We start from the raw sequence: 54,938 nt of genomic DNA on the forward strand, positions 1-54,938 counted from the left end.
TTAAGTAGTCAGATATTCGAATCGAATCTTCCAAATGTGCAGCTCTGCTCGCCATACTTCATGATTAATGAAAAAAAGAAATTATCTATCAATTATCCATCATTTGACTATAAAGTGAACAGCATTGGGCTCAGATCGGCATTCTTGAAGCTGATTTACAAAAAATCCATGCTAAAGGCAACCGGCCACCTCCTGGATATCATGCACATCTGGGGCTGTTGTATTCAAGTATTGGTAAACTTGATCTGGTTGAGAAAGAGTTTAAGACAGAGAAAGAGTTGTTTCCTGAGTCTGCGACTTATATGGATTTCTTGCTGAAAAAAACCAAGCTGTAAGAGGGATGTGATGTTAAAGATTGTGAAATTAGCTGCTTGTCTATCTGCCTTGATGCTGGCTACAGGCTGCGCTACACCAAAGAAGTACGACTATACGGCACTGAAAGAAAGCAGGCCTCGCTCAATTTTGGTACTGCCTCCGTTAAATGAATCACCCGATGTGAATGCAACATATAGCATGTTGTCTCAGGTGTCTTATCCATTGGCAGAGGCTGGCTATTATGTATTGCCTGTCACTTTAGCGAATGAAACTTTTAAGCAAAATGGTTTGAGTAACGCTGCAGAAATTCATGGGGTGTCAGCCAATAAGTTAAAAGAGATTTTTGGTGCAGATGCTGCGCTCTATATCACGATTAACAAGTACGGCACGACCTATATGATTATTGACAGCGTGACTGAAGTGACCGCAAATGCCAAGTTAGTGGATTTGAAAACTGGCAAGGTGCTATGGACAGGGCTTGCATCTGCATCAAGTAGTGAATCGAGTAATTCAGGAGGGGGCTTAATTGCCGTCTTGGTTACTGCAGCGATTAAGCAGATTGCAAATAGTGTGATGGATGCTGGCTATCCGATTGCAGGAATTGCGAGCAATAGGCTGTTATCAGCTGGCCGACCTAGTGGTCTTTTATATGGCCCGCGCTCTGCTTATTATGAGAAAGATGCGATCAATTGATTTTTGATTGCAGCATAAAAAATGCCAGCCCCTATTTATAAGGGTTGGCATTTTTTCGATTTGCTCAAGCAAGGCCAGACTAAGGCACTGAATGAGCGGTGTATCGCCTTGCTGTGGCTTAAGCCTTTTTCAAAAAACAAGCCTTCAGCATAAAGTTGCCTGCATCCATGCGGCAATCTACTTCATGATCCCCGCCGGATACCAGGCGAATGCTCTTCACTTTAGAGCCTTGTTTCAGCACGGTGGATGTGCCTTTGACTTTTAAATCTTTGATCAGAACCACGGCATCGCCATCAGCCAGCACGGTGCCGTTGGCGTCTTTAACGATGGTGTCGTCACTGTCATCACTGGCAGCTTCTTGCATTGGCCATTCAAAACCACAGTCTGCACAGATGTAGTTTTCTGCATCCGGATAGGTGTTTTCTAATGTGCATTGTGGGCAAGCAGGGATATTCGCCATGATGTTTTTTCTACAAAGTTGATTCAGATTGGCCGGATTATAACAGCTGCCATCACTGAACGCCCTGCATGGGGCGGCAGGTCTGTACGTGTACTTTGTACTTTATTGCGGCTGCTCAATGGCGGGGGCTTGCTCATTCAGGCACAAAGGGGGTTTATAGCCCCCTTTGTGCGCAGTCAGTTAACGCGGGCGAAAACGAATACCCAGGCCATTGATATATTCGCTGCTATGGCCAAAAAAGCTGATGATTTCATTTTGTGCTGGTGCTGTAAAACTGAATGGTTTTAAATTGCTCACAGATTCTGCTTTACCAATAGCGGGCAATAAACGTTTATTGGTGCGGATTTTAAGCTCTGCAATACAAGTAACATTGCCAAATTTATATTGCCCGACTTGCCCCGATACCTCAGTAATATATTCGTCGCTGGCAAAGGTAATGGTGGTCAGCTGCCCGCCATTGCCACCATGTTGTGGCATGGTTTGCGTGTCGTATACAGCTTGTATGGCATCAATCACCCAGTCAGAGCGAATATAAAGTTGTGAGAGTCTGGCATTGGCTGCCGGATGATCGTCAAAATTTCTGCTCTGTTCCCCTGCCGGGCCTTCCTGCCAGCGGGCCAGCCATTCTTCACGAATTTGCGCTTTAAAGTCTGAATAGGCCCAATCCGAATCCGGATCAAATTGCTTAATCTGCCCGTCTTCAATGTAATCAAAGTATTCATAGTGCTGGGTATCATCTGCTTCGTAGCGATAAGATTGAATCGTTGCGCAGAATTGATCGCCCTTGGGTTTGGGATTAAATAATTGGTGAATCTGATAATAATCCGGGGTCAGAAAAGTGACTTCATCGGTCTGGGCAATCACTTTTCCCCATGGTGTTAAAAGCTGAGGGCTGAGCGCTGCAAACCAGGAGACCTGAATTTGCCCATACAGCACTTTAATCACGGCACAGGCATCACCATGGTCGTGAATGGGCGAGCCATTGCCGGCTGGCCATATTTCTAACACATAGGGCTGGCCGGGTGAATCGCCCAGATTGGTATCAATTGTGATGCGCAGATAGCCAAATTCGGCTGGTTTTTCTGCTAATTTTTTGTAGCAAATACAATCTGGCGTCAGGATGGAGTGCTGAATCGCTTCGGGGAAATCAGGAAAATCGGCCGGGCGCAGGCTCATGCTTTTGCCTGCAACATTGGCATAGAGCCGCTGGCAAGCCTCTGGCAGATCCGCTATCACACTGATTTTGTTGTCAGCCAGCAGCTCCAGCGTTACATCATCCATAGAAACAATATGCGGTGATGGGTCAAGATTGACAGGGATGGCCAGCAGCTGCAGCTTACTGACTTCAGTATTTTGAATATTAATCGTATTGATTTCAGCAGTATTGAGCTGCTTATCTGCTGCCTGTGCCCAGCTGTATTCAAAAAGCATCAGCGTGCGCAGCATTTCGCCCTTACCGTAGCGTATCCGTTTGTTATTGCTGTCGAGGCTAAGCCAATAGGGCTGCAGCTCGCCGCTTGGGTTGAGCCCAACCCCGGATTTTTTAGAAATTTCAACGCCGTTATAGAGAAGGCGAACGCCGCTGGCTTCAATCTCCAAGCGGACAGCGTTGCTATTGTCGCTTTTCAGTTCGATAGCAAAGGCATTGAATGAGCCGGGCTGAACCGACACCGTTCCTTGCCCTTTTACCGGAAACCTAGCTGTGTTACTGCCCTCAAACGAGCTATGGATCAGATGCTGCACTTGCTGGTGTGGCGTGGTAGCGAGCTTCATTTTGACCTCTTAAAAGTGGTTTGCATTGAGCCAGATTGGGGCCATTGCCCATCGCAGGCTGGCTTAAACACGGCCCAGTGGCTGTGCCAAGCGGGTTATCAACTTTTTGAAAGAATAAAATTTATAATTAGTAAGTTTTTATTATTTTTTATTTACAATACACTTACTTTTATAAATCTTAGAAATGATGATAGTTCTTAATTTTTGCTTTGCTAAAAAAAGATGAGGTAACAGAGTCTGGGCGTAGCAAGCCGCTTATTTGCTTGCAGCAAAGCATGGCCTGTAAGGGGGAGGGGATGTTCAGCAGGGGGCAGAGGGCAGAGAGGGCATAAAAAAACCCAGGCTTCACAGCCTGGGTTTATTAAGGGTGGTTTATTCAGGCATTAAAAGGCCGGAACAATCGCGCCTTTGTATTTTTCAGTGATAAACGTTTTAACAGCAGGGCTGTTTAAAGCGGCAATCAGTTTTTTCATGGCCGGGCTGGCTGCGTTATCCGGGCGGGCTACAAGGATGTTGGCGTAAGGCGATTGTGCGCCTTCAATGGCCAGCGCATCTTTGCTTGGGTTGAGGTTGGCAGCAAGGGCGTAGTTGGTGTTGATCAGGGCTAAATCAACTTGGGTCAGCACGCGTGGCAGGGTGGCGGCTTCCAGCTCGCGGAATTTTAGCTTCTTGCTGTTTTCTACGATATCGCGGCTGGTAGACAGGATGTTTTTGCTGTCTTTCAGCTTAATGATGCCTGCTTTTTCCAGCAGCAAGAGTGCGCGGCCGCCGTTGGTGGCGTCGTTAGGAATCGCTACGGTTGCGCCCTCGCTCAGGTCTTTCAGCGATTTAACTTTGCTGGAATAAGCACCAAATGGCTCAACATGTACCAGAGCCACGCTTTGCAGGCGGGTGCCTTTACCCTTATTGAATTCATCCAGATAAGGTTTGTGCTGGAAGAAATTAGCGTCTAAGCGTTTTTCTGCTAATTGCACATTAGGCTGTACATAATCAGTAAATACTTTGATTTTCAGGTCTACGCCTTCTTTAGCCAGCTGTGGTTTTACAAATTCCAGCAGCTCGGCATGAGGAACTGCCGTTGCGCCAATAGTGAGTGTATCTGCGGCTTGTGCATTAAAAGCTAAGGCCGCTGTGAGTAGCGCAATGATCTTTTTCATAAAAGTTTATTCCCTTGTAAGGTAAACACCAAAAAAGCAGTTCGTATTTTAAGGCTTAAGACATCGTCTGGCGTAAAAGTTCTGGTTTATTTACGGCTAAAGCGCGTAACCAAGCGATCGCCAATCATTTGTAAGATCTGCACCAGAATCAGCAGCAGGATCACCGTGACCACCATTACATCGGTCTGAAAGCGCTGATAACCAAATCGAATCGCCAGATCACCCAGGCCGCCACCACCGATCACACCCGACATGGCCGCATAGGAAACCAGGGTAATGGCGGTGACCGTAATGGCCGCCAAAATACCCGGCAGGGCTTCGGGCAGCAGGGCGCCAAATACAATTTGCCTTGTGCTTGCACCCATAGATTGGGTGGCTTCAATAATGCCCCGGTCTACTTCACGCAGGGCCGTTTCAACCAGGCGGGCAAAGAAAGGCGTTGCACCAACCACCAGCGGCGGGATTGCCCCTGCTACACCCAGTGAAGTACCTGCAATCAGTACCGTAAACGGAATCATGATAATCAGTAAGATCACAAACGGCACAGAGCGCAGTACGTTTACAAGAAAAGATAAAACCCCGTAAACCGCAGGCTGATCAAGCAGCTGGCGCTTGCCGGTTAAAAACAGCAGCACGCCCAGTGGCAGGCCAAGTACCAGCGTAAATACTAAGGAGCCAGCCAGCATCAGCAGCGTATCTTGCCCTGCCAGCCAGATTTCTGCCCAATCAATATTGGCGGTCAGTTGATTAAAGAATTCCATTAGCGTAATACCTCTACATCAATCCCTTCAGCGCTAAAGCGGGCGAGAGCCGCGTCTACATCCCGGCCGCTCAGGGCAAGGGTAAGCTGGCCGCAAGGCGTATCTTTAATACGCTCGATACGGCCGGCCAAGATACTAAAATCTACCGCGCAATCTCTGGCTACCGAGCCCAGAATCGGCTGGTATGTTGAATTGCCAATAAAGGTCAGGCGTACGATTTTGCCTTCAACGTGCTTGTAATCGTCGTACTGCTTGTTTTCATCGATATGCTCAGCTTCGAATACAAAGCGGCGGGTAGTGGGGTGTTTGGGATGCAAAAATACTTGCGTAACCGGCCCTTCTTCCACAATCTGGCCGCCATCAATCACGGCCACGCGATCACAAATCGTGCGGATCACATCCATTTCATGCGTGATCAAAACAATGGTCAGGCCCAGCTGCTTATTAATATCCAGCAGTAATTGCAAAACAGATTGTGTGGTTTGCGGATCAAGCGCGCTGGTGGCTTCGTCGCAAAGCAGCACTTTAGGGCGATTTGCCAGTGCACGGGCAATACCGACGCGCTGCTTTTGGCCGCCGGATAGTTGCGCCGGGTATTTATCGCGATGATCGGAGAGGCCTACGAGGGCCAGTAATTCATCTACGCGCTGCGCGATTTGAGCCTTGTTGAGCGTGCCGGCAATCTTTAAAGGAAAGGCAACGTTTTCGCCTATGGTTTTGGAACCCAGCAAATTAAAGTGCTGGAAAATCATGCCAACCTGCTGGCGCAGGCCACGCAGGGCCGAGGCGTTCAGCTCAGTTACATCATCGCCGTCGAGCAAAATGCGCCCGCCGCTAGGGCGCTCTAATAAATTGATCAGGCGAATCAGCGTGGATTTACCCGCGCCGGAGTGGCCGATAATGCCAAATACAGAACCTGCGGTAATCGATAAAGACACACCAGCAAGTGCCGGGATATCGCGGCCATCGACCCGATAAGCCTTGCTGACGTTTTCAAGTTTAATCACTGTAGTGCAAACCTTGTGGGCCAGCAGCATGCCATGCTTAAGGCTGATCCGCTGTGGAAAAAGCGGCTTTGTTTATCGCTCATTTTTGCAGGCACATCGGGGAGACATCACCACCAACTCTTTGCAAAAAATGAATGAATTCTGTCTCAAACCGGTTTTTCCCGCTGCGATCGCTTAAGGGAGGCAAGGCTGCCAGATTTAAAAAATAGCAGGGGATTCTAAAGCCCAAACAAATAATCCCAAAACCCTTAATCAGCTAAGTTAAGTCTTATAAAGCATAAAACGGCCAGACAGGGCGCTGTCGAGCCGTTTTATCTGAGTTTTTTACGTATTCCTGCGAAATTTAGTAATAAATACCACGAAGAATGCCCGTGCTCAGGCGTAAGGATTATACCTGTTTCCCTGCCCCTTGCCGCCATAGAATTCAGCCATGCAAGCTAGGGTGGTCTTTTTAACAGTCTGCCTGATCAGGCAGGCTGGTTTTTCTGCAGCTGGCTTAAGGCCGCTTCTATCTCTGCCTGAGCCTGCAATCGGATGGCGGGATCATCGGGCTGATTTTCTAATTGCCCCAGGCAATGGCTTAAGCGATTTGCTCCAATTTGCCCTGCAATACCCTTGGCACTATGGGCATGCCGCTGACGGTTTTCAAAGAGCGGCTCTTCTGTCAGCAGGGTAAAGAGCAGCGTAATTCTGTCTAGGCCTCTTTGTGCAACTTTGATACATTTTTCGGGAGGATATGCCAAAGCCTGCGCGACCTGCTCCAAATCCAGGATAGCCAGTTCCGGCTCTGGTATTGCCTGGGCTTTGCTCTGCGCTAAGGCGGCAAAAAGAGTGGTGCGGTGGAAAGGTTTTTCTATCCACTGGTCGATGCCCGCTGCAGCGAGATCTGCTTTATTGGGTGAATGCCCGGCGCTGACCAGCAAAATACGGCCTTTGAAATGAAGGGCTCGTAAACTTCTGGAAACCTGCATGCCGTTCATAAGCGGCATATGGTAATCCAGCAGCACGGTATCAATCGGGCCTGCTGTACGCCAGGCGCTTAGTGCGGAAAGACCGTCTTCACAGGCAATGACCTGAGCGCCTGCGGTATGGAGCAGCTCATTGAGTAATTCGCGGTTAATTTCCTGATCTTCTGCGATTAAGATGGTTTGCCCATCCAGCCTGATGGTTTCTGCGCTGTAAAGCGGTGCCAGAGAGCCAGCAGCCTTACTTTGTACCGGCACGCAAATGCTGAAATTAGCGCCTTTTCCCAGCTCGCTTACTAATGAAATACTGCCGCCCATTAATTGTGCAAAGTCTTTGCAGATGGATAAGCCTAAGCCCGCGCCTCCAGCGCGTTTTCCCAGCCAGGTTTGCTCGAAAGGTGCAAATACTTTCTGGCAATCTGCTTCGGCAATACCCGGGCCGGTATCAATGACTTCGGCCATTAAGCAGGATTGACCGTTTATTTGCTCAAGGCTGAGAGACAAGCGCACACTGCCTTGCTCTGTAAACTTAATGGCATTGCCAACTAAATTAACCAATATCTGGCGTAATTTACCTGTGTCTAATACAAAATCACCCTGTAATTCAGAATGAATTGTAAAGCTGATATTTTTTGATTTAGCCTGCTCTTCAAAAAGTGATTTTAACTGCCGGACTAAAACCTCAATTGAAATTGTGCTTTCATCCAGCTGGGCGAGGCCCACTTCTAATTTGCTGACATTAAGCACATTTCCAATCAGGCTTAATAAGTAATCGCAGCTGTCTGCAATATGCGACAAGCTTTGCTGCTGGGCTGTATTGAGCGTGCTGTCGTGTTTCAGCCTGTCTACATAGCCCAGAATAGAAGTCAGCGGCGTGCGGATTTCGTGGCTTACATGGGCAAGGAAATTGCCCTTGGCAAGATTGCCCGCTTCCGCGTCGCGCCGGGCCAGATCCAGCTCGTGCGTGCGCTGCATCACCAGCGCTTCCAGCTCTGACGCTTCTCTTTCTAATTGCAGGCGATAGGCGTGTTCAAGTCGTTCTTTCTGGCGGTTTATTTCTGCTACGCGCAGCGCCATTGCAGCGCTGAATAATAAAATTTCAATCACAATGCCAACAGAATTATAGCGGTAGCTTAATGGCGTATGGTCAATCAGGCCAAAACCACGTAAGCCCCAGGTCACCGTGATCGATACCGTATAAATAGTCCAGGCCAGTGCAAATAATCTGGCTCCGGAAACCCTATAGCGCACCGCATATAAGCTGGCCGCAATATGGAGTAAAAATCCTGCGCCGCCCATTTCTAAAGCCAGCAGCGCAAACTGGGTAAAACCAAATAACGCTGCTGCGCTGCTGATAGCGCCACAGGCAATAATGGCTTTTAATCCAATATCAAGCCTTGGTGTGATTTGTGAGGTTTTTAAATAGAGCCGTACAAACTGGGCGGCACAAATATAATAAAAGCCACTTAATAGATATAAAAGAGTAAGGCTGTATTGCCCTTGCCATAAATATAGGGGCATTAAACCTGTGGCACTTAAATGGGCCAGGGTAAGGGTAATTAAATTAAGGCCGTAAAATAAAAAGGTCTGATCTCTGGCGGCAGAAAACACAGCTAAGGCAGCAAAAGAAACTAAAAGCATGATGCCGAGCATGCCACCCCAAAGCAGCATTTCCCGGTTATTGGCCTGCAGAAATTCTTTTTCTCCCCATATCCGGACATCAGAAACAATCGGCCCGGCCATATCTTCTTCTTCGCTGTAAACCACCCGCATCAGCACTTCCAGCTGAGTATTGGCCTGAATTTTTTGCAAAAAAATGGGGCGCACTGTGGCTAAGGGGCGGCTGTGCTCGCTTTGCGCGGCATTAAAGTGCTGGCTTTGCCATGGCTCACCCTTTTGACGCGTGTAAAGGGTAACTCCGCCGATTTGCGCCTCGGTATATTCAAGATAATGACTGATGGGGTTGGGGCCGGGATTATCCAAGCGAAATGAAAACCAGACAGCATTACGGGAGTAGCCCAGCACATGCAGCAGGCCTTCGGGAGTGTGAAACTGGCCGGCATCGCGCTGCTTTTCCGCCCCGTGCACATCAAGGCGGCGGCTTGGGTCTTGCCACACTTTCAGCTCATGCTCGATCTGAACGCCTGCCATGTCTTCATAGACCGTGAATGCCTGTGCCGGGCTTAACAAAAACACAGCCAGACACAGCCCAAGCCAGTATTGGGTGATAGTCCTGAGAAGAGGATGGAGTGTCAGGATAAACAAGGTCTATTTACTTAGTAAAAGCATGCGATATATTTTCTTTGCCCTGATTGAAGCTTTCTTCAAAAACAATAAAAAATAACAGTGCAAGTAATACTTGCGTTAAAATGGTTAAAGTCGCGAATAATGAGAGCGGCATAATACGTGCTTTAGGTGAAAAAAGGCTATAGCGCTTTCTATTGATATGGATATTATTTATTGAAACCGCCTCTAAACCTGACGTACTGTTGTCGGCCACTGACTGTTTGTTTGCTTTTTTGGTAAACAAATCATCGTTTTTCACCATGATCTCTGCAGGAACGCGCGTAAAATTGTGATGCTACGAATTAATGCTCCTATCTGGTCTGATGCCACGCTCGACCAACTCAAAATAAGTGCAGATCCTCTCGCAGATCTTTGTATGCGCGATTTGATTCTGAACGGCAATATCAACAAGGCTAATCAGATTTTGGCTCAGCTGGATACATATATAGCATGGCCCAATGATACCCCACCCAAATTACTGGCTTATTTAGAAGCCACGGCCAAACTGCCCGATGATGTGGATGCTGCCCGATTAGAACGGGCACAACAGTTTTTTACTACCTACGGCATTCCCTTTGGTATCAGCCTGATGTGCCGCTCTCTGCCCGTGCTGTATGCCGGGCGGGTGGGCGGGGCGCAGGTTCTGGCGGCGACCGGCCAGCTTAGCGGGCACTTTGAGCGCCGTGCTTCAGAAACGCTGCGTTTTATTCTGAATGTGGTCGAGCCCGGTGGTCTTGAGCCTGGTGGTAAGGGCTTGATGACTGTTCGTAAGATTCGATTAATCCATGCGGCAGTTCGGCATTTTGCCCGCTCAAAACAGCGTGGTGCTACAGAAAACTGGCATGCAGACTGGGGTGTGCCGATTAATCAGGAAGAGCTGATCGGCACCATGCTGGCGTTCTCTCAACAAGCAATCGAAGGCTTGCGTCAGCTGGGGGTTAAAGTCAGTAAAGAGCAGGAAGAAGACCAGCTGTATTTATGGCGCGTGATAGGTGCCGCACTGGGTATTCATCCAGAAGCCATGCCCGTGAATATCAATGAGGCGCGTGAAGTTTGGCGAGCCTTACAGCGCCGTAACTTTGGCCCCTCTGATGCCGGTAAATTACTGACCAAAGCCCATGTGGCCTTTTTGCAATCCAACTTGCCCGATCTTGCTGCAGACCTTGTGCCTGAATTAATGGTCAAGCTTTTAGGCAGCCGTAATGCCAGCTATCTGGGGCTTAAAAAGCACAACAGCTGGAGCTGGATGCTGGATGTGCTGCGCTGGGTTTTCCGCTGGAAAAGCCGCCTGGCCAATAGCTCGCATACCGTAGAAAGCTTTATGCAAGAGTATGGTGAACACTTTATGGAAGTCTTGCAAAAGCACTGGGCCAGCCCCTATTGCGGCCAAGCTTTTCAAATCCCCGAACAAATGCGCCCATCCGCAGCGCAATGCCCTATGCCACAAAGGAGCGAAGCATGATGCTGCTTGGCACGGGCAGCAATCACGCAGAAGCTTGGTTCAATACAGTCAGCATAGATGGCAGCCTTTATACGCCATTGCAGCTGGCTTTTTTTGCGATTGGCTGCCTGCTTTGGGTGATTGCGTATGTGCTGATTTTATTGCAGGCCAAGCGCCATCAATGCGTCGAAATGGCCGTGATTGCCGCCGCAAGTAATTTAGCCTGGGAATTTGTATGGGGCGTATTGCTGCGTACCGATATGGGCGTATTTTTAGTCTGGACCTATCGGGCGTGGCTATTTTTTGATTTATTTATTTTCTGGCAGGTATTAAAACTTGGCACAGGCCAATTTACCACGCACCTATTTAAACGCAATTACTCGCCGATTGTGTGGGGCAGCGTGGTTTTCTTTATTTTACTTTATTGGACTATGGCGCTATCCGGTATTGAAACCCCTATCGGCGCACGCTCTGCCTATATCTGCCAGTTTATTATCAGCCTGCTTTGCTTTATTTTATTAGTACAACAACCCTCCACCATTGGCTACGCATGGGCGATAGCCTGGATGCGTACTTTGGGCACGGGTTTAGTTTCAATATTTATGTATCTGCATTATCCACACGATTACTTTATCTTAACCCTTGCTGTGGCTTCGACTTTATTGGATTTGGGGTATTGTGGGTATTTGTTGGGGTTGAGGAAAAATGAAATAAGTAAAAATGGGGGAGGAGCTAAGCGTAAAATCAGTATGTACACTTGAAATAGAATGTTGTTCAGCTTTACGCCAAGGGCATTGTGATTTATACCGAGCGGATCGATAAACTTGATTTGGATGTATATCAAGACATGAACCGACAAACACCAAATACATGTCTTGATTGGGTGAAGCATGCGGAACCCATAGATGGCGTTGAGCGTATCGAAGCATGGTTTCACGGCAATGCGTATTCCGTGCATCGCCATGATACTTATGCGATTGGCCGCACGCTCACTGGAGTCCAGAGTTTCAAATATCGACGTGATCAGCGAAACAGCCTGCCTGGAAACACAATCGTTTTACATCCTGACGAGGCCCACGATGGGCAAGCGGGTACTGACGAAGGATTCCAGTACCGAATGATTTATGTACAACCTGCGCTTTTTCAGGAGGTTCTTGGTGGGCGGACTCTTCCGTTTATTGAAGGTGGCGTAACAACCGATCTGCGTCTTGCGGCAGCAACTGCGACATTGCTACAGCCTGTCAGCGATTTGCTCGAACCCTTTGAACAAAGTGATGCTCTTGCCGAATTGGCACACGCGCTTGCCGCTGTTGCTGGTATGCCCGCACGACGCCCAAAGGGCGACTTCCTCGCTGCCCAGTGTGCACGCGACTATCTACACGCCAGTTTCGAGCGTGTTGTTACGCTCGAGCAACTCGAAAAGGCAACGGGCCGCGATCGCTGGAGTTTGTCGAACGACTTTCGTACGTTCTACGGTACAAGCCCATACCGTTATCTGACAATGCGACGCCTTGATTCAGTGCGGCGCATGCTGATCTCAGGTACCTCGCTCGCTTCCGCTGCAGCGGCCGCAGGTTTTGCTGATCAGAGCCATATGACGCGACACTTTTCGAAGACATTTGGGCTAACGCCGGGGCGCTGGCTTCGGGTCGTTAGCGGTGTCTAGCATTGCTAAAAGCAGCCACAATCATTCAATACTTCCATAAGAAGCATGGGTATCGTTGACTCATTTAACTTTAAATAGAGAAAACAATGTCCCAATCCTTAAACCATGCCTCCGCACCAACTGATCGCGGTCAGTGTCGGACTATTGACCTAAGCAACAAGATCGCGCAGATCACTGCTTACTGGCAACCGCGCGTAGTGGCGGAAATGAACGACTATCAATTTAAGGTTGTGAAGGTCGAAGGCGAGTTTCTGTGGCACCAGCATGCTGATACTGACGAAGCGTTTTTCGTGCTCGAAGGCGAGTTGCGCATCGATTTTCGCGGGGGGCATTCGGGAGACGGTTCTATTGTGCTGCGCGCTGGTCAGATAGCCGTGGTACCGAAGGGCGTCGAGCACAAGCCTTATGCTCTCGCAGAGGTGAAGCTGATGCTGATAGAACCACGAGGGGTTGTGAATACTGGCGATTGTGCAAAGGGGGGACGTAGTGTCGAGAATGATCAGTGGGTTTAAGGTAGGCATGTAGGACGGGTTGTTTTTTTCAACCCGTGCTGATTGCTTCTTGCGATGTCGGAGTCAACTTGGTGGGTTACGCCTTCGGCTAGCCCGTCCTAGTACTGTAGGTTGGGCTAAAGCCTTATCAGCCCAACACTTCAGCCGTTTAATATATTTTTTGAATACATATGATCACACATGGTGAATATCATCGCAAACTTTAAAGCAGCAAGTCTAAAACTAGCCGACCATTTACCGATTGCAGGTTTATTTTTTGGTGGAGGTGCTCTGTATGTGGCTATGCAATTAGATCCTGCTCACGGTGCTTTATTTGGTGGGGCTCTGGCGTTTATTATCTGGCTGCCTTATTGTGGTGTTGCTTTTTTGATCCGTAGCCATTTTAAAGATTAAAAGATGGATAAAACGAGGGCTAGGCCCAATTTAATTAGTAATGGTAACGACATTGGGCAATCACCAAAGCTTCATCGTGTATGCAATAAACCAGCCGGTGCTCGTCGGTGATGCGGCGTGACCAAAAGCCGCTGTATTGGTGTTTTAGTGGTTCTGGTTTGCCTATACCCGCAAAGGGTTGGCGTTGGGTTTCTTTGATTAATAAATTAATTCGTTTTAGCACCGCTTTATCTGTGCTTTGCCAGTACAGATAATCATCCCATGCGGCTTCATCCCATCTAATCTGCATCGATCAGATTCCGCTCTTGGCTGATTCCTGCTCGAATCCGTGTAATAGATTCATTGAGGCGCTGAGCATTGGCGGGGCTGCGTGCTAGATAGGCGGTTTCTTCCATCGCTTCGTAGTCTTCCAGTGCCATGATCACCACAGGTTTGCCACGCTGCGTGGTCACGACAACGGGGCTGCGGTCATCGTTGACTTGGCGCATGACGTCGGCAAGGTGTTGGCGGGTGTAGCTGTAGGTGAGGGCGTGCATGATGTTTCCTTGCTTGGTATCTATGTACAAAAGATAGTACATCATGGCGTAGAAGTAAAATCAGTGCAAGGTGAACTTGTTGTTTTTGAAGGGAATATGTGCCGATGTGGTGTGCAATATGCATCGCATTAAGCCATGCAGGGCGGGCTGGATTTAGCAACCTGCCCTGCATTAGCCGATAACATAGAAAGCAAAAGCTAAAAGACGGAGTGGGTTTTTTCTGTGAAACGCTGTGCCCTCTTTTGACTCCGTGGCTCAAGGTTTAGCTTGGCTTGCTTCTTACTTAGCCCTAGCCTTTCCCCGCCAACGCCCTTGCAATCTTGTTTCTTGGCACCGTGGTACGTGGCACTTTTCCGCTAAACCATACCCGCACATCGTCATCCAGCCCAATGCCGTGCATATAGTTGTACAGCGCTTTGTTCAGCGCCACGCCCAGCGCGTCGTGGTCTACGCCCGTCGGATCGATAAATCCCACATCGTTCTTAGCGAAGGTGACTTCCGGCAGCGGCAGCAGCTCGATGCCGTATTCTTCAGGGTGCTGGCCGACTGGCGAATGCACAGTGCAGGCAAAGCGGTGGAAAAAGCCGGATTGAATACAGCCCTCGGCAAACAGCTGACGCACGTATTCCAGCGCATCCACGGTGTCTTGCACGGTTTGGGTCGGGAATCCATACATCAGGTAAGCGTGGACCAGAATGCCGGCGTCGGTAAACGAGCGGGTGACACGGGCGACTTGATCGATGGACACACCTTTTTTCATTAAGGTGAGCAATCGATCCGAGGCGACTTCCAGCCCGCCAGAAATCGCAATACAGCCGCTATCGGACAGCGATTGGCATAGCTCGGCGCTGAAGGATTTTTCAAAGCGGATATTGCCCCACCATGAAATCGCCAGATTGCGTTTTTGTAATTCTGCCGCCAGCGTTTTCAGCGCTTTAGGCGGGGCGGCTTCATCAACAAAGTGAAAGCCGGTCTGGCCGGTCTCTTGAATGATTTCTTCGATGCGATCAACGAGGGTGGCCGCCGATGCGCCGTCGTAGCGGGAGATATAGTCGAGGCTCACATCACAAAAGCTGCATTTTTTCCAGTAGCAACCATGGGCCACCGTCAGCTTATTCCAACGCCCGTCTGACCACAGCCTGTGCATGGGGTTGAGCATATCCAGCAGCGACAGGTAGCGATCAATCGGCAAGCCATCCCAGGTGGGCGTGCCAACTTCGGCAAAGGCGATATCCGGCTCTACAAAGTTAATATATTTGACTGCCCCATCGTTTCTGACAAAGGTGCGTACCAGTCGCTGCTGGCTGCGTTTGCCTGCCAGATGGTCGAGCAGTGCTAATAGCGGGCGCTCGCCGTCATCCAGCGTTACATAGTCAAAATAATCAAATACGCGCGGGTCAGACATCTCGCGCAGCTCGGTATTTACAAAGCCGCCGCCCAGCGCTAGTACGATGTCTGGAAATTGTGCCTTAATCGCTTGGGCAATTCTAAATGCGGCATAGACTGCACCGGGGAAGGGCACAGATACCAGAACAATGGTGGGCTGGTGTTTTTTAACCGATGCCAGGGTGAGCTCCAGCAGCGTGGCATCAACTAGATTCAGCGGCTCGCCTAGGGCTTTAGCCAGTGGATCAAAGCTGGGCTGGCTGGATGCCAGCGATTCGGCATAGCGCACAAATTCAAAGCGCGGGTCGACCGCATCGCGCAATACATCGGAAATATCGTTTAAATACAGCGTGGCCAGATGCCGCGCCCTGTCTTGCATGCCCAGTGCGCCAAACGCCCATGCCAGCGGATCGCCACCTTCGTCGTCCACATACACATCCAAGGATTCAAAGCGCGAGCCTTCAGGCAGAAACTGGCGCGAGCAAATGCGGTGGCCCACGGTGGAATCCCTGCCTTGCAAAAAGGCAATCGCCGGGCCGATGGTAGCGAGGTAAAGATCAAACTGATCAACAAAGGCCTGCACCTGAAAGCTGCGTTGGCGAACGGGCATGGCATCGATACAGGCTTTGACGGCCAGCAGGCCTGTCTTAGAAAACAGCTTGAGTACCAGCGCCAGCGCTAAGTCTTCCTGCACCGCATCGATATTTCTTGAGCGTAAAAAACCCGTGATATAGGCGGTGGAAGGGTAGGGTGTGTTGAGCTGAGTCATCGGCGGGATAACAGACAGCACGCGGGGCGTTAGCATAACAAGATCCAGATAGGGGTAAGACGGCGGCCAGAGCAGACAGCCCGCCACAACCCGCCATTGTAACCCGCCGGCGGCTGGCTATCGATGGGGATTAGTCAGGGATAAAAGATCTGCAGACAGCGGGTTAAAAAATAGAGAAAAACCGAATTATGGCAGGCTGATCGTGATATTCAGTCTGAATTTCTAATAAGGTTTTGGGGGCTGCTGATGTGCACTGATGTTTGAGCCGGCAAAGCCATTGATTTTTAAATTACAACCAGCCCGCCCGCCATTGTGTTTCATCGGCCAGCGCGCTCCAAAGCAGGGTGAAATGCCGTTTGCTCAGCACTGCTTCCAGCGTGACCTGTGTTACTTTTTGCTCATCTGCGGGGTCAAATTCAACTTTAACGACGAGAAAATGCTTTTCGCGCTGCTGTGGGGCAACGGCTGTCCATTTGCTATTCAGTAATTTTTTTGGGTGCCAGCTTCGTACGGGATAACTCATTTGTGCTCTCTGTTGGTATTCGCTCGTCTTGCGCAGATTATGCCCCACAATCAACCGCCGGACTGATTAAGCCTTAGCATTGCTTACTGTTTCTGCTGAACTTCGCTTTACTGCTACAGTTTGTTGCGTAATTACGCTTGAGTGTGGCATATGCTATCCATTAAAGTAGCTCTTTGCTGCAGTTCCGGCTCCTTCCTCTGGTTTTTCTATGTCTGCTCCCAATACTTCGCGCGGGGTTTTGTTTACCGTGCTGGCCTTTATTATTTGGGGCCTGTTTCCGCTTTACTGGAAGTCTTTGCATGGTATTGATGCCTTGCAGATTATCTCGCACCGTATTGTCTGGTCTGGTGTTTTTGTGGCGGTGATTTTGCTGCTGCAAAAAAACTGGGGCTGGCTGCTGCCCGCGATTAAAAATCCCCGTGTGCTGGGTGTGTTTGCACTGTCTTCATTGCTGCTGTCGCTCAATTGGCTGTTGTATATCTGGGCGGTGAATGAGAACCGCGTGGTGGATGCCAGCCTGGGCTATTTTATTAATCCGCTGATTAATGTTTTGCTGGGCAGGTTGTTTCTGGGTGAGCGCTTAAGTGGCTCGCAAAGCTTCGCCGTAGGCCTTGCTGCCATAGGCGTGCTGTGGATTACCATTGCAGCGGGCACTTTGCCGTGGATTGCGCTGTGTTTGGGCCTGAGCTTTGGCGTGTATGGCTTGCTGCGTAAAAGAGCCAGCCTGCCATCTTTGGAAGGCCTGGCTTTAGAGACGTTCCTGATGGCGCCTTTTGCGCTGTCGGCACTGCTCTGGTTTCAGTTTCACGGGCAGGGCGCGCTGGGCAATATCAGCTGGAGTACTGATGCTTTACTGATGGGGGCGGGGGTTGTGACGGCTTTACCGCTGCTGATGTTTGCCTCTGGTGCCAGAACGCTGAAGCTGGCTACTGTGGGCGTTATCCAGTATATCGGCCCAACGCTGCAATTATTGCTGGGGGTATGGCTGTATCAGGAGCCTTTTGGCTCTGACCGGCTGATTGGTTTTTCTTTGATTTGGGCGGCGCTGGGGATTTATTCGGCATCAGGTTTGATCAGCTATTGGAAATCCAGCCGCCTGGCTGAGCAGTCTTGATGATTTGGTGCTATTTGCAGGGCGGGTAAAATCCGCCCTGCACTATTGTCTATCTTCCCTTTATCAACAGTTTTCTGACTGGCGTTGGTAATCCTAACTCCAGTGCTTCGGCCTTGCTGAACCAGCCCAGATGGTCTTCGTGGGTAAGGGCTGTCTGGCTGATCACACTGCCGGGCAGCGGAGTGATGGTCAGGCGAAAATGGGTGAAGACATGGACGAAATCTTCCCCTGCGCTGTCAAACTCTACATTTAGCCCAAAGCGCTGCTGGCAGGCGCTGCTTGCTTCCAAGGTGGAGGTGGTTTCCGGCAAACTCCACAGGCCACCCCAAATGCCGCTGGGCGGGCGGCGCTCCAGCAGGATTTTGCCGCTACGCTCTACCATCATCAGCACGGTTTGCCGCTCTGGCGATACTTTTTTGGGCTTGGGCGTGGGCAGCTCGGCCTGGCGGCCTTGCTGGCGAGCAATGCAATCGGCCTGCACCGGGCAAGCCATACAGGCTGGTTTTTTGGGCGTGCAAATGGTGGCACCCAAATCCATCAGGCTTTGGGTGTAGCGCTCAATACCACTATCAGGCAGCAGATTTGTCGCTAGCTGCCACAGCTCTCTTTCAACTACCTTGGTGCCCGGATAGCCGCTGATGCCTGCCCAGCGGGCCAGTACGCGCTTTACATTGCCATCCAAAATGGCGGCTTGCGCACCAAAGCTGAATGCGGCAATCGCCGCTGCCGTAGATGGCCCCACGCCGGGGAGTTCGGCCAAGAGGGCGGGTGTACGCGGAAACTGGCCTTCAAAGCGCTCCATCACCATTTGCGCGGCTTTATGCAGATTGCGGGCGCGGCTGTAGTAGCCAAGGCCGCTCCAGCGAGCCAGCACATCATCTGAGCTGGCCGCTGCCAGGCTGGCAACATCGGGAAAGCGTTCTAAAAACTGCTGGTAATAGGGGATGACGGTGGAAACCTGCGTTTGCTGCAGCATAATTTCGCTCAGCCATACGCGGTATGGGTCAGACACCTGCCAAGGCAGGTTGTGGCGGCCGTGCACGGCCTGCCAGGCGATTAAACGCTGGGAAAAATCGCTCATTTATGGGGTTTTTCTGCTTTTTTAGGGGTGGATTTTTTAGCTGCGGCTTTTTTATCCGCTGCGGCTTTCAGTTCGGCGGCTTTTTTTGCCCCGGCTGTTTTTTGTGCTAGTGCTTTGCGTTTGGCAGCGGCCTCTGCTGCCTGGGCTTCAGATTCAGCTTTTTGCTTGAGCAGAATTTGTTCTTTCAGGCTGGCGTAATCAATATGGTATTCAGGTGCATTTAAGGCACCAGACACCGTAATGGGCAGGCTCAGGCCAGACAGTCCTTTTAGTTCGGGTACTTTGGGGTTGGCGCTGGCGTTCATATTGTAGTTAATGGCATTGCTGTTTAAATCCAGCGTGCCACCGCCAGTAAGCTTAAGTATGCCCGCCGTAACCGCCAGATCGTTATTGCTGGCAATGCCATGCTTAAGCGTTAATGTAGAGCGCAATTCGCTGAAGGATGTTTTGGCATCCAGATTCAGAGAGGGGCTGGCTTCGCCGTTCATTAAGCTGATCTGGTGGCTGGCTGTACGCAGCAGTGCTTCAAGGTTAATCCCGCGCAGCGTGCCCTGATTAAGTAACAGCCGCACATTTCCGCCTGCAGTCCGGCGTAAATCGCTGAGCTGATTACCTACGGCTGCTACGTCTAAATCCATATGGCCGCGGCCTTCAAAGCGGCTGGTGTCAATCACATCGGCAAGCAGCGTATTGATATTCATATTCGCGAGTTTTTGCTGCACACGGAATGAGGCGTTCTTTTTGCTGGCATCCACTTCCAGGCTGCCGGTCAGCTGGCCTTCGTAGAGCGTTGCGGCTAAAGGATCTAAATTGAGCTTGCGGTTTTTGGCAGCAAATTCCAGCGATATATCGTTGATATGCAGTTTTTGCATCGCCAGCTCACCAATTTTAAGCTTGCCGCTGGCATCCAGATTATTGAGCCACCAAAAATCAAAAGGCTTATCCGGATTTACTGTTTTTGCACCCGCCGCAACAACGGGCAAATAGGGCGATAAATCGAGCTTATTCAGATCAATATCTACTGCGTAATGGGGGCGGACAAAATCAGTTACTTCGATCTGCGCTTTAACGGGCGATTTATCCAGCTGGCCCTGGCTGTTCAGGCTTAATGATTCAGCTTGTAAATTAAGCGTGCCTGCCCCGGTTAAATCAAGGCCAATCGCACCGCGCGGTAAATTACGGTTGGTATAGCTGCCACTCAGGCGGTAGGCAGGCAGCCTTGCGATACTGCCATTGAGTAATTCCAGCGGGCTGGCAAATGAAAGCGCTAAGTTTTGTTCCGGGCTGTGCAGTTTTACTTCAAAGCTGGCCGTTTCGGTACGCAGCAAGCCCTGCTTCAGCCCTGCCAGGGTAGGGATGGTTGCTTTCGCACTTAGCTGGCCGCTTGGGCTTTGCATATCCACATTTAATTTCAGGCGGTTCAGGTTTACGGCTTCTTTGGAAAGCAAAATCTCTGGCACATCCAGCTCGCCTTTCCAGTGCTGCCCGGCGCGCTGGCCGGATATATTCAGCTTCAGCTCACCGCCCTTAAAGCGCAGCGGCTGCCAGCCATAGACCAGATTACCTACGGTGCTTACTTTTACATCTTGTAAGCGCAGCTCGGGCGAGCTGCCGCCTTTTTGCTCCAGCTCCAGCAATAAATCAGCTACAAGTAAGCGATTGTCGGCCTCGTGATAGCGCATGGCAGCGCTTGCACTGAGCGCACCCTGCCATTGCACCGGCCTGTCGCCATCGCCAATCAGCAGCATGCCGTCCAGATCCAGATGCCCGGCTTTGGAATCGGATAAGTTTTTCATGGTGAGATTAAGCCGCGACAGGCGCAGGCTTTCACCTAAAAATTCGTCAGAAAGTTTGAATGATGCCTCGGTAAAATGAACCGTATCAAGCGAAAAACTCAGCTCTTTAGTCTGGGATTTAGGCGTTAGCAAGTCTTCAAAATTATAAGTGCCATCTTCGCGGCGGATCACATTGAGCGCTGGCTTTTCAAAATCAAGCGCTTTGATTTTTCCTTTACCGATCAGCAGGGGCCAGAGGCTGAGCTCGACCCGCACCCGATCGGCATGAGAAAAAATAGTTGTTTCGCCAGGCTCGGTCAGCGTGACATTATCTAAAAGCAATGCGGGTTGCGGGAGCAAGACAAAACGGGCATCTCCACGTATGGTGAGCTGCCGTTTGGTGTCTTTTTCCAGAATACTGCTCAGTTCACTTTTGATCAGATCAAAAGAAATAAAATATGGCAGCGTGCCAAGCAGCGCCACAAGCATGACGAGCAAAAGCAGGCAAATTCGGAAGGGGCGAGAATGTCGCCAATCTATAGTAGGACGATGCATGCGGGGATTATCCCGAAGACATGGATTAATTTCAAAGTTAAGATTGCTAAAAATTTTCACACACGGGAGAAAAACATGGCTCAAGCCACTGAAATCAAGGTTCGCGGCTATCATTTAGATTTATACGGTCATGTGAATAACGCACGATATTTAGAGTTTTTAGAAGAAGCGCGCTGGGCTTTAGTGGATGAAAGTGGCGGTTTGGAGTGGTTTACTCAGGAAAAGCTGGCTTTAGTGATTAGCAGAATTGATATTCGCTATAAGCGCCCGGCCACCATGGGCGATGTGCTCAGAATTGAAACCCGTATGGTGCATTTAAGCGACAAAGAAGGAATTATTCATCAGCGCATTGTGCGGGCAGATAATGAAAAATTAGTGGCCGAAGCCGATGTGACTATTGCCGTTATTCATGCCAATACTCCCGGAGCAATGCCATTGGATGGCGAATTAGGCCGCCGTTTACAAGAGATGATGAATGTATAAATGCCTGAAAAAATATCTATTGCTGCTGGTTTTTTTGCTGGCCGGCTGCGCTGGCCTGTATGGCAATTTTGAAAAACCCAGTGTAAGCCTTGCCGGCTTAAGCGTGGCGGAAGTGGGCCTGCTGGAGCAGCGTTTTGTGCTGAGCTTGCGTCTTACAAATCCAAATGATGTATCGCTGGATATTAAAGGGGTGCAGCTTAGCCTGGATGTAAACGGCCAGCACTTTGCCGAAGGTGTTTCCAGTGAGGCTGTGACTTTGCCTAAGCTGGGATCGGTTCTGGTTAAGCTTAATGTCACCACTTCTTTAAGCACATTTATTCAGCAATTTAATGGCTTGCAAGCAAGTGGCAAGCCAATCGCCTATCGTATTAAGGGTAAACTGTTTCTGCCATTACGCCCCGATGGTGTAAGCTTTGAACGTCAGGGAGAAGTAAACTTACCTTAATCTGGAAATATAACGATGAGTGATCACGCTGCAGCATCTGCCGGCTCCCATGGTGGGGATGATATTCACGGCTCACCCAGCCCTTCGTTTATGCAAAAAAACCGCTTGAAGCTGATTATTGCAGGCGGTTTTTTTGGTTTTCTGTTTGTGTTGATTGTGGGTATTGCTATTGGGATGACGAAACGGAGTTTTGAAAGAACCCAATATATTGAGCAAATTGCACGCTTAAAAGTGTCTTTTGAAGAAACCATTGAGACGCGCAAAGAGCTTGAAGAAAAAATATCCGAGCTGAAAAAAGAAGTAAAAGAGAAAAAAATTGAAGTAGAAGAGCTTGAAGTCAAAGTTGAAGATTTAGAGCGGCGTGGCGGAGCAAAAGCAGGTAGCGAGCATGCAGCGCCAGCCGCCCATGGCGAGGCCCCTAAGGAAGGCGCGGATATTAAGCCCGCTGGCGGAGGCTATGTAAAATTTGGCGGCGGTGATTGCGTCTTGCCTGCGGGCGGCGGGAAAGGCAATGCGGCATGGAAAGAATGTATTAAGCAAAATAGTAATGCAAAGCCTGAAGCCCCTAAGGTAGAGGCTGCACCTGCCAAAGAGCCCGCCGGGCATTAAGCCTGAGCGTAGAGTGCAAGCACTGTTTCTAAGCCGGGAGGCGTTGCGCCATGATGCATGCAGGCAGCAGCACCACTGGCAATGGCAAAGCGCAGATGCTCATGCGTGCCGTGTTGGGGCCAGGTGATTATGCTGTAAATCAGGCCGCCTATCGATGCATCTCCAGCTCCCACGCTGTCTGCCACGCTGATTTGTATGGCGGGTGCGATGGCACTGCCGTGAGGTGTGTGCAGCGATGCGCCTTCTGCGCCACGGGTATACAGAAAGCAGGCTTCCGGATTCCAGCTGAGCAGCGTTTTAAATGCAAGCCCGATATCCCTGGTGCGGAATAAGCCCGCCAGATCTTCGTCAGATACCTTAATCACATCCGCCAGCTTGCTCATGGTTTTGAAGGTATCGTCGTAGCGCTCGTCCATGATATTTCTGAAATTGGGGTCGTAGCTGATCTTCACTCCCTGCGCTTTCAGGCTTTTTGCCAGCGCCACTAATTTATCCGCCAGAGGCTGGCGGGCCAGGCTGATCCCGCCAAAATGCACCCAATGCGCCGCACTTTGCCAGCCGGAAGGCAGGTCTTGCGGGTCAAAATATAAGTCGGCGGAATCATCACCTACAAAAAAGTATTGTGGCGGATGGGCGGATGGCACCATGGCCAGCAGCGGTGACTTATCCCGCTGCTGTAAAAAACGTAAATCCAGCCCCGCAGCGTGCGATGCCTGAAACAAATCATTGCCAAAGCAATCTTGGCTAATTGCCCCTGCAAACGCGCTTTGCAGACCAAAGCTGGCCAATACCCTTGCCACATTCCAGGACGAGCCGCCCACTTTACTGACCCAGTTTTCGCAATCAGTGCGGATCATATCGGTGAGCGCCTCACCGGCGGCTAAAAAAACTGGGAGACTGTGTTGGCTGGAGGGCATGTGCAGGCCTTTTAATCATTTGAAGTGGTTAAGTGGAGCAATGGCTGGTTTGATTATATTTAAAACCTGAAGCAAGCCGCTTAATTCAGATCAGGTATTTTTTGTGTCCTCTGTGGTTCAGAATTTATGTTTCTGAATCCTTTAAGGCCGGGGCACAAAAAAAACACCTGCACACCCTTATAAAACCTCCTTTTTTTACGATATAGAGCTTGGTTTTTATCCGTGAAACTCCGGGTCCTTCGTGGTTCAGTAATCCTGAGTCAGCCATCCAATTTCAAAAACAAATCATGATCAAGGGCGAAGTTGGCGCAGATCGGCAGCAGTGCGCCTCCCAGTGCGCGGGCGTCAGATCCTATTGCACCGGCATTGCCGTGTTTGCCGATATGTAAATTGCTGTCAGGCACAAGACCGCCGCCGATAAAGGTATCGACAAATACATAAATAAAATTACGCACATTGCGGCCACGCCCGGCAACCAGCTCCGCCACGCAGGCGGCGGTGCTGTCTTTGATTGATTGCACCGACAAGCCGGTGAGGGCGGCGATTTCTTCATTGAGCTGAAAACGCTCCCAGCGGGCAACGACTTCAGCATCCAGCCCCAGCAATTGCTGCCAGCCGCCGATATGCAGGGGGCGGCAATACCGATGCCATGTATGCGATCCCACAGATGAGGGCTGAATTTGGTTTTGATTTTGGCCAAGCAATCGGCCAGATGCGTCAGGATTTAAATTTATAGGGTTTCTTATGAGAAATCCTTTATTAAACAGAAGTTTAATATTTTTTATTTGCAGGTGAAGTTCAGAAAAAAAGTCCGCTGCCTAAACGGGTCAACAGGAGGGGCGTAAAAACGAGCGGGCATTGTGCTTGCTTTTTATATGCCCGGCTGACAAGCGGTATATCTGATCATCCAGCTGATAAAACGTGTGGCATTTATGTTTTAAGGGCAGGAAGAGATAAAAGCGGCAGTGTTGGTTGTTCATGGCAAAAGATAAATCATCATTTGCTGATTGATTCGATCAAAAAGCGAAGAGGCTGGCGGCTATAATGCATTGCTTATAGATAAGCAGATCAGATGGTTTAAGGTTCAGGTATGAAAATTTTATTATTGGCTTCTTTACTCGCTATGCCCGCTTTGGCCGCCAAGGTCTATCAGTGGCGGGATGCGGATGGCAGGGTGTTTTATTCGGATCAGCCCGCGCCTGGCCAAAATGCAAGGGAAAGAAATATCCATGTGCCAAGTAATACAGTAAGCCCGGCGCAAGATCAGCCCGCTATGGTGCTGTATGTTTCGCCCGAATGTGGCCAGCCCTGTAGTGATGCGGTAGAAATGCTCGATAGCCGCAAAATTAATTACGAGTTAAAAAATCCAAGCCGCTCAGAGCCACAAATGATCGAGTTTATTAATTTGGTTGGCAGTCTTTCGGTGCGAACTCCGGTGCTGGTGATGGGCAAAAAAGTGCTGAGCCCATGGGATAAGCTGATCTGGAGCGCAACGCTTAATAAGGCAGGCTACACAGTACAAGAAAAGAAAAACACTCCGTCAGCAAAATAATTTTGGCCGCTCTTCTTTCTGCATGTCACATTGCCTGCTTGATTAGATTTAAGTTTCTAAGTGTTTGTTGTAGCCAGACCCTATTTGGGGGTGTGCAAAATCTGTGAGGCTTAACTCGGAGTGGTATTTGCTAAAAAATCCAGTAATCAGGAGCTAATGAACGGCTTTGTACTGGGGATTATTATCTCATCTTTATTGGGCTTTAAAAATTATTTAGGCCCGCGCCTGATCTTTCTGGCTTTTACTATTCTTTATGGCTAGCCATTCTTTCATTGCCAATTGTGCTTTTATTAATTTTTTCTGGTATGGGAAGTTGTGGTTCATTCAGAAAAAATAAGGGTATTAAGTAGTTACAAATGTGCAAAGAGCGGAGCGCGGCATCCATTCGGGTTCTGAGGAGATGAATGCAAATGCTGCGTAGTGTGCTGCGGCTGGGTTCGTCAGGCAGGCCTCATCAGCAGGCTCTGTCAGTATGGCCATTAATTAAAAATTGACTGGCTGGCAATGGGGGGTGTTAAGTGCTTTGTCGGTGGTGTTCGGGGCGGCGGCGGTTGATGCCGTATTTAAGCACGATGGGAAGAAGTGCTCTGCCTAGCTGCTTCACCTACTTCTTCATCGTCACTCTGCTGCATGGTATGCCTTGGTTTGGGGGGGCTGCGTCTTGGTTATCTGGTCGTATTTTGTAGCTGGGCTGCTAGGGTCTGTTGACGTTTCATTCACAATTGCGCTGAGCCGGAAAACGGCTAGGCACAAGGCAGGAGGGCGAAGGTAATAACTGCTTATTTCCGAGGAGCATAACGCAGTGAATGGCCATTTTCCGGCTCAGCCTTTCGGGTTTAGCCCATTTTTGGGGCGGAATGAAAGTTAAAAATCGCTCATGGTACTCGTACCATGTCGCAATTTGCTCGTTGTTCAGCCCCAAAACTGGGCAAACGCAGCCGTGGATGAAACGTCAACAGGCCCTAAGCATCGTTCATAAAAATTTTTCTTTAGGCGGGGGATTGAGTCAGCACACTTTTCTATTGGCGTGCATACCATTTGAGATGTACTAAAGTGGTTTAATTGCTGATCAGAATGGATCAGTGATGCTGATTATCTGTGGGTTGGTTTTATTTTTACAAACAGATAAAGCGATTGATTTGGCCCTTAAAAAAGAGAGAGCGAAATGGGTTTGCTGATGAATTACCGGGTGAAAACCCGTTTATTGCTGCTCTGTATTTTTGCCTTATGCGGTATGGTGTTTTTAAGCCTCGCCAATATGAAGGCGCTGCGGGACACCATGCTGCAAGACCGGATGGATAAAGTAAAAGGCCAGACTGAAACGGCCGCTGGGGTGATTGAGCGCTTTCATGCTTTAAGCCAGAAAGGGCAGATGAGCAGTGCCGATGCTCAGCAGGCGGCGATCAGCACTTTACGGGATGTTCGCTATTCCAAAACTGAATATTTCTTTATCTTTGATACAAATTACATTGTTCGCCTGCTGCCAACCAAGATCGAATTTGAGGGGCAACAAAAGGGCGATTTAAAAGATGCCAATGGCAAGCTTATTTATGTAGAGCTGACAAAGGCGGCTAAGCAGGGCGGTGGCTTTGTTGATTATTTCTTTCCAAAGAAAGGCTCAGGCAAGGCCGAGCCAAAGATTTCTTATGCTGTGCTGATCCCTGATTGGAACTGGGTGGTGGGCACGGGGATTTATGTTGATGATGTGGATGCCGAGTTTAAAAAGAATTTGCTGTATGGCATGGCAAAATTATTGCTGCTGGCCGTGCTGGTGGCGGGTGTGGCCTGGATGATTGCGCAAAGTATTTTGCACCAGCTGGGGGGCGAGCCGCAGGAGGGGATTGCCGTGATGAGGCGGGTGGCCGATGGCGATTTACAGATTAATGTAGCGTCGGCTCAGCAGGGCAGCATGCTGTCTTCTTTAGGGGAAATGGTCATCGGCTTAAATAAGGTCATGCGCAATGTGCGCACGGACGCGGATTTGCTGAATGAGAGGGCCGCTCAGATTGCTGGCTCCAGCAGGGAGATTTCAATTGCCGCTACCCGCCAGTCCGATGCGACAACCAATATGGCAGCCGCAATGGAAGAGCTGACGGTAAGTATTAATCATATTTCTGAGGGCTCAGGTGTGGCCGAGCAGGCATCGCGCCAAGCCACTGAGCTGGCTAAAAATGGCGTTACTCAGGTCGCTGAAGTAACCACCACCATGGAGCTGATTGCGGGCAATGTCAGCGAAGCTACCACGCAGATCCGCCAGCTGGATGCTAAAGCGCGCGAGATTTCCGGTGTGGCCTCCGAAATCAAAGATATTGCGGATCAGACTAACTTGCTTGCGCTGAACGCGGCCATTGAGGCGGCAAGGGCTGGCGAACAGGGACGTGGTTTTGCAGTGGTGGCCGATGAAGTCAGAAAACTGGCAGAAAGAACTTCGCTGGCAACGGTAAATATTGCTTCGATGCTGGCGGCAATTCAGGGCGAGACGCTCAGTGTGGTTAATGCCATGAGCGCCGCCATTCCCCAGGTAGAGCGGGGCGTGCAATTATCACGTCATGTCGCCGAGTCTTTAAACAGTATTCATTCCGGTGCTGAATCCAGCCTGCACAGCCTGCAAGAAATGGCCTCGGCTATCCGTGAGCAAAGCCAGGCCAGCAATAGCATTGCCTGCCGGGTGGAAGATATATCGCAAATGGTAGAAGAAACCAGCACCTCAATTCAGCATGCTGCAGAAAATGCATCGCAAGTTGAGCAGATTGCCAATCAGCTTAATCAGGGCGTGAGCCATTTTAAAGTTTAACGTGTCAGGAGCGAAAGACCATCATGGCCGTTTGGATTCAAGCTGCATGGCATAAAGGTGAGCCAGATCTTAAGGGGCCTGGTAATTAGACGCTGAGTCCTGACGTTTGCATGTGTAAGCTTGCCGCCATTTTAAATACAGGAATTCCCAATGCGAAAGTCTTCACTGATCTGTGTGCTTACCCTGCTGCTGAGCAGCCCAGCCGTATTTGCAGATTGCAAAGATATGATTAAAGAAACCAGGCAGGATATTGAAGATAATCGTGATCATTACACGCTGGCTGCACGCAATAAGGCGAGGGTTGATCTAGCAAAGGCCGAAGCCAATCTTCTTGATTTAAATCCTCTGCCTGATGTGGATTGCAGAAAGTCAGTGCTTAAGGCAAGAGCGGAGCTGCGTAAAGGCAAAAAGTAATTCCAAAACCATGCAGGGTATGAGGGCCTTGCATTAAATTTGCGCGATGCTTTGTGCTGGCTGGGTTTGATCTGTCATTTTAATGGATGAAGTTGGTTTTAAGTCATTGCAAAAGCTTAAAAGTGAACAGTTGGAAAATTTATATTGGATGACATACGCCTATGCCAATATAATCATATCTTTCAGCTCACTTATCGGTTCATGACAGCACGACGTTATCAGCTCAGCATACGCATTGCCTTTCTGGCGATCATGCTGCACGTCCTGATGCCTTTGCTGCATGCCACTTTGCCGCAGTCTGCCCTGCGCAGCAGCGTCTTTTGCGGCACGCTTACACCGATTATGGAATACCAGCTCAGCCAGCTGCCCGGCAGTAAATCCGAATCTGTTTTAGCAAAAACCGCACCTGCCTGTGTGCTTTGCGCCCATGCGGATCAAACGCAGGCACCTGCCGCAGATCTTGCTGCGGCATCTGTAGTGGCTGCAATGTTGCCGCATACTTTTGGCATGCCCGCGCCGCCTGTGCTGCGCCTGCATCGCAATTCTGCTCTTCCTCCCCCCAGCCAAGCCCCGCCTGTTTTCTCTTAACAGATTCTTGAATGCGTTGAAAAAGATCTGCAGACACAAAGCTAAATAAGAACACAGAGGAACCTAAGGTTTGTGCGCTTTGCATGCTTTGCGTCTATTGATTTAAGGTAAAAACAGCTAAAGCTTGATGGACACCAGACTATGGGAAACCTTTAAAGGTTTTTTCCCAGTGCTCTGTGTGCTCACCGATCTCTGCGCCTGCAGGTTTCAGGTTTTTCAGCCTTTTTACTAACAATACCCACGCGTTTTCATGGATCTGTTCAGCCTTTGCTGGCACCCGGTATAGCCGGTGTGCTCCTTTATGCTGTTTGGAGAAAACCATGCGTTTATATGCAACTCTTGCCGTACTTATTCTGTCTGCCTGCAATTCCAGTAGTGATACTGAAACCCCTCCCGTTCCTCCCGTGCCTTTGCCAGATCAAACCGTTTCGGTGCAGTTTGCGCTGAAAGCAGGCGTTCAGGCGGTGGAGTGTAATACCACACTGCCAGGTTTAGGCCTGGCGGCAACCCCCGCTAAATTGCGCGATGCGCGGTTGTATGTGCACGATATTAAGCTGATTAATGCGCTGGGCAAGGAAGTGCCTTTGGCGCTGACGCAAAACGATAATCAATATCTGAATGTGGCCCTGCTGGATTTTGAAAATAAAACCGGCAATTGTGCAGGCGGCACAGCAGAGTTAAACCGCCAATTCAGCGGCATTGTGCCTGGTGGCCAGTATATTGGCCTGAGCTTTAAAGTGGGTGTGCCCGATACGGCTAAAGATGCGGCCGGTAAAGATGTGGTGCTGAACCACTCTGACACCATGGCCGTGCCTGCGCCGCTCAATAATATGGCGCTGGGCTGGAGCTGGCAGGCGGGCCGCCGCTTTGTGCAGCTGGAGTTAAATCCTGATGTGCCTGCGGTAGGCGGCAAGGCCGTGAATTGGTATTTCCATTTAGGCGCAACCGGCTGCACGGCCGATGCGGTGGATGCCAATCGCTTTAGCTGCAGCAATCCCAATCTTGTGCCGGTGCGTTTAAGTAGCTTTGATGTGGCTAAGCAGCAGGTAGTGCTGGATCTGGCTGCGCTCTTGCAGGGTGTGGATATCAGCAAGGATGCGGGCGGCTCTAATGGTTGTATGAGCGGGCCGACTGATCCTGAATGCGGGCTGATGTTTGCTAATTTAGATTTAAATCTGAATGAATCTGCCGCAGGTAAAAAAGACGCGGGCTTGCCTAAGGGTGATGGCAGTTTCTCTAAAGTATTTAAGGCTGCTCTGAAATGATTAAACGCTGCCTTTTGGCAGCGTTAGTGCTCGGCGGCTGCGTGCAGTCGGGCACTTCCACCTCAGATCCGGTTCGTACAAGTGCGAGCTGGAGCTGGGAGCTGCCGTTTTATTTTCCTACCCCAAAAGTACCTGCCGACAATCCCATGAGCGAGGCCAAGTTTCAGCTGGGCCGCAGCTTATTCTACGATGCGCGGCTTTCAGGAAACGGCCAGCAAAGCTGCTCATCCTGCCATGATCAGAGTAAGGCATTTGCCGATGGCAGGGCTGTTTCACTTGGCTCTACCGGTGAGAGCACGCCAAGAAACGCGCAAGGTCTGGCCAATGTGGCCTGGCACAGCACTTACACATGGGCCAACCCTGCACTGGCGACGCTGGAGCGGCAGATGGAAGTGCCGCTGTTTGCCGAGCATCCGGTAGAAATGGGCGTTACCGATCAAAATAAAGCCACTATCCTGGCGCGCTTTCAGGCTGATCGGGAATATGTGCAGCGCTTTGCAGAGGTTTTCCCTGGCGAGCCGATCGGATTCCCGCAGATTATTAAAGCCATTGCCACATTTCAGCGCGGGCTGATTTCTGCGTCTTCCAAATATGATCAGTATTTGCAGGGCAAGGCCACGCTGACATCTGCAGAGCTGCGCGGTAAAGACCTGTTTTTTGGTGAGCAGGCCGAGTGCTTTCACTGCCATGGCAGCTTTAATTTTAATGATCAGGTGCGCCATGCGGGCTCCTATACCGCCGAAACACTTTTTCATAACACCGGGCTGTATAACATCGACGGTAAAGGCGGCTTTCCTGAGCCTAACCGTGGCTTATTCGAGCTAAGTGGTGTGCCTGCGGATATGGGCATGTTCCGCGCACCCAGCTTACGCAATGTGCAGCTTACCGGCCCCTATATGCACGATGGCAGCATCGCCACGCTGGAAGAGGTGCTGGATTTTTATGCAGCAGGCGGGCGTGAAATCAAGACCGGCCCGCATAAGGGGGATGGCCGCCTTAACCCGTTTAAAAGCGATTTGATTGTTCGTATTCAGCTGAACGAGCAAGACAAAGCCAATATCGTCGCCTTTTTAAAGACACTCACCGATGAAAAATTTATTTCTGATCAGCGCTTCGCTGATCCTCGCCGCAGCAAATAGCGCGCTGGCCCACGATGGGCCGCATGATGATGAGCCCACTGGCTATACGCAAATTAATCTGCTGACCAATATTCGTTACCTCAGTGGCGATACGGCATGGCCGGGAGCCCTGCCAGTACTGGGGGCCAGTAATGAGGACCGGCGCGGCGTGTGGTACGGTGGTTCTGGTATTGAGTGGCGTCAGCGCTGGACAGCAGAAATTGGCACGCAGCTGATGGCCGCATACGACGAGCACGACAGAGGCGTGGCGCTGGATCATGCGGTAATTCGTTACCAGACTGATGCGGCGCAACTGGTTTTAGGGCGGCAGTCGCCCGTGTTTGCCGAAGCCGGATTAAGCACCTGGGCGCTGCCTGATTTATGGCTCTATACGGTATTGGGCGATGATCACTGGCATGAAGATGGCTTAGCCTTGCGTTATACCGTGGGCAATCTGACTGGCCACGCTGGTGTTTTTAATGGGCAAGGCTATCCGGGGGCAGAAAGCGCCATGTGGACAGCAGGCCTTGCCTGGCAGGATGGTCCATGGTTTTTGGCCGGTCATGCCGCCTACATCTCCGATGTAAATCGTTCCTTAGTCACAGACGCGCATGGCGGGCATAGTCACGCAGGGCAGGCTGTGGGCTGCGGTAAGTTAACAGATTGCCTGGCTGGAAAATCCACTCTGCTGCGCGCTAAGGCGGGCTGGCAGGGTGAGCAATACTGGCTGCAATCGGCATGGAGCTGGCAGCAGCAGGATGGCCAGATCGATAGCACGCTGGGCCGTGTTGCTTATCAGGGAGAGCTGAATAGTCTGGCGCTGGAGGGCGGGGTTAAGCTTACCGACAGCATTAAACTGGCGTTGCGTCACGAATGGATGGGCATTGCCCATGAATTAGCTGGCGTGAACGCCGCGCAAATTGCCAGCAAAAATGGCATTGCCAATAGCGATGAGCAGCCATACCAGACCGGGCTGCGCCTGGCATGGCAAGCGCACTCCGTGCATTTGCTGGCGCTGGAGCTGCATCAAACCCGGCGCAATGGTGAGTCTAATCATCTGGCGATGTTGCAATGGCAGATGAATGCGCGGCTGTATTGATGGTTGAGAGGCCATTTTTGTAGGGCGGGCGGGGTCTGTGTGTGCTAAGCAAAGTCAAAAAGGTAGTGCCTTCGGCACGTTGATTTAGGTGCGGGATCCCCGCAGGGACTCACTTTCTTGCTTCGCCAGAAATCATAGTACGCAAAGAAGGCGACCCCACGAAACACGAAGGCCCCTGCGCTGCGGACAATCGAGTCGGCGGCGGGCGGGATTGGCTCGTTCCTCGCTCCCTTGCCGAAACCCCGCCCCGCTTGTTCCTCGCTCCGGCTGAAGCGCGGCGCGATAAATTGGGGGTGTTGTGCGCGATAAATTGATTGGCTGCATTTTCCACCATTTGTAAAAGAATTTCATATTTATCAGCAAAGGAGCCGGGAGGCTCCTTTGCTTTTGGTGGCTTAGTCTGCTTTTACATCAAACTACTGCACCACCCCCGTTAAAATTTCCTGACGGCGTGCTGCAGTAATCAAGCCTTGCTCTTCCAAATACATCAGCGCAAATCGGGTCGATGGCAGATTTAAATCCACATGGGTTAAACGCGGGTCTTCGATGATCTCGTAAAAGTCAGCGATTAGCGGATGGTCTGCGCGGGCTGCTTTGATTGCCACGCGCTCTGCGGCGGTAAATAGCAGCTTAAATTCGATCGGCGTGACAAGCGGGTTAGCCGTAAGCACAGGCGCTGGCGCTACAAACTGGCCAGCTGCATACGTGTAGCCGGTAACGTCATGATCGGCATCGACAATCAATACTTCCTTATTATCAAAACCGGCGTAATTCATCTCTGCGGTATGCACAACGCCATTAGAAAGCGTGGCGCTTGCGCTGCAGCCGATGACTAAGATATCTAATACGATGGCTTTCATTGCGGCGTCCTCAGTATTTATCACGGAAAATAAAGCTATTGCCGTCGCCTAACAGAATCGACGCCGGGCCAGGCAGAGAAAAAATAGTGTTGATCGTGGTACTGCTGCTCCCGCCCACCAGCGGGTAGTCGTAATAAACATTGCCCAGCAGCTTTTTCTCAGCAAAATCAGCGAGGCTGTGGCCGGAGAGTTTGGGTGTAGGAGTCGGAAACAGTACGGGGCCAAGCGTGATCACGCCACCCGTTGCCGTAAAAGTCTTCACGCCAGGCGTTGAGCTGTTATCAGAAAGAAGCAGCGTGCCATCGGGCAATTTAGTGATATTGCTTGCTGATGCCGTGGGGTTCACCGCATCACTTACCGTGACAGTGGCACCGGATATGCTGACATGCCGCAGCTTGGCTTGAGCCAGTGCAAAGCTGGTGGGGGTCAAACGAATTAAACGGTTTGCCGCGTGATAATTCTCTGGGTATGGGACAGAGGGTGGCGGTACTGGCAAGGAGCCGGTGTTTTCTGCAACGGAAACAGCGGTACCCAACGCCACCGCCGTGCCAGTCACAGTGGCCACGGCTAATTTATACGAAGTAGGCGCGGCGGTATCGTAGCCCCACACCAGTGCCGTATTTGCTGTAATTCCGCCAATGAGGACTTGATTAGTACACCCCGCCAGAGCGGTGACTGTTGCACCCATTGTCACCGTCACACCGCTCACAGACAGTGCCCACACCCCTTGATCTGTGCCAAATATGGCCGATGTCGGGCTAAAAATGACCAGCCTATGCTGACTATTACCCGATGGGTAAGAGGTTTGCGCTGCAGCATTTACCGTGATCGTATTGCCAGAAACAGACAGCGTGCGGGCTTTAACTACTGCGTTCCCCAGGCCCGTAATTAAAAATGTAGCGCCGGACAATAGCCCGGCGGCACGATAATATTCAGCGCCAACCACGCCCACTGTGGCGATCGCTCCGATTGTGAGCGTTAGCCCTGTCAGCGTCACCACCACCGAATGAATAGAGCCAATAAACAAAAACCGTGTGGCATCCAGCTGAAACAAACCCACAATGAGCTGCGGCCTGGCGTTGGCTTCATCCTGGATTTGCGACACTTTAAGCGCGGTACCCAGCGTTTTGGTATCTGCCGCATAGGCCTGCATCAGCATCCCATCCGAAACCATGGTCAGCAGCACAGAAACATTACCCATCACAATGGCCCCGCAGGCCGCACCAAAGCCGCTGTCTGCAGACACATAACCCAAATACGTGCGGCGGCCGTACGTAACCCCGTTCCAAATTCCCTGTGGAATGGCGTTATTCACCAAACGGCAGTAGTTCAGCGCAACGTTGTTATAAGTGACGGGGAAATTAACCTGCACGCCGTCCACAGACTCAACCGTTGGCGTGCCGCCGATCTGTGCAATGGCCATCACCAATTTATTGGGGGTAGCTGTGCGTGAATCCAGCGTGATTTTATTGAGGCCCAGCATGCTGTAAATCCGCAGCTCGCCCTCAGCTGGCAAGCGAGGTGTGGCATCGGCAGTAAGCCACATGTCCGTCGCCTCAATCACTTCAGACTTTTGCCGGTAGCGCTGATCGCCCTCTGGCTGAGTTAAATATTGCGAGTGAGGATCTGGCTTTAGCTCATGGGCATTGATCGCGTTGATGAGTGATTGCGCCGTGACCACCGCCACGCTGGGGTCGATCGTCAGCTGCACTACTGATGCATTGCCAAGCTGAATAATCATCCGCAGCAGCATATCTCGCGCCGAACCTTGCGCGAGCAGCGGCTTGTACGTGTCAGGGAAATTGCCCACGGCCAGCAGCTTATTACCTGCGGCATTGCCACCAATCAAACCAACTTCACGAATCGTCCAGCCGCCCACAGTAGTCGGCACCACCGCTTCAATCACCAGCCAGTTAGGGTTTTCAGCGTCGGGCGTGACAGAGGTAATCGCCACCCGATGCACTTCATGGGTTAGCGCCGTCATGGATTCAACCGGCGTGATCGCTGCGCCATTGCCATCGCCCAGAGCCAGATGCGTAAATGGCACCAGCGTGCCCGTGGCTTGCGCCGAAATCATTTCCGCTGCGCCCAGCGCGGTCAGTAGCGTGTTGTAGCTCATGACATCCTCGGATAAATAGTGGTTATTTCAGAAACATGCATGCCAATGCCGATACAGCGCATCGCGGTGGCGATTGGGAATTCGGTATTTTTATACGGCTGGACTGTCACGATATCGCCAGAGAACAGCAGGCAGGCAGCGTGAATCATCTCGACAGAGCCAACAGATACCTGCAGCCGCCGCAGATGGGAGCGTTGCGGTTTGTACATCTCAATCATCTGCGTGATTTGCTGATCGACCGCTTCAGTGAGCGGGCGATCGATGACGCTGATTTCCAGATCAAACTCGGCCCAGTGGGCACCGGCGGGGTGCTCAATCAGCGTGAAATGCTCCAGCCCCACAGTCGTCAGCGCCTGCTTGACGGCCCAGGGCGTGCCTTTGTAGCGATGTAATTCGATAGCGGATTTAATCAGTGCTCTGCGTGCTTCATCATCAGCCGCTGCGCCCCAGCCGTGGTGCCCCATAACGTGGAATTGATCGGCCAAAAACGGCAGCACTGATGGCTCGGCCAGATCAACCAAATTAACTAAAACACGGGAAATATCGAGGCCAGTCAGCCGCTCAGAGAGCTGGGCCAGCGGGCCAAAACGCGGATCGAGCGCCAGGACTGGCGGAGTTGCATTAGCCATCGCTCACCCCCGCCAGCACTACGCTGATGCTGGTGCAATGCGCCCACTCGGCCTCACCCACTGACAACAGCGCAGCAGGCGCAAGCAAAGTCACTTGATAAACACCAGAAACAGATAAAACGCCCACAATTTGGGTCGGCACAATATCCCGGCCCAGTGCTGCAGACTGCGTGGCCACAAACAGTGCCGCTTGTTTTTGCGCGGCCGCCAATGTGGCCACTGCATCTGCATAGCTATATAGAGTCAGCTGAGCAGAGAGCGTGTACGTGCGCTCAACGGGTGAAAGCGTTTGCACTGAATCGGAGAGCGGCCGCACCTTCTCATTCGAGCATTTGCCCGTTACAGCAGCCAGAATGGCCGCAGAGGGCTGGCCAGATTTGAGTAATGGATACAAGCGGATTTCACCCGGAATGGGTGAAGTGACGGCGACCTCAACAATATCCTGGTGCGCCCGCATCGCATGCTGGCGGTACGCCAACTTGCTGCCCGCAACACTAAATACTTCCGGGGCCAACTTAATACTTTCGCGCAGACGATCATCGCTCTCGATTTCTGCGCCGCCCGAAGTCACCACCAAATTGGCCACACTGCTGACCGCTACACCAATAGGGTCAAGCAGCACATTTACTTGCCCTGCTAAGTACCCATTTCCTCCTGTGCCCAATTCAACAGCGGCCACAGCAAGATCGGCATAGGTACTGGCCAGCGGCAGCATCACCTCACTGAGTGAATAAAACTGCAGTCCTGCAGCGGTTTGCACCCGCGTTTCAGCGGGGATCAGCAACACAGCAGCCAAAGGCGCGGCAAAAGTGATTCTTACGATGGTTTGGGCAGGCTGAGCAGGCAACCGGCTTACCCCCACCAGTTCCCCCAAATAATCCAGCATCGGGCCACGGGCAAACGCCACCAGATTTTGCCGAGCCGCATCATTGATCGAACTACGTAATAGAGTTTCACGGTATGCAATCAAATCAATAAACAGCCGCTCCACCTGCCCAGGGAAAAGCGTTTTACCCGTCATCGCTTCATAAGCAGCAATCAACTCAGCCGTAATGGCCTGGCTGTCATCGTCGATTACTTTGGGCAGGCTTGTCATAGAGATACCGCCGTTTGATCAGTAAACCCATCGGGCAAACGCCAGAACACTTTGATCATTGCCTGCCCAGGCTCGCCCAGCTCAAACGACACACGCTCAACAGAAACGCGAGGTTCCCAGCGGGCAATGGCTTCCACGCTTTCACGTACTACATGCGGGCGGGCGCGATGGATGGGGTAATCGATATAGTCATGGAGTTTGCTGCCGAATTCTGGCCGCAATGGGTCTGCTCCCTGCGGGGTACGCAGAATGATCGCAATGGCTTGATGGATATCGTCGATATTTTCAACGATGCCATCACCGCCTAAAGCGGTCTGCCAGTGCTGGGAGGAGATGTCTTTGAGCTGAGTCATAGCGCCATGATGGCGCTATGCAGGGGGAAGGGATATTAAAGCGGTTTAAGGTTTACGTATGGGAATGGTGATTGGAATTACCCGCCACATCAATAATAGAGCCAGTGGCATGAACATCTCCATCCACGTCAACACGGCCAGTAAATTTAGAACCGTCACCACCGCCGCCTTCCAGCCCACCGAGATAAGTGAGTAAGCCATTCACTTTTAGTTTTCCGGTAAATTCTGCATCTGGCGAGTCGATTGTCACTTTGCTATCGGCCTTTAATACGATGGTCGTGCTGGCTTCCACAATGACTTTTGATACGCCGGTAACGCTCAGCGTGTGGGTGGCTCGGTCGTATTCAAGCATGGCCCCGTCTTTAAACCTGATACCGAATTTATTCGGGTCGGTCACTGGCGGGGTATCCGCATCAGAAAAAATCGCCCCGATAATCACCCCGTCTTCGCCCTGAGCATCAAGCAGCAGCGCCACATGCTCGCCGGAGTCATACGTCCAGTAGCATTCATCATCTTGGGTTTTTGGATATGCGATCGGCAGCCACATCGTGCGCAGATTGTCGGTATCCGGCAGGCTAACCCGCGCAAATCCTGGCTTGCTGGCGAGTACAACGCCAAACTTAAGGGTGACGCCGCTTTCCTCAAAGGTCTCATCCATGTTTTTTAGCCTTTACTGTCGAGTAATCCATCACTTGTGCTTTGCCATTTTTCAAGCCATAGATGCCCAATCCGGGTGTTTTAGCCCCCTTGGCACCCTTTGATGATGCACCGCGTTTGACTTCCAATGCAGTGGTGTAGCCTTCGCCCCGGCTGATGCTGTGAACGGCTTTGCTGATGGTGTAAATCCCGGATAGCTGGCCGAACCCCGCCAGTTCAACAGTCACCCCAGCCGCCAGCCCCGGATCACCCGGCAAATTGATGTTGCCAGTGGTGCGTTCGATCAAGCGCTGATCCAAAGCGGCCTTGGCCTGTACCTCTGCAGATGCCGCTGTGGGGGCGCGGCGGGTGATTTTAACCGTGTCAGCGCTGCTGCTCTTGCCCGATGTGGATGCGCCAACCACCGCCGTTTCGCCATCTTTTGTCTCATAAATTACCTGCTTTTTACTTTTGGCATTGTGGTGGGATACCTCCACGCCTGCAGGCACGTCAGACACTTTATCTGTGAAGCTCCAGCCCGATAAATCTTTGGGAGAGAAAGTGCGCACCGGCTTTTGCTGGTGCAGGTCGGCGCTTTTCCAGAACACCAGGCGGGTGGAGTTTTCAGTCACTTTAAAGGCGTAGCCATACTGCCGGGCGATTCGGTGTAAAAACGCGAGGTCGCCTTCTTTGTATTGCGTGGCCCTATCAATCTGCAGCGGTTCGATTTTGCCCACCAGCGTCATATTGTGAGCTTTAGCGATCTGTGCCGCGATATCGGCCAGCGTTGTAGCCTCATAATCTTTGCCCTTGCGGGTACGCAGTGCTTTTTGCGCTCCTGCAGCAAGAGCACGAATTCGCACTACGGAGGGCGGGCCAGACAGCTCCAGCTCATCAATATCAAAGCGGCCTGCGCTGATCAGTGCCTGCTGCAGATAGCCAAATCGATAAGACAACTCCGCCCCTTTTTCCGGGTACCAGCTGTTTAGCCAGCGGCCGTCTGTGTCTTCCAGTTCAATATCCAGCCCATCAGCCTCGCCGCTTAAATTATCGGTGTACGTGATGGAGGTCGCGTACTGGCTCAGCTCTCGCGTGATATTGCGGCCGTTATAGTTCAGCTCAAATGCAGGGGTGTTTAGCGTTTCCACGGCGGCAGATCCTCGGTTGAAACCTCTTCTTCAATAATCGGGATCAGTACGGTTTGCCCGCTGGGCAGCACTTCGCTAATGGCCATATGTGGGTTGGCATCAATCAGTAAGGGGATGCGCGATATATCGCGGTAGTAGCGCCAGGCTAATAAATCCCAGCGATCGCCGTCTGTGGTGATGTGGGTGAGGTTCATCCTGCTACCTGCCTGGTCACCGCAGCCGCAGTCATCCGGGCCAGCGGCAGAGTTGCGCCCCGGATCTCGCTATCTACCCGCTGAATGGCCCCGTTTGCAGAGGTTAAAACGGAGAGCAAATTACCCGCATTTGCGCTGGCCATATTCTGCGTGATGCTGCTCATCTCGCCGCGTACCCGCAGTACGCGCTGCACGGTTTGCGCAGCATCGCTGGCCACAATGGCAATATTTTTTAGCCCGCCCATTTGTTCCGCTACGGCCCCCAGCCCCGGCAAAGCACCACCTACCGTGGCGCTCACCCCTGGCAAACGCGCCAGCGCAGAGACAGGATCTGATTTAGCCAATTGGCGCACTGCAGCGACGGCCGTCAGTGCCTGGCTGGCTGTATTCAATGCACCTTTTGCCATTGAGATGGCTTGTGATAATGGGCTAACTGCAGGAATAGCAGCCACTACGCCAGGCTCTGCTAATTTATTGAGCTGGGCCTGCAGCGGCAGCGGGCTGCTGCCGCTGACAATGGCCAGCGGGCGGGGCTTGGCATCTTCGCCGGTATATTCACGCAGGGATAATTGGGCCTCCAGCGCGATCATGCTGCCCGATTTGTCGGTCTGGCGGCCTGTGGCCGTGGCATCAGTAATCACAAAGCGGCCTTTGTAATCACCATTGCCCAGCACAAATGACATCGGCTCATGCGCGGTGATCGCCTTACGCAGGCGCAGCAGCTCGGCCTCTGGCTTGCAATAACTGGCATGAAAAACCAGATCAATTTTGATCTCGTCCAGCTTATCGCCTACATGCTGCAGCCGTGGCTTGCGGCCAATCAGTGCGTGCTCGGCATAGTCTGCGCCGTAGCTGATTTCCAACCCGTCAAAATAGGTAATCAGATCGAATTCCACCTCGCCGAGAATCGCAAACATTAAGCGTTCCCCTCATAGCTGCCACGTTTCCTATTGGCCTCGTACCGCTTCATCATCCTTTCAAACTCTGGATAAGAGGCTTGCAACGCTTGGTTTACCTGGCCTTGCACTGCAGCAGGATCACCGCCTTGCACTGTGATTTGCGGGGAAAAGTGAACGGTCATACCCCCAGATGCATTTGGCCCTTGTTCATTGCCAGATGCACGAGGCACCACACTAGCCACACGGTTGGCCACATCCACAAAAGGCGCTGCTAATTCTGGCTTACCCCATGCCGTGGCGCTGGCCTGAGCCATTGTGGCCACGGCGCGAGTGGCCAGTGCAGCAGAGCGGCCAATACCCAACGCAGCACCCTGGGCGATATTGTCGCCAAAACCCAGAAAAACCCGTGATGGAGACTGGATGCCCAGGGTGTCGGCAAACCAGCCTTTTAAATTCTGGCCGAATTCCACGATCGTATCTTTTGCCGCACTGAATTTAGATTTAATACCATTAATGAGTCCATCAATAATATGTGACCCAAAATTGGTAAACTCGGCAGTAATCCCCTTCATCCATTCCCAGCTGCTCGTAAAAATCCCTTTTACACCGGCCCAAAGATTGGCAAACCACGGTTTAATCTTGTCCCAATAGCGGTAGATTAAATATGCACCAACAGCAATGGCCGTAATCGCCAGCCCGATTGGGTTCAGCATTAAAGCCCGCCCCAGCCACAGCACAGCACGGCCTGCCATCATGATGCCGCTCACTAATCGCCCGGCTAAAACACCGGCAAGCGATCGGGCCATACCCACGAAGCGTAAGAAAAAAGGGCCAATTCGGGTAAATGCAGAAGCGATCCAGCTACCCATTCTGCCCAAAGTGGCCACAAACGCATTGGCCCGCGCCGCGCCCATGCCGAACATTTGGAAAAAGCTGGAAAGGCGCGAGCCGCCGCTAAGCAGTAAAGCGCGAAGGAGTGTCCATTTAGAAGCCAATGTATGCCAAACCGTCCCCAGTGCATTGAAGGGAGACAGCAGCAAGTTGATGCCGTATTTCAGGCCAATGATAGCCAGCTTCCCAGCCAGCAAAGCACCAACCAAACCAATTGCGCCTTTGATGATGCCAGGGTGTGTCTTGGCCCATTCGCCAAACGCTTTAATCGTGGGTTTAATATCATTCAATAACTCGGTCAGCGGAGGTAAAAGCACATTCCCGATCGTTAAACCGATATCAGTTAAACCAATTTTGAAAGCCCTGAATTGCTCCGTCGCCGTTTCCATCCGCTTTGTATAATCCACACCCAGCAGATCTTTCCCCTCCGCTTTGATAGAGCCTTGCTTGATGTCCTTCATCTCGCCCTGGTTGGCGATCGCAGGACGAATAAATGCCATTGCCTGCATATCCTGAAACAACTCACCCAGTTTATAGGCCTCTGACAGGCGATCGAGAGCAGCTTTGCGCTCGGCATCGTCTTTAATGCCCAGCGCTTTTTGTAGCTCCCCCGTTGCCTTTGGCCCTTTGGTTTGCATGTACTGCGTAATTAACTCCAGCATGGATTGCACCGGGGTTAATCCAGCGGCCCGCAAGTTAGTCATGCTGCTTTTTAAATTAATCCCAGCTTTTTCAAAATCTTTTAGCGTATCCGGGGAAGTAATCTTCTGCAGAAAGTTGCGGAAGTTATTTGCTGCTTCGTCATTGGTTCCAGCCCCCTTGCGGGCGATTTGCAATGACGCGCCGATTTCAGCCACGGCTTCTTTGCCCGTCACTCCCAGCGCTTCAAATGAAGGGGTGAGTGCTGGCAACCATTTGGCCATATCGCGGATCTCAAACTGGCCGCGCTTACCGGCATAGGCCAGCATATTCAACGCGCCCTCAAACCCCGCTTCGCCTACTTTTAAATTGTCTTTCAGCGCCAGCGCTACACGCCCCAAGTCATCCATGCTGGCCCGCGTGGCTGTGGCCGCTTTTGCCATCACCGGCGCATAGACTTCTAATGATTTAGCGCTCTGAATGCCACCTGCCACCAACACACCCATGCCCCGGCCAATCTCATCCTGAAACTGATTCCACTGTCCGGCGGCCACTCGCACGGTATTGCCAAGCTGGGCCTCTTCTTTCTTGCTGAATTCGCCGGTAATGGCGATATCGCGCATCTGGTCCTGAAAATTTGCCGCAACTTTCACAGATTTAGCCACCGGCATACCAATGGCCACGGCTGTGCCGACCGTCTCCATCGCTTGGCCACGCAGCTCAGAGCGCTGTTCAGTCAGCGCCGCACCCCGCGCCATACTGGCTGCCAGCCGCTCTTGCCGGATGCGCAACTGCTCTAATGTTTGGCCGAGGCGCTCATACTGGCGGCGCAAAGCGTCTACGTTGCGGGCTGGATGGCTGGCGGCACGGGCCATGGCCTCACCCAGGCGGGCATGCCGTGCGCGGAGTTGATCGGCCACTTGCCCCATCTGGCCAAGCGTGCCCCGCGCACCAGCAAATGCTGAGGAAAATGATCCCGCCAGCGCTGCCCCAATCCTGATGCCAATCGATAAATCTGCCATGCCGCCACCCGCTTAGTTTTGACTACGGCGCTTTATTTCACGCTCTGCAGCCTCAACCCAGAAAAAATAATCATCCATTTCCAGTGCGTCAATTTCAGACGGCTGTAGCCGTAGTACCAGCAGCAGGATCTCGTCCAGCGGCCTGAGTGATTTCTCCGCCACTCGCCATGGACTGAAAGGCATCGGAAAGCACCTTGCTGTCCGCCACATCCAGCTGATCCAGATCTTCCACCACCAGCCCTGTCAGGCGGCTAAACAGAAAATCTTCCTGATCAACCGGATCGCTGCTAAATTTTTGCGCCGCTTTTAAATCGGCACGCTTAGGGCGTGGCAAATCCAGCGAATCAATGCGAACGCCAGCAGCGGTGGTAAATGGGAACTTCAGCGTAATTTTCATGGGATGCCCTTTATGTGAGTGAATTGGCCAAAGTGATGGCAGAACTAAACACAAAGGATTTTGCGGGAGGCGGGAGCAGGAGTCAGTTAATGCAGTTTAGAAAAGGAAAGCCCACCGAGGTGGGCTATCACATTATTACTTTCCCAGAGAAATTTTAATTTCTTTAAGAATGGTGGTCAGGTCATCAACTTGTATACGTATATTGCTGGCATTTATCAGGCGCATATCAGGCTTTGCTGCTCTTTCTTCTTCATCCAAACATGGTCCGGGATCTTGCCATTTTTGGCCCTGCATCGTTGTGATTAAAGCTTCAAATCGTTCACGCAGTTGTTTTTCAAATTGATCAATATATTGCTTGTTATGCTTAGACATAATGACACGATGACTTAGGTAATAAAAAAACCCAACCATTACGCGGCTGAGCCGTGAACTCTAGCTAAAAATGACTGTAACCAGGACTTTTAAAATTTTGTATCGAGAAAACTCTCTACGTTTTGAATCATATTAACTACTGCTTGTTTGTCGTAGTCAGCACTATCACCATGTGCTGCACTATTTCTTATACCCGCCCATGCAGTAATTTGTTTTTGCGTATTGCTGTTGTAAACACCTTTTCTTGCAAGATCTTCATTTAGCTTATTAAGTTTATCTTTAGTGTTAACAGGAATGTCATTGCGCGTACATAAATCTCTTATTGCTGTTTCTAACACAGTACCTGCGATTACAGCAGCTGCGGTGGTAAATCCACAATTGAGTAGCTCTTTGGCTTGCTCTAGCTCGTTATCAAAAACTTCAGCGTGAACAAGTAGGCGCATTGGAATGAGGTAGCCACCATCAAAATCCTCTTGTGCTGCGATTAAGATCGCTCGCAGTCTTTTGAGTATTACATAATTACCATCTCCTATCCCATGTGTTTTTTCAGAGGTAGTAAACTGTATAAAGTGTTGAGAATCTTGGCCACACGCATTAGATAATAAGTTCTTTACCTTCACCTTCCACCCAAGAAACACATCACTATCAATCACCCAGCCATTTGAAAACTGCCCAGAGCTGTGGCTTTTTTGCTCTTCAATGGTGTTGGCTTCAGAAATCAATGCGGCAAAACGAGCTGAGGCTTTGTTATTCAAAATATGAATCTCCGATATACGTAAGATAAAAAATTCTATACCTTAACTTTTGAAATCATTGCCAAGCACGGTAGGTTGGGCTAGTGATTTACCAGCCCAACATGCTGAGGGATATGGCAATGTTGGGCTGATAGAGCTTTAGCCCAACCTACAGCACTTGATTTTATTCCGCCCTACGAGTCTTTCTTCGCTCTGTAGCAATACGAAGACGTTCTGGCTCTGTATATATACGATTAAGAAGTGCGATTGTGAAATCTACAATATCTTCCGCGTCGTGTTCAGACAGTGTTCCCTCATGAGCACCATCATTTCCATCCTCTTTGACCGCCATAGAAAGATCACGTAGTGATTCATCCAGCCGTTTGCTATCAAAAAGCCATGGCAATCTCAAACCAAGATTTCGACGAATTTTGCTATTTAGTCCATCTACATGATCTTCAGGTAAAAGGTCTTTCGTTCCAATATCAATACAAAGTCTAAACATCGTGGCCGCAGCATTATAACAACCGATGGCTAAGCACTTCGCACCTTCATTGAAAGCGGCTTCAATGTCTTTCGGGATATGTTCAGGTGGAGCAATAGCGGCAGTATCTTTGAGGCTAATAAAATCTTTAACAATCATATAATGATTAACTGCATTAGTAATTTTTAGAAGGCCGTATTTGGAAATATTGAGTGTATCTTTAGCTTCTTTCTGAGCCAAGACAAACACAGTAGACTTATTACAATTTCTGCAAATACAAAAAGCTTCATAATGAAACTGCCAGTTAAAACTTTGTCCAAGATAATTCTCTTGAGTAAGATCGAAGGTGATTTTTTTTGACTTACAGCGAGGGCAATCAGCAACTAGCTCTGGCATGAACAACTCCGATTCTTTTATAAAAACATTGGATGTTTATATCATACCTGTTTAAAAAAATTGCCGCCTTCTAAGAACAATATTATCAGCATCATTAAGCTTGTTTTAACCACAAAACCCAACAAAAAAGCCCACCGAAGTGGGCTTAAATATTCAAGTGAATCAGTGCTACCCGCCAATATTCTGCCGATACTCGTCCAGCATATCCTCCCCATTTACGCGGAAAATATTGGCCATATAATCCAGCTCCAGGATTTCTTCCCCATCCAGCACCTGTTTGATATACGTCGCTGAAAAACTAGCAGGAAATTCGGCGTTGTCGTGCTGTTTATACGTGCCCAGCGGGTTCTTTTTAAAGCTGACGGTTAAGAATGTGACCAGGGCAACTTGCTGCACGCGCCCTTGGCTGTTGTAGTTTTCCACATTCGAGCGGCATTGCAGCTGTACGGTTTTAAACGGGTTGGCCATAATTTTGGCTACATCGGCATAGAGCGAGTTCCATTTAATCTCGCCCTCCAGCTTTTCAAACCCTGCGGGCAGCTCAATCTTGCCCACCATACCCAGCGCCTTATGCTCTTGCATAATGGCGGTCACATCTGGCAGTTTGATTTCTTCCGCCTTACCCAGCAGTGAATTGCCATTCACATAGATATTGGCGTTGGTAATCCGGTTAATTTCGATCCTGGACATTATTTAGCTCCTTTTAATGTGAGCAGGTATTCCGAAGTGATCTCGGTTTCAAATGTCAGCCGTTCCATCGGTGGCGGTGGGGTGTATTTGTAGCTGATGAGTAAATGCCCGGCAGCCAGCTCGGTTTGCGGATTACGGGCCGGATCAAACCAGGCTTTAAATCCGATTAGTGCCCCGTCACCAATCAACTTGCGGCCATAGGCATTGGCAGAATCAACCAGGCTGTCGATCAGCGCCTGATTGAGCGGCATATCCATATACTGCAGTGAAAAATAGCGCATGCTTTCGTTCAGCATGTCACCAGTGCGGCGCACGTTTTCAAAATTACGCATGTGGGTCACTGTAGGAAATGCCGCGCTGCGATTGCCCCACAAGCGCAGGCCGGTGCCGTAGCTATTAAATACCGTGGTAATGCCCACTTCATTGAGCATATTCACTTCGGAACTGGGGTCGTCAATCATGGCTGAAAGCTGACGCTCTACGCCGGTAATGCCTAGCAGCTCCTGATTAGAGCTGGACCACCAAAAGCCATGATCCAGATCCACTTTGGCACGCAGACCAGCAGCGCGAGCGGACAACGGTTCCAGCCGTTCGGCTTTTAGCACCGTGTCGTATACTTTAACGTGTGGGTAGCAAAGCCGGACGCGATCGCTGGATGTGTTGAAGTTGATCGTACCGGCAGGGCCACGGCCAGCCAGGGCTTGGGCAAATGTGGTGCCGATCGGTGCATCAATATAGGCGATGGCATCCAGCTGATCCGCCATTGCAATCAGCTCGGCTGACACTGAGTTTTGCGTGCAAAACGCTGGTGCGATCAGGATTTTGGCAAAGAAGCCGAACAGATTATAGGTATCTTTCAGTGCCTTCATACCGATGCGCTGGCCTGCGCCGTTGACTGCACCAATGATGTCTGCAGACGTGACTTTAGTCGGGTCGGCATAGTCATAAGTGACTTTAAGTGGTGGTGGCGAGGCAGGAATTGCGCCGGTTTTAATCCGGGTAATCACGCCGCAGATCAGATCGATTGAGTAATCAGTGCCTGCCACATAGGTAGTGACATTGTCCCCGCTTTTAACCGTGGCATTTAATAAAGCAGGCTTGCTGGTTTTACCGCTGCCAGTGCTGGCATCCAGCGCAACTGACTCAGCAGTGATATTGGTTTTATGCACTGCAGGGTCGAGCACATTAATGATCAGCACGGTGCCAGCGCCAAAATCATAAATGGCATCCAGCGCCTGCGGGATAGTAAAGCCTGGCAACTGCGGGCCAAATGCCGCGCCGTCTTTTTCAGACAGGCTCAGCGTTGTGACATTTACAGGCCCAATTGGGGCGGTGCCGATCAGCCCAATCACTGCGCTTTTAACTGTTGTGACTGGGCGCGGGCCGCGTTCTAATTCAAGGGTTTCTACACCGTGTAAATAGTTTGCAGGCATGATCAAACTCCTTCTGCAGCAGCGGCGGTCTTGCTGGCCTTGGCCGGTTTTTCAATCACCGCAGTGAGGTGTCCCAGTGCTTCTAGGGTTTTGGTATATTCATGCTCTGCAGGCAGATCCACTTCCGCGCCATCATGCAGCATGACTTCTGTTTCAGCCTCGCCATCACGCAGAGTGACACCAGAGCTTGGGCCTTTGTAGATGTATTTCATGGTGCCTCCTCGTAATTCACAACAGTGAGCGGGTGCTCTGTTCCAACTTCTTCGTCTTCCACCAATATGCCGCTGGTGGATATATCTAATGCGTATTGCCAAAGGTCGGCGTTTTGGCCTAAAAATTTTTCACTGACGGCCCGTATTTTTTTGCAATCTGGGGGCTTAAATCCCACCACAGCACGGCGAGCTAAATCCAGCACTTCAATCACGCCACCACGGCCATTGAGCTGGCGCACCACCACTGTGATCGACAATTTAATGGTGCGAGGCTGGGCAATAAAATGCGTGTCGATCGTCTCGTCAAACTGGCTGCTGATATAGCTCAGCAGCAGTGCGCCGGTTGGATGGTTAAGCCGATAGTTCTTTGGGCTTTCAGGGAAGTACTCACTGGCCAGCTGGGGCAGCTTTAACTGTAAGCGCTGTAAAACAGCATCCAAAATTTCAACGGTGCTGGCCATTAGTAGCTATCCAATAGTTTTTTATTAAACCGGCGCTCTGATGTACGCACTTTCATTTCCCCCGCTTCAGGCGCGGCTTCACCCGTCAGCGGAATACCGATAGTGAGTTTGCCGTCCCGGATATGCTCCAGCATGAGCATTGATGCTTTGTAAGTACGCACTACGGCATCGGGCAAATCGCCGCCCTCAGGCCGCCGGGCATACAGCTCATGGCGGGCCAATTTAATGGCAAGGTCTTTAATGACAGTGGGTACGGGCAGCAGCGGCAAGGTATAGCGGCCACGCAGATGCGCATCCACGACCTCTTCCGCTTGCCGCACCCTGTCTTCAACCACTTCCATCACCAGCTGCGGCGGCGTGGATGTGCCGCCGTAGCTCAGATCTGGCTGCGCATCATTACTCAGCGCAATCAGCGTTTGTAGTGGGATGGCCAGCTGCAGGTCAGCCAGGGTGCAGTAGCGCATGGCTCAGATCACCAGTACGCGGATGATGTCACCCGCCACACCGGCATCCAGTGCATAGCCATTAATAGCCTGCGGCAATACGCCGCCTGCCAGCGTCATGGCTGGTGCAGCACTGGTCGATGTCACTGCCGTACCTCCTGCAGGTGATGTGGCAGTGAACATGCTGGCGGTGACAGCCTTGCCGGTGGCATCGGACGTGACCGATACTCCCCGATTAATTGCCCCTGCGCATTCAACCAAGGCGATCCCGGAAAAAACCAGCGCTCCATATTGGCCCGCATCTGCTTCGCTATCCGTTACCCCCAGCGCTTTTGAGTTAGCTGTACACAGACCACCACCGAAATCGACAAACCGGAAACGGGGTAAGTTGACCACAGCAAGGATGGAAGTAATGCCTAGAGGCTGTGCTGTTTTCATGCTTTAGCTCCTTTTTTGTTTGCCGCTGTCGATTCTGCATCTGGGGCAGCATCGGCAGGCAAACTATCCGTTGCCGGAGGTGGGGTTTCGATAATGGCCGGAGGGGTGATGACGGCCTCTGGCACTGGTTCTGGCTCCCAGCTCGGATCAGGCTCTAAAAAAGCACGCAAGCTGAATGCTTCTTTCATGCTCATTTCAATTTTATCGCCTGGTTCATAACGCTCCCCATTGTGCAAAATGGGTGAGTCTTTCACGAGAAAACGTTCGATCATTTCAGCACCCCTTAGGCGTTAGTATCTGAGATCAGATAGCCCGCTTCCGCGCCCACAATAAAGGGCCGGAAAATATTGGTGCAGCGGACAATCTCAACCTTGCCGTCTTCGGTGCGGGTATCCACGATCGGCTTGTTTTTGCGGATGGTGTAGCCAAAGGCTGGCTCGTAAGGGGTGCGATTCTGGCCAGCGCGTTTGCCCGGCACATAAGCAAGAATAATGTTGTCCTGCCAGAGATCCGCAAACACATCCTGGTCGTTGGCGTAAACCGCTTTACCAACAGCGATGTTTTCGATCTCAAAGATGTCGCGCATCAGATCGGCAGTCACAATACCTTTCATGGAATACTTGATGCGGTCCAACAGCTGTGGGTGGTTTTTTAATACCGACTGGCTTGAGGCACCAATGATCATGGTATTGGGGTAGCGGCCAATTTTGGCGCGAATGGCTTCCTTGCCCGCTTCAATCACCCCAATCGGATCAGAGTTCGCTTTATCGGTAAAACGGCTGTTACCCGACAGCACAATCTTATTACTGGCGGCATAGTTGGCTGGGTTTTGCGCCAGATCTGCGATCATTTTTTCGCGGCGCAGATCAATCCCTTCCGTGGCCACAAAAGTGGCGTTAGATTGCAGCGGAAAGGCGCTTTCTTGCTCTTCACGATAATCAATCGGGTATTCCAGATCGTGCTCATCCAATACCACATCAATACCAGCCAAGCCCTCTGGATTAATGCGGTTGGATTTAGCGCGTAAGGCCCGCTCGGTGTTGTAGATTTTGAAAGCTTCTTTCCCAAACTTAGGGATCTTGCCGCCTTCCTTTTGCACTTCAACCGTTGGCATCAGCAGCTCGCCCACATATTCCAAATTGCTATAGCCCAGCGCCAGTTGCGATAAAACCGGATCAACAACGCGCAGATTAGATAAACGTCCCATGACCTACTCCTTATTTAATAACTGCATTTGCCGCAGTGGCGTAATCCACTGAATGCTCACGCATATGTGAACGAATTTTTTGATCCAGCTGAACACGCTCTGGATCTGCGTTTTCACCGTAATCCACGACACCCCCAGCGTCTGCCGCAGAAGCTTTGCCCTTGGTGGCGTGCTCGCCAAACTCCACTACCCTGGGCAGCTCGGAGAGGAAACCTTTCAGCGCCGTTGGCAAGGCTTGCTTTGCAGCGCCTTCGCCAAATTCCAGCACTTGCTCGCCGTCAGCAAAATCCAGCAGCGCAACCACGGTTTCTTTGTGTTTAGGGGCCAGCGTGCCGTCGGCGATCAGCCCCTCGGCAAAACTGGCGTGATCGTCATGGCGCTGGTCTGCCAGCAGCTTTTTCTTTTCTGCTTCGGCGAAGGCCACCAGCCCTTTGAGCTTGGTGTTTTCTGCTTCGAGAGCAGCGGCTTGTTCTGGGGTCACAGTAAGCTCCTTGGTAACGGGGTCAGGTTCGGAAAAAGCGGGGGAAACTTCAGGTTCGGGCTGGGCTGCTTGTTCCTGTATCCAGTCCACATCCCATGACGACAGGGCTTTGTTGGCCTCAGCCAAGCCAAATTTGTCAATCATCCACTCACGCAGGCCACGGAAAATCCGAGATACGGCACCGGCGGGCAGCTCGCCAAATTCAACGACGCCTTCTTCTGCTTCGGCAAATTCGACCTGCTTTAGCCCTTTAATCGCTGGGGGCATCGCCCCCAGGAATCCGACATGGCGCAGGTAGTAAACGCCAGGCACCGGGTTGGCCGGAGCATCCGGGGTGTAAAAAGAGCCAGAGATTTTTTTGAGCCGACCCGATTTCACCATCTCGACAAAGCTCACATCCATCTGATGCGGCTCACCCATCAGGCCGTCAGCATTAGTGCTAAGCGACTTTACCCAGCCATAGGCCGGTGCATCATGCTTGGGATGCCCAATCACAATCGGCGCTTCATGCAGCGCCGGATCGTATGCAGCGGCACACGCTGCTAAATCTGCGTCAGTAAAATCCAGCGTCACCCCGCTCATTGCGGTTTGACGGCCGGGCTTAAAAATATGGAGGGGGGCTGGAGTATTCATGACGCTATTTTCAGCGCCAGGCGGGGATGGGTCTTTTAATCGACTTTACAATTAACGGCGAGGGGCAAAAATGCAGTGCGGACAAGGGGGATTGAATGCGGCGTAAAGGCTTTATAAAGCTTTAAGCCGCTTTAAAAGAGGGGCTAGGCTATGTTGGCTTGTGTGAAGGGGAGCGAGGGCGCAGCTGGCGGCGTTACCGAAGGGCCGCACGGGTGAGGTGATCCAGGCACAGATCAAGGATTTCGCGCTCATCCTCAGCAGACACACCCAAAAATGGGCGGGCTGGGATATCGCCCCACAGATGCGGGAATTCAGATTTTTTACCGCCAAACTGCATCATGGCTGCCTGTACTTTACTACTGCCGACCATCACACCCGCGCTGTCAGCCTCATAGTGAATCTCATTCGATAGCGAGTGGGTCTCGCCAATCAGGGGGCGATCCCCTTCTTTGTAGTTCAGCGTTGAAAGCACACTGTTGAGTGCCCACTTTTCACCATCCGGGCCACGGCCCTCGTCAAAGCGCCTGATTGTGGTATTGGTCAGGTGTTCACCAATGTCTTTAAACACCGGCCGCAGATTGATGGCTGCGCTTTGTACATTGGCCAGTGCTCGGCGCACTGCAGCTTCGGTCAGAGTAATTTGAATCATCGCGCCATCCTTCGTATATCTTCAGCCACACTTTGCCCCGGCGCGTAATCCCAGCCGTATTGAATACCAACAGGCAGCGTGACTACTTCGCCGGTGCGCTTTACCACATGTTGATAAGTGCCATCATCCGGCGCGGTATCCGGCTTGGCCTTGCCGAGCCGTTTCATTTCCCGCTCATTGATGGCCTCAATAATGCATTTGCAGCCAAAGCCGTTTGGTGTGAAGTGGGTATCAAACCACGGGTCTTGTGCCGGTAGCACCGTGTTGTGCCAGGCTTTGTGGCTGAGCCGTGGATGCTCGCGGGAGCGATGCACATAGCGCCAGTAGGGTCGGCTCGCCAACACTTCCGGGTCGGTCATTTGGGCATAGCGGCCTGCAGAGTAGCTGGTGCGCAGGTTGGTGGTGTAAATGATCCGGGTGCGCCATGCGATTCCATCCGCACTGCCTTCACCCAGCCAGCCGGTCCAGCCACGCTTTTGCACAATGTTTTCAAACTCGTCACGAAACGCTTGGATGGTTTTGCCTTCATCAATGGCGGTCTGAATAGCGGTTTTCAGATCCGCTACCAGGTCTTCTTTCATGGCTCCCGCCACAATAAAACCACGGTCGTGGCCAGCAGCAATGAGATCATCCCAATGCTCTGATGGCAGCGCCAATTTCTTGGAAAAATAGGCCAGCTGCTCGGCAAATGGCTTTGCAAAAACGGCACTCAGATCAACCGCCATTTTTAACCTCTGCACGGCCAGCCGCATCAGCGCACGCAAATGCCAGGCTCATCACCTTGGCCATGTCGCCAATATCCAGCTCGCTAAATTCAGCCAGCAGCGATGTTTGCAGCTGGGAGAGATCATCCACCTGGTCAAGCCGCTGGCGAATCCGCCCCAGCCATTCATCTAAGTGGGGCTGGGCTTCTTCAGCGAGGGTATTGCTGGCCAGATCCGCATAATCAGGCTCGTCTACACTTTCCGCAAAATCTGCAGGGGCCGTGGCGGGTGCGTCGCTGACTGGGGTTTCATCTAAATCCCCGTTTTGCAGATCGTATGCCCGCTTGAAATAGGCCGGGGTGAATTTGGCACCGGCTCTGCTGAGTTTTTCATCCCTCGTGGCTTGTACATCATTAACCTCTTTTTGCTCCCACATACTGAATGTGGGCCGCGCCACGCCCTCGCCAAAATTCAGATCACAAATCCACTCGATCAGCTGATTGAGGGTTTCTTCAATAATGGCTTTGTCGCCATCGCGCAGATCGCGGGTGACCTCCAGCCCAGCCGTGGCAGACGCTTTATTGCTGGTGGATTCGGTCGTTTGGTTCTGGCCAAGCAGGGCAATCGAGACCTCAGAGCGGCAAAAGTACAGCAGCCGCTCGTACACATCGGCACTGCCTGCTTTACCGGCGGCTTCTTTGATCTCAACACTGGAGTCATCTGGGATCACGGCAGCTGCGTCCTGCACCATGTTTTCCAAGCTATCGAGTAGCCGATCAATCTCTGGCTCTGGTGTGCCGCGTGGGTGTTTGCCGACGACCCACGGCATGCCGTATTTTTCGGTAAACGTCACCCAAAACTTTAAGCCGCCTTTTTTAAAGGTGGTGGGCCAGAACACCATGCTCAGATCTGGAAAACCATACGGGTTGTCATAGCTGGGATCTTGCCGGGGTAAAAGAAACTTGCGATCGGGCAGCTCTTCACCTTCGATACGATTTTCTTTTGTGCGCAGGCGCAACTCGTTTTCTGGGCTAAATACAAACCACTCTGCAGGTTTACCGATGATATCGATTGGTACGATATAGCTGCCCACTTTGCCCCAGACGATCTCCATGGGCTGATAGCCAAACAGCACGGCATCCAACATTTCATTAATGATGCGCTCCAGTTTTAAATTACTAAAAACAGAGGTGATCAGCTTGCTGGCACTGCTTTTTGCAGATTCGCGGTTAATGCCCCATTCAAGTGCTTTCACTGCGGATTTACGGCGGCGGATAAATGCACCCACGCTGGAGTCTGAGCGCAGCTCCCTATAGACTTTGATATCCAGGCCCAGTTTTTTCAGCACAGTATCCGGGTTGGGCAGGTACATGCCCAGGCCGTAAAAATCAATGCTGCGGCTGCGCGTGGCCAGCTGCTCGGAGAGTGCTTTGTTCTGCTCGCCAAACTGCACGAATTCTGTGGGGCTAACCCATAATCCCTTGGCTTTCATTGGTATCCCCGTGTGATTTTTTCACCGCCACGGCGGCGGCGCGATTTGACTTTGACCGGCCCTTTGTTGAGTTCGCGGCTGGCAAAGTAAGCCAGCGCCAGGGCAATGGCTGCATCGCCGTGGCGTTTGCCCTTGTCTTCCCCGGTGCTGCGCTTTTCTGCAATACGGGGCACACCGCGCACCACTTCGATCGCTTTCAGGTCGTCCAAAATATCGGCATGGCTGGGCAGATCAATCAGGTTACCATCTTCCAGTGCGGCCTTAACCGGCGGCATGTGCTCGCGATACCAAGCTTCGCTGAGCATTACTTGCTGGATGCGGCTAATGCCGTATTTTTGCATCGCATATTCGGCGAGTGCCTGGCCATTGCCGCGTGCGTCGAATGCACCGCCCATAAAGCGGGGCAGACGGTCCAGCAGGTAAAAGCAGATCTGCTCTTGCTGCCGAAATGGCACATTGCGCAGCTCTAAAATAAAGGGCACACGGCGTACCAAGTTTTGCTGCTGGATCAGTGGCACATGCACGCTCAAATCGCCGCTGCGGCCAAAGTCTTCACCGTTGAAAGAAATGGCATCGGCTGGCAGCTTGGCCAGCAATGGGGCAAGGTGTTTTTTTAGCCAATCGGCACACTCTGCTTCGCGGATATGATCGGGCAATAGCTCAAAGCCCTCGTCACATTTGTAACGCAGTAGTGGCGTTTCTTTGCTCATACGAGATTCAATCAGCGCCCTGGACAGCCAGGCACCGCCGCTGTCTTTGGGAATGCAATCCAGC

The 54,938-nt window shown here is 51.2% G+C and carries 60 protein-coding genes (1 of these 60 running past the window's edge); 18 read left to right on the plus strand and 42 right to left on the minus strand.

The window, feature by feature from the left end; all coding sequences use genetic code 11:
• The first annotated feature begins 134 nt into the window (after positions 1 to 134).
• Positions 135 to 335, plus strand: coding sequence for a DUF4810 domain-containing protein (locus tag CSQ88_RS04850; RefSeq protein ID WP_099396976.1), 201 nt, complete (start codon positions 135 to 137; stop codon positions 333 to 335).
• A gap of 19 nt (positions 336 to 354) precedes the next feature.
• Positions 355 to 1,008, plus strand: a complete 654-nt coding sequence (locus CSQ88_RS04855) for a DUF799 domain-containing protein (protein ID WP_374700456.1) — start codon at positions 355 to 357, stop codon at positions 1,006 to 1,008.
• A gap of 118 nt (positions 1,009 to 1,126) precedes the next feature.
• Here the strand turns inward: CSQ88_RS04855 and CSQ88_RS04860 are convergent, their stop codons facing one another.
• From CSQ88_RS04860 to CSQ88_RS04890, 7 genes are all read right to left on the minus strand, one after another.
• Positions 1,127 to 1,468, minus strand: coding sequence for a zinc ribbon domain-containing protein YjdM (locus tag CSQ88_RS04860; protein WP_099396978.1), 342 nt, complete (start codon positions 1,466 to 1,468; stop codon positions 1,127 to 1,129).
• A gap of 180 nt (positions 1,469 to 1,648) precedes the next feature.
• On the minus strand, positions 1,649 to 3,241 hold the full coding sequence (locus CSQ88_RS04865; RefSeq protein ID WP_099396979.1) for a jacalin-like lectin: 1,593 nt from the start codon (positions 3,239 to 3,241) through the stop codon (positions 1,649 to 1,651).
• 383 nt (positions 3,242 to 3,624) lie between these two features.
• The gene (locus tag CSQ88_RS04870) at positions 3,625 to 4,398 is read right to left on the minus strand and encodes a MetQ/NlpA family ABC transporter substrate-binding protein (protein ID WP_099396980.1); all 774 of its coding nucleotides are present in this window, start codon (positions 4,396 to 4,398) and stop codon (positions 3,625 to 3,627) included.
• 86 nt (positions 4,399 to 4,484) lie between these two features.
• The gene (locus CSQ88_RS04875; RefSeq protein ID WP_099396981.1) at positions 4,485 to 5,159 is read right to left on the minus strand and encodes a methionine ABC transporter permease; all 675 of its coding nucleotides are present in this window, start codon (positions 5,157 to 5,159) and stop codon (positions 4,485 to 4,487) included.
• Positions 5,159 to 6,166, minus strand: coding sequence for a methionine ABC transporter ATP-binding protein (locus CSQ88_RS04880; RefSeq protein WP_099397078.1), 1,008 nt, complete (start codon positions 6,164 to 6,166; stop codon positions 5,159 to 5,161). Before CSQ88_RS04880 ends, CSQ88_RS04875 begins: the two co-directional genes overlap by 1 nt.
• A gap of 467 nt (positions 6,167 to 6,633) precedes the next feature.
• A complete protein-coding gene (locus CSQ88_RS04885) occupies positions 6,634 to 9,321 on the minus strand; it encodes a hybrid sensor histidine kinase/response regulator (protein WP_143449413.1) in 2,688 nt (895 codons plus the stop codon).
• Positions 9,322 to 9,403: 82 nt separating this feature from the next.
• Complete coding sequence (locus CSQ88_RS04890) at positions 9,404 to 9,679, minus strand: hypothetical protein (protein ID WP_099396983.1); 276 nt, start codon at positions 9,677 to 9,679, stop codon at positions 9,404 to 9,406.
• Between the two features lie 114 nt (positions 9,680 to 9,793).
• Here CSQ88_RS04890 and CSQ88_RS04895 point away from each other — a divergent pair, with 114 nt between their 5' ends.
• From CSQ88_RS04895 to CSQ88_RS04915, 5 genes are all read left to right on the plus strand, one after another.
• Positions 9,794 to 10,879: an oxygenase MpaB family protein gene (locus tag CSQ88_RS04895; RefSeq protein ID WP_180273529.1), complete on the plus strand. Its 1,086-nt coding sequence runs from the start codon at positions 9,794 to 9,796 to the stop codon at positions 10,877 to 10,879.
• A complete protein-coding gene (locus CSQ88_RS04900; RefSeq protein ID WP_099396985.1) occupies positions 10,876 to 11,619 on the plus strand; it encodes a hypothetical protein in 744 nt (247 codons plus the stop codon). The genes CSQ88_RS04895 and CSQ88_RS04900 overlap by 4 nt, the downstream gene beginning before the upstream one ends.
• Before the next feature lie 35 nt (positions 11,620 to 11,654).
• Positions 11,655 to 12,524, plus strand: a complete 870-nt coding sequence (locus CSQ88_RS04905) for an AraC family transcriptional regulator (RefSeq protein WP_257212462.1) — start codon at positions 11,655 to 11,657, stop codon at positions 12,522 to 12,524.
• Positions 12,525 to 12,610: 86 nt separating this feature from the next.
• A complete protein-coding gene (locus CSQ88_RS04910; RefSeq protein ID WP_099396986.1) occupies positions 12,611 to 13,036 on the plus strand; it encodes a cupin domain-containing protein in 426 nt (141 codons plus the stop codon).
• A 180-nt stretch (positions 13,037 to 13,216) separates the two neighbouring features.
• Complete coding sequence (locus CSQ88_RS04915) at positions 13,217 to 13,429, plus strand: hypothetical protein (RefSeq protein ID WP_099396987.1); 213 nt, start codon at positions 13,217 to 13,219, stop codon at positions 13,427 to 13,429.
• A gap of 34 nt (positions 13,430 to 13,463) precedes the next feature.
• Here the strand turns inward: CSQ88_RS04915 and CSQ88_RS04920 are convergent, their stop codons facing one another.
• From CSQ88_RS04920 to CSQ88_RS04935, 4 genes are all read right to left on the minus strand, one after another.
• Positions 13,464 to 13,718, minus strand: coding sequence for a Txe/YoeB family addiction module toxin (locus CSQ88_RS04920; RefSeq protein WP_099396988.1), 255 nt, complete (start codon positions 13,716 to 13,718; stop codon positions 13,464 to 13,466).
• Positions 13,708 to 13,965: a type II toxin-antitoxin system Phd/YefM family antitoxin gene (locus CSQ88_RS04925; RefSeq protein ID WP_099396989.1), complete on the minus strand. Its 258-nt coding sequence runs from the start codon at positions 13,963 to 13,965 to the stop codon at positions 13,708 to 13,710. Before CSQ88_RS04925 ends, CSQ88_RS04920 begins: the two co-directional genes overlap by 11 nt.
• Before the next feature lie 289 nt (positions 13,966 to 14,254).
• On the minus strand, positions 14,255 to 16,156 hold the full coding sequence (locus tag CSQ88_RS04930; RefSeq protein WP_099396990.1) for a radical SAM protein: 1,902 nt from the start codon (positions 16,154 to 16,156) through the stop codon (positions 14,255 to 14,257).
• A 253-nt stretch (positions 16,157 to 16,409) separates the two neighbouring features.
• Positions 16,410 to 16,643 (minus strand): TIGR02450 family Trp-rich protein, encoded by a 234-nt coding sequence (locus tag CSQ88_RS04935; RefSeq protein WP_099396991.1) that lies wholly within the window; start codon positions 16,641 to 16,643, stop codon positions 16,410 to 16,412.
• A 208-nt stretch (positions 16,644 to 16,851) separates the two neighbouring features.
• Here CSQ88_RS04935 and rarD point away from each other — a divergent pair, with 208 nt between their 5' ends.
• Positions 16,852 to 17,757, plus strand: coding sequence for an EamA family transporter RarD (gene rarD / locus CSQ88_RS04940; RefSeq protein ID WP_099396992.1), 906 nt, complete (start codon positions 16,852 to 16,854; stop codon positions 17,755 to 17,757).
• A 49-nt stretch (positions 17,758 to 17,806) separates the two neighbouring features.
• On the opposite strand, the gene mutY is transcribed toward rarD, so the two are convergent.
• On the minus strand, positions 17,807 to 18,838 hold the full coding sequence (gene mutY, locus CSQ88_RS04945; protein ID WP_099396993.1) for an A/G-specific adenine glycosylase: 1,032 nt from the start codon (positions 18,836 to 18,838) through the stop codon (positions 17,807 to 17,809).
• On the minus strand, positions 18,835 to 21,168 hold the full coding sequence (locus CSQ88_RS04950) for an AsmA family protein (RefSeq protein ID WP_180273530.1): 2,334 nt from the start codon (positions 21,166 to 21,168) through the stop codon (positions 18,835 to 18,837). The genes mutY and CSQ88_RS04950 overlap by 4 nt, the downstream gene beginning before the upstream one ends.
• Before the next feature lie 75 nt (positions 21,169 to 21,243).
• Between CSQ88_RS04950 and CSQ88_RS04955 the strand changes: the two genes are divergently transcribed.
• Genes CSQ88_RS04955 through CSQ88_RS04965 form a run of 3 tightly spaced genes read left to right on the plus strand, consistent with a single transcriptional unit; the run spans position 21,244 to position 22,705 of the window.
• Positions 21,244 to 21,651, plus strand: a complete 408-nt coding sequence (locus tag CSQ88_RS04955) for a thioesterase family protein (protein ID WP_115228228.1) — start codon at positions 21,244 to 21,246, stop codon at positions 21,649 to 21,651.
• On the plus strand, positions 21,644 to 22,096 hold the full coding sequence (locus CSQ88_RS04960) for an LEA type 2 family protein (RefSeq protein WP_099396996.1): 453 nt from the start codon (positions 21,644 to 21,646) through the stop codon (positions 22,094 to 22,096). Before CSQ88_RS04955 ends, CSQ88_RS04960 begins: the two co-directional genes overlap by 8 nt.
• 15 nt (positions 22,097 to 22,111) lie before the next feature.
• Positions 22,112 to 22,705: a hypothetical protein gene (locus tag CSQ88_RS04965; protein ID WP_099396997.1), complete on the plus strand. Its 594-nt coding sequence runs from the start codon at positions 22,112 to 22,114 to the stop codon at positions 22,703 to 22,705.
• On the opposite strand, the gene CSQ88_RS04970 is transcribed toward CSQ88_RS04965, so the two are convergent.
• Together CSQ88_RS04970 and CSQ88_RS04975 are read right to left on the minus strand one after the other, a co-directional pair.
• Entirely contained in the window at positions 22,702 to 23,622 is a 921-nt protein-coding gene (locus CSQ88_RS04970; protein WP_099396998.1) for a carbohydrate kinase, read from the minus strand. The two genes, CSQ88_RS04965 and CSQ88_RS04970, sit on opposite strands and share 4 nt — an antisense overlap.
• A gap of 260 nt (positions 23,623 to 23,882) precedes the next feature.
• Positions 23,883 to 24,287, minus strand: a complete 405-nt coding sequence (locus CSQ88_RS04975; protein ID WP_218963002.1) for an ROK family protein — start codon at positions 24,285 to 24,287, stop codon at positions 23,883 to 23,885.
• Between the two features lie 425 nt (positions 24,288 to 24,712).
• Between CSQ88_RS04975 and CSQ88_RS04980 the strand changes: the two genes are divergently transcribed.
• The 7 genes from CSQ88_RS04980 (at position 24,713) to CSQ88_RS05015 (ending at position 32,452) form a co-directional block, all read left to right on the plus strand.
• Positions 24,713 to 25,174 (plus strand): DUF4124 domain-containing protein, encoded by a 462-nt coding sequence (locus CSQ88_RS04980; RefSeq protein WP_099397000.1) that lies wholly within the window; start codon positions 24,713 to 24,715, stop codon positions 25,172 to 25,174.
• 1,165 nt (positions 25,175 to 26,339) lie between these two features.
• On the plus strand, positions 26,340 to 27,968 hold the full coding sequence (locus CSQ88_RS04985; protein WP_099397001.1) for a methyl-accepting chemotaxis protein: 1,629 nt from the start codon (positions 26,340 to 26,342) through the stop codon (positions 27,966 to 27,968).
• A gap of 150 nt (positions 27,969 to 28,118) precedes the next feature.
• Complete coding sequence (locus tag CSQ88_RS04990) at positions 28,119 to 28,382, plus strand: hypothetical protein (protein WP_099397002.1); 264 nt, start codon at positions 28,119 to 28,121, stop codon at positions 28,380 to 28,382.
• A 201-nt stretch (positions 28,383 to 28,583) separates the two neighbouring features.
• Positions 28,584 to 28,970, plus strand: a complete 387-nt coding sequence (locus CSQ88_RS04995; RefSeq protein ID WP_099397003.1) for a DUF2946 family protein — start codon at positions 28,584 to 28,586, stop codon at positions 28,968 to 28,970.
• Positions 28,971 to 29,290: 320 nt separating this feature from the next.
• Entirely contained in the window at positions 29,291 to 30,235 is a 945-nt protein-coding gene (locus CSQ88_RS05005; protein ID WP_099397005.1) for an MbnP family copper-binding protein, read from the plus strand.
• Complete coding sequence (locus CSQ88_RS05010) at positions 30,232 to 31,374, plus strand: methanobactin export MATE transporter MbnM (protein ID WP_099397006.1); 1,143 nt, start codon at positions 30,232 to 30,234, stop codon at positions 31,372 to 31,374. The genes CSQ88_RS05005 and CSQ88_RS05010 overlap by 4 nt, the downstream gene beginning before the upstream one ends.
• Positions 31,322 to 32,452, plus strand: a complete 1,131-nt coding sequence (locus CSQ88_RS05015) for a hypothetical protein (protein WP_099397007.1) — start codon at positions 31,322 to 31,324, stop codon at positions 32,450 to 32,452. Before CSQ88_RS05010 ends, CSQ88_RS05015 begins: the two co-directional genes overlap by 53 nt.
• A 416-nt stretch (positions 32,453 to 32,868) precedes the next feature.
• Here CSQ88_RS05015 and CSQ88_RS05020 read toward each other — a convergent pair whose 3' ends face one another.
• The 27 genes from CSQ88_RS05020 to CSQ88_RS05150 all read right to left on the minus strand — a co-directional run.
• Complete coding sequence (locus CSQ88_RS05020; RefSeq protein ID WP_099397008.1) at positions 32,869 to 33,312, minus strand: hypothetical protein; 444 nt, start codon at positions 33,310 to 33,312, stop codon at positions 32,869 to 32,871.
• A gap of 10 nt (positions 33,313 to 33,322) precedes the next feature.
• A complete protein-coding gene (locus CSQ88_RS05025) occupies positions 33,323 to 35,431 on the minus strand; it encodes a phage tail protein (protein ID WP_099397009.1) in 2,109 nt (702 codons plus the stop codon).
• The gene (locus tag CSQ88_RS22910; RefSeq protein ID WP_099397010.1) at positions 35,428 to 36,060 is read right to left on the minus strand and encodes a phage tail protein; all 633 of its coding nucleotides are present in this window, start codon (positions 36,058 to 36,060) and stop codon (positions 35,428 to 35,430) included. The genes CSQ88_RS05025 and CSQ88_RS22910 overlap by 4 nt, the downstream gene beginning before the upstream one ends.
• Positions 36,053 to 37,156, minus strand: a complete 1,104-nt coding sequence (locus CSQ88_RS05035; RefSeq protein ID WP_099397011.1) for a baseplate J/gp47 family protein — start codon at positions 37,154 to 37,156, stop codon at positions 36,053 to 36,055. Before CSQ88_RS05035 ends, CSQ88_RS22910 begins: the two co-directional genes overlap by 8 nt.
• The gene (locus CSQ88_RS05040) at positions 37,153 to 37,509 is read right to left on the minus strand and encodes a GPW/gp25 family protein (RefSeq protein WP_099397012.1); all 357 of its coding nucleotides are present in this window, start codon (positions 37,507 to 37,509) and stop codon (positions 37,153 to 37,155) included. Before CSQ88_RS05040 ends, CSQ88_RS05035 begins: the two co-directional genes overlap by 4 nt.
• Positions 37,510 to 37,561: 52 nt before the next feature.
• A complete protein-coding gene (locus tag CSQ88_RS05045) occupies positions 37,562 to 38,167 on the minus strand; it encodes a phage baseplate assembly protein V (RefSeq protein WP_099397013.1) in 606 nt (201 codons plus the stop codon).
• Positions 38,160 to 39,293, minus strand: coding sequence for a phage late control D family protein (locus CSQ88_RS05050; RefSeq protein ID WP_099397014.1), 1,134 nt, complete (start codon positions 39,291 to 39,293; stop codon positions 38,160 to 38,162). Before CSQ88_RS05050 ends, CSQ88_RS05045 begins: the two co-directional genes overlap by 8 nt.
• Positions 39,281 to 39,487 carry a tail protein X gene (locus tag CSQ88_RS05055; RefSeq protein WP_099397015.1) on the minus strand — a complete coding sequence of 69 codons (207 nt, stop codon included), beginning with the start codon at positions 39,485 to 39,487 and terminating at the stop codon, positions 39,281 to 39,283. Before CSQ88_RS05055 ends, CSQ88_RS05050 begins: the two co-directional genes overlap by 13 nt.
• Entirely contained in the window at positions 39,484 to 40,404 is a 921-nt protein-coding gene (locus tag CSQ88_RS05060) for a phage tail protein (protein ID WP_099397016.1), read from the minus strand. The genes CSQ88_RS05055 and CSQ88_RS05060 overlap by 4 nt, the downstream gene beginning before the upstream one ends.
• Entirely contained in the window at positions 40,404 to 42,938 is a 2,535-nt protein-coding gene (locus CSQ88_RS05065) for a phage tail tape measure protein (RefSeq protein WP_099397017.1), read from the minus strand. Before CSQ88_RS05065 ends, CSQ88_RS05060 begins: the two co-directional genes overlap by 1 nt.
• A gap of 94 nt (positions 42,939 to 43,032) precedes the next feature.
• The gene (locus CSQ88_RS05070) at positions 43,033 to 43,335 is read right to left on the minus strand and encodes a phage tail assembly protein (protein WP_099397018.1); all 303 of its coding nucleotides are present in this window, start codon (positions 43,333 to 43,335) and stop codon (positions 43,033 to 43,035) included.
• 135 nt (positions 43,336 to 43,470) lie between these two features.
• Positions 43,471 to 43,707, minus strand: coding sequence for a hypothetical protein (locus tag CSQ88_RS05075; RefSeq protein ID WP_143449414.1), 237 nt, complete (start codon positions 43,705 to 43,707; stop codon positions 43,471 to 43,473).
• Positions 43,708 to 43,796: 89 nt separating this feature from the next.
• Entirely contained in the window at positions 43,797 to 44,462 is a 666-nt protein-coding gene (locus CSQ88_RS05080) for a DUF4145 domain-containing protein (RefSeq protein ID WP_143449415.1), read from the minus strand.
• A 163-nt stretch (positions 44,463 to 44,625) separates the two neighbouring features.
• Entirely contained in the window at positions 44,626 to 45,321 is a 696-nt protein-coding gene (locus tag CSQ88_RS05085) for a DUF4145 domain-containing protein (RefSeq protein WP_099397020.1), read from the minus strand.
• A 168-nt stretch (positions 45,322 to 45,489) separates the two neighbouring features.
• Positions 45,490 to 46,011 carry a phage major tail tube protein gene (locus CSQ88_RS05090; RefSeq protein ID WP_257212466.1) on the minus strand — a complete coding sequence of 174 codons (522 nt, stop codon included), beginning with the start codon at positions 46,009 to 46,011 and terminating at the stop codon, positions 45,490 to 45,492.
• Positions 46,011 to 47,444 carry a phage tail sheath subtilisin-like domain-containing protein gene (locus tag CSQ88_RS05095; protein WP_099397022.1) on the minus strand — a complete coding sequence of 478 codons (1,434 nt, stop codon included), beginning with the start codon at positions 47,442 to 47,444 and terminating at the stop codon, positions 46,011 to 46,013. Before CSQ88_RS05095 ends, CSQ88_RS05090 begins: the two co-directional genes overlap by 1 nt.
• Before the next feature lie 2 nt (positions 47,445 to 47,446).
• A complete protein-coding gene (locus CSQ88_RS05100; RefSeq protein WP_099397023.1) occupies positions 47,447 to 47,656 on the minus strand; it encodes a hypothetical protein in 210 nt (69 codons plus the stop codon).
• The gene (locus CSQ88_RS05105) at positions 47,653 to 48,117 is read right to left on the minus strand and encodes a Gp37 family protein (RefSeq protein ID WP_099397024.1); all 465 of its coding nucleotides are present in this window, start codon (positions 48,115 to 48,117) and stop codon (positions 47,653 to 47,655) included. Before CSQ88_RS05105 ends, CSQ88_RS05100 begins: the two co-directional genes overlap by 4 nt.
• Positions 48,117 to 48,581 carry a gp436 family protein gene (locus CSQ88_RS05110; RefSeq protein ID WP_099397025.1) on the minus strand — a complete coding sequence of 155 codons (465 nt, stop codon included), beginning with the start codon at positions 48,579 to 48,581 and terminating at the stop codon, positions 48,117 to 48,119. The genes CSQ88_RS05105 and CSQ88_RS05110 overlap by 1 nt, the downstream gene beginning before the upstream one ends.
• A 3-nt stretch (positions 48,582 to 48,584) precedes the next feature.
• Positions 48,585 to 48,998: a capsid cement protein gene (locus CSQ88_RS05115; protein WP_099397026.1), complete on the minus strand. Its 414-nt coding sequence runs from the start codon at positions 48,996 to 48,998 to the stop codon at positions 48,585 to 48,587.
• Positions 48,995 to 49,270 carry a hypothetical protein gene (locus tag CSQ88_RS05120; RefSeq protein ID WP_099397027.1) on the minus strand — a complete coding sequence of 92 codons (276 nt, stop codon included), beginning with the start codon at positions 49,268 to 49,270 and terminating at the stop codon, positions 48,995 to 48,997. The genes CSQ88_RS05115 and CSQ88_RS05120 overlap by 4 nt, the downstream gene beginning before the upstream one ends.
• A gap of 11 nt (positions 49,271 to 49,281) precedes the next feature.
• The gene (locus CSQ88_RS05125) at positions 49,282 to 50,205 is read right to left on the minus strand and encodes a hypothetical protein (RefSeq protein WP_099397028.1); all 924 of its coding nucleotides are present in this window, start codon (positions 50,203 to 50,205) and stop codon (positions 49,282 to 49,284) included.
• 10 nt (positions 50,206 to 50,215) lie between these two features.
• On the minus strand, positions 50,216 to 51,319 hold the full coding sequence (locus CSQ88_RS05130) for a peptidase (protein ID WP_099397029.1): 1,104 nt from the start codon (positions 51,317 to 51,319) through the stop codon (positions 50,216 to 50,218).
• Positions 51,320 to 51,512: 193 nt separating this feature from the next.
• Positions 51,513 to 51,968 carry a phage virion morphogenesis protein gene (locus CSQ88_RS05135; protein WP_099397030.1) on the minus strand — a complete coding sequence of 152 codons (456 nt, stop codon included), beginning with the start codon at positions 51,966 to 51,968 and terminating at the stop codon, positions 51,513 to 51,515.
• The gene (locus CSQ88_RS05140; protein WP_180273531.1) at positions 51,965 to 52,693 is read right to left on the minus strand and encodes a phage minor head protein; all 729 of its coding nucleotides are present in this window, start codon (positions 52,691 to 52,693) and stop codon (positions 51,965 to 51,967) included. Before CSQ88_RS05140 ends, CSQ88_RS05135 begins: the two co-directional genes overlap by 4 nt.
• The gene (locus CSQ88_RS05145; RefSeq protein WP_099397032.1) at positions 52,683 to 54,164 is read right to left on the minus strand and encodes a DUF935 domain-containing protein; all 1,482 of its coding nucleotides are present in this window, start codon (positions 54,162 to 54,164) and stop codon (positions 52,683 to 52,685) included. The genes CSQ88_RS05140 and CSQ88_RS05145 overlap by 11 nt, the downstream gene beginning before the upstream one ends.
• A protein-coding gene (locus CSQ88_RS05150) for a hypothetical protein (protein WP_099397033.1) crosses the window boundary here: on the minus strand, positions 54,161 to 54,938 show its 3' portion. The gene runs 719 nt beyond the window's last position; only the last 778 of its 1,497 coding nucleotides appear in the window; its start codon lies off the right edge, out of view; its stop codon occupies positions 54,161 to 54,163. Before CSQ88_RS05150 ends, CSQ88_RS05145 begins: the two co-directional genes overlap by 4 nt.

The sequence above is a fragment of the Iodobacter sp. BJB302 genome (assembly GCF_002735645.1).
Lineage (GTDB): Bacteria > Pseudomonadota > Gammaproteobacteria > Burkholderiales > Chitinibacteraceae > Iodobacter.

What these genes read in the sequence shown, in the direction of transcription:
- CSQ88_RS05110 (WP_099397025.1), bottom strand. Translation starts at nt 48,581, where the DNA reads ATGCGCTACTGCACCCTGGCTGACCTGCAGCTGGCCATCCCACTACAA.
- CSQ88_RS05035 (WP_099397011.1), bottom strand. Translation starts at nt 37,156, where the DNA reads ATGACAAGCCTGCCCAAAGTAATCGACGATGACAGCCAGGCCATTACG.
- CSQ88_RS04860 (WP_099396978.1), bottom strand. Translation starts at nt 1,468, where the DNA reads ATGGCGAATATCCCTGCTTGCCCACAATGCACATTAGAAAACACCTAT.
- CSQ88_RS04970 (WP_099396998.1), bottom strand. Translation starts at nt 23,622, where the DNA reads ATGCCCTCCAGCCAACACAGTCTCCCAGTTTTTTTAGCCGCCGGTGAG.
- CSQ88_RS05015 (WP_099397007.1), top strand. Translation starts at nt 31,322, where the DNA reads ATGAAAAATTTATTTCTGATCAGCGCTTCGCTGATCCTCGCCGCAGCA.
- CSQ88_RS04865 (WP_099396979.1), bottom strand. Translation starts at nt 3,241, where the DNA reads ATGAAGCTCGCTACCACGCCACACCAGCAAGTGCAGCATCTGATCCAT.
- CSQ88_RS05025 (WP_099397009.1), bottom strand. Translation starts at nt 35,431, where the DNA reads ATGAGCTACAACACGCTACTGACCGCGCTGGGCGCAGCGGAAATGATT.
- CSQ88_RS04985 (WP_099397001.1), top strand. Translation starts at nt 26,340, where the DNA reads ATGGGTTTGCTGATGAATTACCGGGTGAAAACCCGTTTATTGCTGCTC.
- CSQ88_RS05120 (WP_099397027.1), bottom strand. Translation starts at nt 49,270, where the DNA reads ATGATCGAACGTTTTCTCGTGAAAGACTCACCCATTTTGCACAATGGG.
- CSQ88_RS05100 (WP_099397023.1), bottom strand. Translation starts at nt 47,656, where the DNA reads ATGAAATACATCTACAAAGGCCCAAGCTCTGGTGTCACTCTGCGTGAT.
- mutY (WP_099396993.1), bottom strand. Translation starts at nt 18,838, where the DNA reads ATGAGCGATTTTTCCCAGCGTTTAATCGCCTGGCAGGCCGTGCACGGC.
- CSQ88_RS22910 (WP_099397010.1), bottom strand. Translation starts at nt 36,060, where the DNA reads ATGGCTAATGCAACTCCGCCAGTCCTGGCGCTCGATCCGCGTTTTGGC.
- CSQ88_RS05105 (WP_099397024.1), bottom strand. Translation starts at nt 48,117, where the DNA reads ATGGCCAGCACCGTTGAAATTTTGGATGCTGTTTTACAGCGCTTACAG.
- CSQ88_RS05040 (WP_099397012.1), bottom strand. Translation starts at nt 37,509, where the DNA reads ATGACTCAGCTCAAAGACATCTCCTCCCAGCACTGGCAGACCGCTTTA.
- CSQ88_RS05020 (WP_099397008.1), bottom strand. Translation starts at nt 33,312, where the DNA reads ATGAAAGCCATCGTATTAGATATCTTAGTCATCGGCTGCAGCGCAAGC.
- CSQ88_RS04935 (WP_099396991.1), bottom strand. Translation starts at nt 16,643, where the DNA reads ATGAGTTATCCCGTACGAAGCTGGCACCCAAAAAAATTACTGAATAGC.
- CSQ88_RS05145 (WP_099397032.1), bottom strand. Translation starts at nt 54,164, where the DNA reads ATGAAAGCCAAGGGATTATGGGTTAGCCCCACAGAATTCGTGCAGTTT.
- CSQ88_RS05010 (WP_099397006.1), top strand. Translation starts at nt 30,232, where the DNA reads ATGATTAAACGCTGCCTTTTGGCAGCGTTAGTGCTCGGCGGCTGCGTG.
- CSQ88_RS04895 (WP_180273529.1), top strand. Translation starts at nt 9,794, where the DNA reads ATGCGCGATTTGATTCTGAACGGCAATATCAACAAGGCTAATCAGATT.
- CSQ88_RS04925 (WP_099396989.1), bottom strand. Translation starts at nt 13,965, where the DNA reads ATGCACGCCCTCACCTACAGCTACACCCGCCAACACCTTGCCGACGTC.
- CSQ88_RS04915 (WP_099396987.1), top strand. Translation starts at nt 13,217, where the DNA reads ATGGTGAATATCATCGCAAACTTTAAAGCAGCAAGTCTAAAACTAGCC.
- CSQ88_RS04950 (WP_180273530.1), bottom strand. Translation starts at nt 21,168, where the DNA reads ATGCATCGTCCTACTATAGATTGGCGACATTCTCGCCCCTTCCGAATT.
- CSQ88_RS04875 (WP_099396981.1), bottom strand. Translation starts at nt 5,159, where the DNA reads ATGGAATTCTTTAATCAACTGACCGCCAATATTGATTGGGCAGAAATC.
- CSQ88_RS05045 (WP_099397013.1), bottom strand. Translation starts at nt 38,167, where the DNA reads ATGGATGAGACCTTTGAGGAAAGCGGCGTCACCCTTAAGTTTGGCGTT.
- CSQ88_RS04910 (WP_099396986.1), top strand. Translation starts at nt 12,611, where the DNA reads ATGTCCCAATCCTTAAACCATGCCTCCGCACCAACTGATCGCGGTCAG.
- CSQ88_RS04900 (WP_099396985.1), top strand. Translation starts at nt 10,876, where the DNA reads ATGATGCTGCTTGGCACGGGCAGCAATCACGCAGAAGCTTGGTTCAAT.
- CSQ88_RS05060 (WP_099397016.1), bottom strand. Translation starts at nt 40,404, where the DNA reads ATGTTTGCGATTCTCGGCGAGGTGGAATTCGATCTGATTACCTATTTT.
- CSQ88_RS04980 (WP_099397000.1), top strand. Translation starts at nt 24,713, where the DNA reads ATGAAAATTTTATTATTGGCTTCTTTACTCGCTATGCCCGCTTTGGCC.
- CSQ88_RS05135 (WP_099397030.1), bottom strand. Translation starts at nt 51,968, where the DNA reads ATGATTCAAATTACTCTGACCGAAGCTGCAGTGCGCCGAGCACTGGCC.
- CSQ88_RS04990 (WP_099397002.1), top strand. Translation starts at nt 28,119, where the DNA reads ATGCGAAAGTCTTCACTGATCTGTGTGCTTACCCTGCTGCTGAGCAGC.
- CSQ88_RS05055 (WP_099397015.1), bottom strand. Translation starts at nt 39,487, where the DNA reads ATGAACCTCACCCACATCACCACAGACGGCGATCGCTGGGATTTATTA.
- CSQ88_RS04965 (WP_099396997.1), top strand. Translation starts at nt 22,112, where the DNA reads ATGAGTGATCACGCTGCAGCATCTGCCGGCTCCCATGGTGGGGATGAT.
- CSQ88_RS05065 (WP_099397017.1), bottom strand. Translation starts at nt 42,938, where the DNA reads ATGGCAGATTTATCGATTGGCATCAGGATTGGGGCAGCGCTGGCGGGA.
- CSQ88_RS05095 (WP_099397022.1), bottom strand. Translation starts at nt 47,444, where the DNA reads ATGCCTGCAAACTATTTACACGGTGTAGAAACCCTTGAATTAGAACGC.
- CSQ88_RS05075 (WP_143449414.1), bottom strand. Translation starts at nt 43,707, where the DNA reads ATGTCTAAGCATAACAAGCAATATATTGATCAATTTGAAAAACAACTG.
- CSQ88_RS05125 (WP_099397028.1), bottom strand. Translation starts at nt 50,205, where the DNA reads ATGGGACGTTTATCTAATCTGCGCGTTGTTGATCCGGTTTTATCGCAA.
- CSQ88_RS04960 (WP_099396996.1), top strand. Translation starts at nt 21,644, where the DNA reads ATGTATAAATGCCTGAAAAAATATCTATTGCTGCTGGTTTTTTTGCTG.
- CSQ88_RS04955 (WP_115228228.1), top strand. Translation starts at nt 21,244, where the DNA reads ATGGCTCAAGCCACTGAAATCAAGGTTCGCGGCTATCATTTAGATTTA.
- CSQ88_RS04890 (WP_099396983.1), bottom strand. Translation starts at nt 9,679, where the DNA reads ATGGTGAAAAACGATGATTTGTTTACCAAAAAAGCAAACAAACAGTCA.
- CSQ88_RS05005 (WP_099397005.1), top strand. Translation starts at nt 29,291, where the DNA reads ATGCGTTTATATGCAACTCTTGCCGTACTTATTCTGTCTGCCTGCAAT.
- CSQ88_RS05115 (WP_099397026.1), bottom strand. Translation starts at nt 48,998, where the DNA reads ATGAAAACAGCACAGCCTCTAGGCATTACTTCCATCCTTGCTGTGGTC.
- CSQ88_RS05085 (WP_099397020.1), bottom strand. Translation starts at nt 45,321, where the DNA reads ATGCCAGAGCTAGTTGCTGATTGCCCTCGCTGTAAGTCAAAAAAAATC.
- CSQ88_RS05090 (WP_257212466.1), bottom strand. Translation starts at nt 46,011, where the DNA reads ATGTCCAGGATCGAAATTAACCGGATTACCAACGCCAATATCTATGTG.
- rarD (WP_099396992.1), top strand. Translation starts at nt 16,852, where the DNA reads ATGTCTGCTCCCAATACTTCGCGCGGGGTTTTGTTTACCGTGCTGGCC.
- CSQ88_RS04995 (WP_099397003.1), top strand. Translation starts at nt 28,584, where the DNA reads ATGACAGCACGACGTTATCAGCTCAGCATACGCATTGCCTTTCTGGCG.
- CSQ88_RS04920 (WP_099396988.1), bottom strand. Translation starts at nt 13,718, where the DNA reads ATGCAGATTAGATGGGATGAAGCCGCATGGGATGATTATCTGTACTGG.
- CSQ88_RS05140 (WP_180273531.1), bottom strand. Translation starts at nt 52,693, where the DNA reads ATGGCGGTTGATCTGAGTGCCGTTTTTGCAAAGCCATTTGCCGAGCAG.
- CSQ88_RS05130 (WP_099397029.1), bottom strand. Translation starts at nt 51,319, where the DNA reads ATGAATACTCCAGCCCCCCTCCATATTTTTAAGCCCGGCCGTCAAACC.
- CSQ88_RS05070 (WP_099397018.1), bottom strand. Translation starts at nt 43,335, where the DNA reads ATGAAAATTACGCTGAAGTTCCCATTTACCACCGCTGCTGGCGTTCGC.
- CSQ88_RS04930 (WP_099396990.1), bottom strand. Translation starts at nt 16,156, where the DNA reads ATGCTAACGCCCCGCGTGCTGTCTGTTATCCCGCCGATGACTCAGCTC.
- CSQ88_RS04870 (WP_099396980.1), bottom strand. Translation starts at nt 4,398, where the DNA reads ATGAAAAAGATCATTGCGCTACTCACAGCGGCCTTAGCTTTTAATGCA.